We start from the raw sequence: 56,124 nt of genomic DNA on the forward strand, positions 1-56,124 counted from the left end.
CCGAGGCCGACATCCTCACCCGTAAGCGCCTGTTCGTCGCGGCGGTGCTCGCCAACGTCCCGCTCGTCGCCACGATCCGCACCCTGCTCATGGCCTCGGAGGGCGGACGGCTGCGCGAGCGGGGCATCACGGACCGGCTGCGCGCGCACTTCTCGGAGCAGGCCGCGCACCAGCAGCTCGCCATCGCCATCACGTGGGGCCGCTACGCGGAGCTGTACGAGTACGACGCGCGCGACGGCGTCCTGACGCTGCCGCACGAGGAGCCGCCGGCCGACGACGAATCCTGAGACCGGCCACGGCGGATGACGGGCCGTCAGCCTTCTTCGGGCTGGGGCCCGCCGTCCTGTTCTCGGGGTGGGGCGTGCAGCGCCTGGAGGCCCGCGATGCGCTCGTCGGAGGCGATCTTGAGGCGCTGCGTCTCGGCGTCCAGGTCGTTCTTGCGGCGCTGGGTGGTCGCCTCGATCTTCGCCTTCGCCACGCCGGCGGCGGCGGTGAAGGAGGCGGCCACGGCACCGCCGGCCAGGATCTCGTTGAGCAGTTCGGGCTGCGCCTGGCGGGCCAGGGCCTCGTCGGCGCTCTCCACGGAGCGCGGGAGGGGCCGGCCCTGCGGTCCCGGGCCGTCCATCCGGTCCACGGGGCGGCCGGCCGTCTTCGGGGACCGGGTCTCGACGGTGTTCTCGACGGCGCCGGCCGACTCGTCCGCCGGTTGCTCCCGCGCCCGTTCCTTGTAGGCGGTGAAGCGGCCCAGGAGCCGCGCGCCGGGGCCGCCCGCCGCAAGCACCTCGTCCACGGCGTCCGGGCGCGGCCCCCGCGGGACCGCCGTCCAGCGCAGCGCGGCAAGGACCGCCGGGGCGTCGGGCAGCTCGGCGGCCATCGGTTCGACCACGTCGTGCAGGAAGGCCAGGGCACGGGTCTCGGCGGCCGTGCGGGGCGCGTTCTCGTCAGCCACACGGACAGTGTGCCCCAACTGCGCGTGATCCGGGGGCAGTCGGGGGCGAGCGCGGTCAGCGCCACACTGCCGCGCCGCCGCCGTCAGTCCGCCGGGAGCGCGAGCACGGACGTACCGCAGGACAGGTACAGCCTGTCGCCCGAGGGGACGAGGGACGTGCGGCCCGTCGAGAGGTCCTGGGGGACGCGGCCGTCGTCCGTGACACCGCTGCGCAGCGTCCAGGGCGGGCGGTGGGTGCGCAGATCGAGGGCGAACAGCGGCTGGCCGACCTCACCCGTGTCGACGTAGAGGCGGCCCCCGCGCAGATACGGCTGGGTGCCGAGCCGGAGCGGGACGTGCGTGTTGTACCGCCACCGCGGCGCGCCGTCGCCCGCGCGCAGGGCGAGGACGTCCATGGTGGCGAGGCCCCGGTCGAAGTGGCCCTTGCCGATGCCGACGCAGTACACCGTGGACCCAGCGACGAGCGGGCTGCCGTAGTACGGCTGTCCGCCCTTGTAGGGCGCGCGGTCGCGGCCGAAGCGCCAGCGGACTTTGCCGGTGTCCGTGTCGAGGCCGCGCAGTTCGTTGCCGCCGGTGACCAGGAGGCCGCCCCCGGCGGCTCCGGGCCCGATCTGTTCGACGAGCGGGGCGGCGCGGTCGGAGCGCGTGGTCCAGCGCGGGGAGCCGTCGGCCGGGTCCACGGCGACGAGTCCCCCGGAGGTGCCGTAGAGCAGCAGCCCGGCGGCCAGGGCGCCGGGTGCCCGCGACCCCAGGAGCGGGTCCCCGCGCCGCCACAGCCGCTTGCCGTCACGGGCCCGGAAGGCGGCGAGGACGGCCTCCGGGCGACGGCCGTCGGCGTACCCCTGGAGGTAGAGGACGGCACCGCCGTCCGCGACCAGTTCGGGCCTGTTCGCACGAATGGCCCCCAACTCCCCTGCGAAACGCGCCAGTTCCCCGGTACGGGCGTCCAGCCGCAGCAGCGGGGAGCCCTCGTCCTCCTGCCCCGCGGTCGCGTCGGTGACGACGGTGCTCGGCGCGATGTCGGGGAACGTGACCGCGCGCTTCTGCCGCCACAGCACTCGGCCGGTGCGCGCGTCGAGGCCCATCGCTCCCCGCGCGTCCTTCTCGTCGCCCACGGACAGCACGACGACCCCGTTCACGACGGCGCGCACAGTGGCCTCTTCGCCGACGTCGCGCTTCCAGGCCGGGCGCGGCGCGCCGCCGGGCGTCCCGCCGGCCCCCTTCTGGCGTGCCGGGCTTGTGCGCAGCGCCGCCCATGCGGCGACACCGCCGCCGAGCGCGGTGAGCCCGCCCGCGCCCGCGAGGAGCAGGCGGCGCCGGGAGGGGCCGGGGCCGGCGGCCGTCGCGGGGAGCCGGTCGGGAGGCGGACCGGGGGCGCGGGTGGGGCGCAGTTCCCACATGGCGGTGGTGCGGTCGCCGATGTCGGCGAGCAGCGGCCCTGGCAGCACGGACGCGAACTGGGATGCCTGGTCCCCGAGTTCGGCGGCGAGCCGGGCCGGGTCAGGCCGCTCGCCGGGCGTCTTCGCCAGGCAGGCGCGCAGGACGGGGACGAGCGCGTCCGGTACGCCGGTGAGGTCGGGGTCGTCGTGGCGCACCCGGTGCAGCACGTCGGCGGCCTGCCCGCCCGGGAAGGGGCCGTGCCCGCTCGCGGCGAAGACCAGCACCCCGGCGAGCGCGAACACGTCGCCGGGCGGCTCGTGTTCGCGCCCGGTCGCCTGCTCGGGCGACATGTAGGCGGGCGTGCCGACGGCCTGCCCGGTGCGGGTGAGGCGGCGGGCGCCGAGCGCGCGGGCGATGCCGAAGTCGATGACGCGGGGTCCTTCGGCCGTGACGATGACGTTGGAGGGCTTCAGGTCGCGGTGGACGAGCCCGGCGCCGTGGATCTCGGTGAGCGTTCCGGCGAGCCGGGCGCCGAGGGCGCGGACGACGGGCTCGGGCAGCGGCCCGTACCGGCCGACCGCGTCGTCGAGGGACGGGCCGAGCAGGTACTCGGTGGCGAGCCACGGCACGGCGCCCTGCGTGTCGGCGTCCACGACGGGCGCGCCGTGCCGGGTACCGATGGCGCGCGCCGCCTCGGCCTCCAGGCGGAAGCGGACGCGGAACTCGGGCTCCCGCGCCAGGTCCTCGCGTACCGTCTTCAGGGCCACGACCCGGCCGCCCGCGGTCCGGGCGAGGAACACGGTGCCCATGCCGCCCGCGCCGAGGCGGCCGAGCAGGGTGTAGCCGCCGATCCGGTCGGGGTCGGCGGGCAGCAGGGGCTGGGCGGCGCTCATCCGATCGGCAGGGCGAAGTGGTGCTTGCCGTACTGGCGGGACAGGACGGCGATGCGGGGACCCGCGCTGACCTGCCAGATCAGTCCGTCGTCGCCCGTCACCCCGACGCCCTGGAAGACCCAGGCGGGGGCGCCGGTGTCCTGCTCGACGGCGGTGACGGCACGCCAGTCGAGGTGCAGCAGCAGCCCGCTTCCGGCGGTGGCGAGGTCGGCGTACTCGCTGCGGCCGTAGTCGCCGGGCGCCCGGCTGGTCCAGGTGCGGGTGTCGTCGGCGGCGAAGCGGTACACGGTGCCAAGGTTGTCGGTGATGTACATGCTGCCGCCGCGCCACATGATCGCGCGCGGCCGGTACAGCGAGGTGCCGTACGGGGTGCGGTAACCGCGCAGTTTCTTGCCGCTGGCCATGTCCCAGGCGGTCAGCCGCGCCCACCTGTCCTCGGCGAGCAGTTCGCCGCGCGGGGACATCCAGGCGCACGCGTCGGCCGTGACACCGCCGATCTCCTTGTCCCAGCGGAGCTTTCCGGTGGCGCGGTCGATCGCGGCGAAGCGTGCCTTGCGCTTCTTCGGGGCGTCGCCGGGGCTCGGGTAGCGCTGGGCGTAGATCGTGTCGCGGGTGAGGACGAGCCGCGTCTCGGCCGGGTAGCCCTTGGGCAGCCGCGTGTGCCAGACCTCGGCGCGCTCGGCGGCGTCGTAGCAGACGAGGCCGGGATCGGCGAGGAACCAGACGCGCGGCCCGTCCTGCGCCAGGAACCGCCGCACGAGGGGGAAGGCGGTGTCGGTGTCCTTGACCGTGCCCGTCTCGGCCGACAGCCGTACGAGGCCCTGGTACGTGCCGCCGAGCAGCAGGTCGTCCCGGATGACGGCGATGCCGGTGTCGATGGCGTGGTTCTTGCTCCAGAGGACCTTGCCGGTGCGGGCGTCGAGGCCGACGAGCGGGCCGATGAGCGGCAGGATCACACACCGGTCACGCCAGTTGACGGCGGGACTGCCCTGCTCGACGGCCTTGTAGTGCCACAGCGCTGGGGGCGGTGTGCCCGGCACGCGGCGCGGTTTCGGCGCGGGCCGCGCGGCGGCGGGCGCCGGTGCGCGCCCGGCGTGGCCGATGGCCCAGCCGCCGCCCGCGCCCGCGAGCAGCGCCGCCCCGGCGAACAGCAGGTGCCGTCGCGGGTACGGGGGCCGCGCCCCGGCCGGCTCCCCCGTGGCCGGGGCGGCGGGAGCCGGGGCACCGGGGGCCGAGGTGTCGAGGAGCGTACGGGGGCCCGGTACCGGGGCGTCCGAGGCGAGGACCGCGGCGGCCTGCGCGGCGAGCGCGGCGGTCACCGGTCCCGGCAGCCAGCCCTGGGCGAGCAGCGCGCGGGGGCCCTCAGGGGTGAACGCGGCGGCGATCTCCTCGGGCGCGGGCCGCCGCTCGGGGTCCTTGGCCAGACAGCGGGCGAGCAGGGGGCGCAGCGCTTCCGGTACGGCGTCAAGCGCGGCGTCGGCCTGGGCGACCGCGTCCGCTGTCGCGGCGGCGAACGGGCCTGAACCGGTCGCCGCGTACACCAGCAGCAGGCCGAGGACGAACACGTCGGCGGCGGGGCCGGGGGTGCGCCCGGCGGTCTGCTCCGGGGTGAGGTAGCCGAGCGTGAGGCGCGGGCCCGCCGGATCGACGCGGGTCGCGGCGCCGAGCGGCCCGAACCCGGTCAACAGCGGCCCGTCGGCGCTGAGATGGACGGTGTGCGGGGCGAGGCCGCGGTGGACGCGGGTCAGGGCGTGCAGCCGGGTGAGGGTCTGGGCGAGGGCGCTGCCGAGAACCCGCACGGCCGTCTCGGGCAGCGGGCCGTGCGCGGTGACGGCGGCGTCCAGGGCGAGCGCGGGGCGGTAGGCGGTGACGAGCAGGTCCTCGGCGCTCTCACGCACCGGCGCGACCCAGGGGCCGGCGGCGCGGTCGGCGAGCGCCGCCTCCTCCCGGAAGCGGCGGCGCAGGGCGGGCGAGCGGGCGAGGTCCGGGTGCGGCACGACGACGAGGATCGTGTCGCCGCGCCGGTCGCGGGCCACGTACGCCTGCGCGGACGCGCTGCGCCACTGCGGCGCGAGCACCGCGTAGCCGCGTGCGGCGAGCCGGTCGGCGTCGGCCGGCGCTTTCTCGTCCGCCACCTCTGTCACGCGTCAACCCCCGTCCGTCGCACGTCACTTCACCTCGCTGCCACCCCATGGACCGTTCACGATCCACAGGCCGTCCTCGATCCACAGGCCGTCCTCGATTCACAGGCCGTTCTCGATCCACAGGCAAGACGAGGGTGGCACAGAGATCGGTTCCGGGCCGCCGCTTTCCGGCCGTCCTCGCCGGAGCGGTGAGCTGCCGGGCCTCACATCAGGGGCAGCGCGTACAGGCGGGGGCCGTTCGCCACGGCCAGGACGTCGCCGGTGGCGGCGAGCGCCCAGGGGGTGTTGCGGGAGGCGGTGGGCGAGAAGCGGTAGCGTTCCGCTTCGCCGTCGAGCCGGACCGCGGCGACCCCGCCGGCCGCCTCGGCGAGCGCCACGTACAGGCCGTCGCCCGCGACGACGGGCGCACTGGTCGCGTACCGGTCCTGCGAGTCGGACAGTTCGCGTACGCCACTGCCGTCGGAGAGCCGCACGGTGTGCAGCAGGGTGCCTTCCGTGGCGTGGACGAGCCCGTCCGCGACGGCGGGCCGGCCGAACGGGTACAGGTCGCCGGACCGCTTCGCCCGCCAACGCTCCCTGCCCGTGCGCGAGTCGAGGCAGCGCAGGACGGTCGTGCCGCCGAGGACGACGCGGCCCCCGGCGACGGTCGCGCTGCCGCGCGCGGTCGTCCACCTCTTCCGCCCGGTGCTCGCGTCAAGGGCGACGGACTCGCCCTTGGGCGGGGTGATCAGGAGGATTCCGCTTCCGGCGGAGGCGGCCGTGCCGGGCGGGGCGAGCACGTCCGACCGCCAGCGCGTTTCCCCGTCCCGCAGCCGTACGGCGACGACGTGCCCGGCGCGGTCCACGGCGAAGCCGCTCGCGCTGTCGGCGGCGAGCAGCCGTACGACGCCTGCGGACCGCCGCCAACTCGCTTTTCCCGTACGGGCGTCGAGGGCGCGGAGAGTGCCGTCGGCGCCGGTGAGCAGCACCCGTCCCGCCTGCGCCACGGGGGCGCCGGACGCCGGGGCGGACCAGAGGGGGGCGCCGGTGCGGGCGTCGAGGGCGCGCGCCCCTCCCCCGTGCGCGGTGAGGAGGACGTCGGCGGCGGGGACCGGGGCGAACGTCTGCGGGTCGTCGAGGTCGGTGCGGTGCCACACGGGCGCGGGGACCTCGACGGGCCCGCCGTTCCAGCGCGGCACGCCCGGCCGGCCCCCTTCCCGCCCGGCGACCCACCAGCCGCCGCCCGCCGCCCCGCCCAGGACGACGACCCCGGCGCCGAGGAGCAGGGCACGCCGGGAGGGGCCGGGGCGGCTGAACTCACTGACGGTGGAGGCGAGTCGGCTGATGCGGCGGGTGACATGGGGCGGCAGCCAGTCCGGGCGTGGCCGGCCGCGCGGGGCCCGCCAGTGGGCGGCGAGCGACGCGGCGGTGGGCCGGTCGCCGGGGTTCTTGGCCAGGCAGCGGGCGAGGTCGGCGGCGAGCGCGGGCGGCACCTGGCGGAGGTCGGGTTCCTCGTGCGCGATGGCGTAGTCGACGAGCCCGGCGCCGCCCTCACCGAACGCGTGGCGGCCACTGACGGCGTAGACGAGCAGCGCGCCGAGGGTGAAGACGTCACCGGCCGGTCCGGGCGACCGGCCGGTGACCTGCTCGGGCGACATGTACCCGGCGGAGCCCGGGCGTTGGCCGGTGAGGGTGAGGGCGGTCGCGGCGGGCAGTCGGGCGATGCCGAAGTCGACGAGGCGGGGGCCGTCGGCGGCGAGCAGCACGTTGGACGGTTTCAGGTCGCGGTGGACGACGCCTGCGGCGTGCAGGGCGGCGAGGGCGGAGGCCAGCAGCGCGCCGAGCGTCACGACGGACGCCTCGGGCAGCGGCCCGGACTCCTCCACGCAGCGCTCCAGGGTGGGCGCGGGGACGAACTCCGCGGCGATCCACGGGGGTTGGCCGGTGAGGTCGGCGCCGAGCGGCTTCGGTACGTAGGGGCTGCGAACGGCCTCGGCAGCGCGGTGCTCGCGCCGGAAGCGGGCCACGAGGTGGTCGCGGTCGGGCAGGTCGGCGCGGAGGGTCTTGACGGCGGCGAGGCGCCACCTGGACCGCCCGAGGTAGACGGTGCCCATGCCGCCCTCGCCGAGGACGCCGAGCAGCCGCCACGGCCCGAGGGCGCGTGGGTCACCGGCGCGCAGTTCTCCCGTCAGTCCCTCCACAGCGGAAGATCGTACGGGTGGCCGGGGCGGCGGAGGAGGGCGTTGCCGGATCGTTCTCCGCCCGGCGCCGACCCGTCCCCGGCGGCCGCGTCCGCGAAGTCCCGTCCGCGGATCAGGCGGAGGGCGTGTACCCGTAGGCGGTCCAGTTCTCCTCCACCTTCCGGCGCACGTGCTCCGGGAAGGAGTTGGCGTAGGACGCGGTCCTGCCGCGCGTGGTGCCGGTGAACTGCTCGGGCAGGAGCGCGCTCGTGACGGACTTGCCGCCCCGGCCCGCGCGGACGTCCTCGGGCGTGAGGTACGGGACGAGCGGGATGCCGGGGGCGTCGGGGTAGGGGTAGCTGCCGGTGGCGGGGTGGTGGCGGGTGGCCAGCGCCCACACGACCTGGTCGATGTCGGTGACGTCGATGTCGTCGGCCACGAGGATCACCTTGGGCACCAGCCACCCGGTGTGCGACCCGAACAGGGAGCTGGCGACCGCGTCCACCAACTCCCCCTCGGTCATCCCAAGTTCGGCGAGCCGCCGGATGTCGACGGCGACGACGATCCAGCAGGTGGCGGCCTCGTACGAGCACCACGCCATGGAGACGGGCAGTCCGTCGGAGCGCAACTGGTCGAGGCTGACGGCCGAGATCATCGTGCCCCAGATCGTGTGGTTCTCCTCCGGGGGCACGCCCGCCACGCAGACGGGCAGGATCGGGTCGTCGCGGTGGGTGATCGCCTCCACGTGGAAGACGGGCTGCGGCTTACGCTCGGCGAACGCGTAGCCGTGGTACTCCCCCATCGGCCCCTCGGGCGCGGTCTCGTCGACGCTGATGTACCCCTCCAGAACGATCTCCGAAGTGGCGGGTACGTACAGGCCGTTGGTCTCGGTGGCGACGACCTCGACGGGGCTGCCCGTGAGGGCGCCGACGTAGCCGCTCTCGTCGACCTCGGCGGGCAGCGGCATGCCGGCGGCGGCGAGGGCGGCGGGCGGGGCGCCGAGCACCATCGCCCACGGGGTGCGCTCGCCGCGCTCGCGCCACATCTGGTGGATCATGCCGAGGTGCTGCTGCGGCATCGCGGGCCCGACGAGGCTGGTGGGGCCGTGGAGCATCGTGCGGCTCACGGACCAGCTCGTCCAGCGGCCGTCGGGGGTGCGCACGACGTGGAAGCCGTACGTGCCGAGGTACCGTCCGCCGTCGCCCTCGTGGAGGAGCGGCGCGGGCAGCCGGGTGAGGTCGACGTCGTCGCCGGTGACGACGTTCTCCTTGCAGGGGCCGGTGGCGACGACGCGCGGAGGGAGCGGTTCGGCCTTCATCGCCTGGATGAGCTTCTCCAGGATCGCGCGCGGGCCCGCGTCGCGGGGCAGGCCGAAGTGCGTGGCGAGCCGCCCGTACGTGCCCCGCGAGCTGAGCCCGGCGGGCGCGCCGAGTATCCGCCAGCCGGGGTCGCCCTCGGTGAGTTCGGCGAACAGCGGGGCCGGTGCCTTGGTGTCGTAGACGCGCCGGGTGACGGCGCCGGCCTCCAGGGTGGGGCTGACGGGTTCGCGGATGTCCACGGCGTCGCCCGCCGCGAGCAGTTCGGCCACGAAGTCACGGAAGTTGAGGGCGCCGCCGCGCTGGGTCATGAGAGGTCCTTTCCGACCGGGGTGGGATGGCCGCCGTCCGCCGGGCGGGCGCTCGCGGGCACGTTCGCGCTCGCGTGGGCGCGCAGGCCCTGCCAGCGGCGGGCGGTGGGTGCGTCGAGGCCGAACTGGTCGAGGACGCGTACGACGACGTGCTCGACGATGTCGGCGACCGAGGCGGGGTGGTTGTAGAACGCGGGGACCGGGGGCATCACGGTCGCGCCCATCCGGGTCAGCTCCAGCATGTTCTCCAGGTGGACCGCCGAGAGCGGGGTCTCGCGCGCCACGAGGACGAGCCGGCGGCGCTCCTTGAGCATCACGTCGGCGGCGCGGGCGATGAGCCCGTCACCGTGCCCGGTACGGACGGCGGCCAGGGTCTTCATGCTGCACGGCGCGACGATCATGCCGTCCACGCGGAACGAACCGCTGGAGATGGGCGCGCCCTGGTCGTCGGGCTGGTGCGTGAAGGTGGCGATGTCGCTCAGGTCGCGCACGGTGTGCCCGGTCTCCTGCGCGAGCGTGGCCCGCGCCCAGCGGCTGACGACGAGATGCGTCTCGACGTCCAGCTCGCGCAGCGCCTCCAGCAGGCGCACGCCTATCGGGGCGCCCGTGGCGCCGGTCATCGCTATGACGAGCTTCACGCACGTCCTCCGTCCCGGGCCGGTGGCCACGACCGCGCCGCGTCCGCCGCCCGAATTACTCCGTACACGTCCTAATGGGCTTCACCGTATAGTACGTGTACGTCCTTTTCAACGTGGTGGAGGCGGGCAGCGGTGACACGCGGCGGTACGCGGGCGCAGGTCCTGAACGACGCGCTGGGCGGGCTCGGCCCCCTGGCCCGGAAGCTGAACCAGGTCCATACGCGGCTCTGGCACGAGCGGGTGGACGGGGATCTGACGGGCCCGCAGTTCACGGTGCTGAGCCTGCTGCATCTGCACGGCGACCTGGATCAGGGCACGCTCGGCACGCTCGCCCATCTCGACAAGTCGACCGCGGCTCCCCTGCTCGACCGCCTGCACCGGCGCGGGCTTCTCGACGTCACCCGGGACCCCGCGGACCGGCGGCGCAAGCTGATCCGGCTCACGGACGCGGGCCGTGACACCGCCCTGACGCTCGCCCCGGCCGTCACGGAGGTGAGCGAGACGATGCTCGGGCGGCTCACCTCCGCGGAGCGCGCACAGTTCCTCGCGCTGCTGAACAAGGTCGTCGGCGACGATGAAGGCTCCGGCGGAGACGGCGGCGGTGAGGGCGCGGACGGAGGCGGCGACGAGGGCGCGGGGGCATAGCCCGCGCCCTCCGGGATCCGCCGGGTCAGTCGCTGAGGGCGAGGCGGATGCCGAACGCCGCGATGACCGTGCCGGTGACCCGGTCGAGGACGCGGCGGGCCGCCGGGCGCCGCAGCCAGGTGTGCAGGACGCGGGCGCAGGCGATGAGGACGGCCGACCAGACCAGGCCGAGGCAGATGTGGACCGACGTGAGCAGCAGGCCCATGGCGAAGTGGCTGGTGCCCGGGGGGATGAACTGCGGGAGGACGGCCACGTAGAAGGCGCCCATCTTGGGGTTGAGCATGTTCGTCAAGGCGCCCTGCCGCCAGCCGCCGGAGAGGGTGTCGCGGCCGGTGAGCAGGTCGGCGTCGCTGACCTCGGGGGTCGCGGTGCCCCGGCGCAGCGTGTCGCGGACCATGCGCAGGCCCATCCAGACGAGGTAGGCGGCGCCGACCCAGCGCAGGGCGACGTAGGCGAGGTGGGAGGCGGTCAGGAGGGCCGTCACGCCGAGGGAGGTGAGCGCGCCCCAGACGAGCGTGCCGGTCTGGATGCCGAGGACGACTCCCCAGGCGCGGCTGCGGCGGCCGAGCGCCGAGGTGCGGAGAACGAGGGCGGTGTCGAGTCCCGGGGTCAGGGTCAGAAGGCCGACCACCAGGGCGAAGGACCACAGCGACGTGCTTATTGCCATGGAATGCCAGCGTACGTCACCGAGGAAGCGCCCCGCGCCGTCGGACCCCGGGAAGGGCGCCGGGTGCCGCGTGTCACATGCGGCGCGGCAGCCGGACCGTGAACGCGGTCCGGCCCGGTCCCCCCGTCACCGTCACTGTGCCGCCGTGCGCCGAGGCGACCGCCGCCACGATGGACAGGCCGAGTCCCGTGCCGCCGCCGGTGCCGCCGCCGGCGCCCCGGGGGCCGCCGCCGTGGACGAACCGTTCGAAGAGGCTGTCACGCAGGTCGGCCGGGATGCCGGGACCGTCGTCGGCGACCGTGAGCCGGGCCTCGTCGGCGTCGGCGCTGACGCGGGCGGTGACCCGGGTGCCGGGCGGGGTGTGCAGGCGGGCGTTGGCCAGCAGGTTGGCGAGGAGCTGGTGCAGGCGGTGGGCGTCGCCGGTGACGGTGACGGGTTCCTCGGGCAGTTCGAGCGACCAGCGGTGCGCGGGGCCGGCGGCGCGGGCGTCGGTGACGGCGTCGAGGACGAGGCGGGTCAGATCGACCGGTTCGCGCTCCAGGGGGCGGCCGGCGTCGAGGCGGGCGAGGAGCAGCAGGTCGTCGACCATGGCGCCCATCCGGGCGGACTCGGCGGCGATGCGTTCCAGGGCGCGGGTCACCTCGGCGGGGACGGGTCCGGGGTGGAGCAGGGCGAGTTCGGCGTGGCCGCGTACGGAGGCGACGGGGGTGCGCAGTTCGTGGCTGGCGTCGGCGGAGAAGCTGCGCAGCCGCTCCTCGCTGCGCTGACGGTATGTCAGGGCGTTCTCGACGTGCCCGAGCATCCGGTTGAACGCGCCGGTGACCTGATCGACCTCCCTGCTGCGCGGGCGGGTGTCGGGGGCGCGGGCGGGCAGGGCCACTTCCCCGCTGGCGAGCAGGAGTTCGCTGACGCGGGTCGCGGTGGAGGCGATGCGGCTCAGGGGGCGCAGCGACCAGCGCACCCAGAGGGCGCCCGCGACTCCGGCGCCCACGAGGACGAGGACGAGGACGAGCGCGGCGACGAGTTCGAGGCGGTGCACGGCCGCTTCGACGGGCTCCAGCGGCAGCCCCGTGACGAGCACGTCGCCGTCGCGTCCCGGGCGGGCCTGGACGCGGTAGGCGCCCAGCGCGGACAGTTCGACGGAGTGGCCCCTGCCGTCGTCGGGGAGCGCGGCGAGGCGCCGGGCGTCGTCGGGGGTGAGGGTGACGCTGAGGGCGGCGGGGTTGCTGTCGTGGCGGACGACGGCGGCGTTGGTGACGGTGCCCGCGACCATGCGGACGCCGAGGGTGCCGGCGGCCTGGCGGCGGGTGTCGCCGCGTTCGTCGCCGTCGTGGTCGTCGCGGCCGGCGGAGGGGTGTTCGAGGCTGGCGGCGAACGCGGGCCCGGTGTCGGTGAGTTGCTGGTCGACGCGGCCGGTGAGGAAGGTTCCGAGTTCCAGCGCGGCGGCGCCGCCCACGGCCGCGCAACCGACGGCGAGCAGGACGAGCATGCCGGCGGTGAGCCGGGCACGCAGAGTCGATAGCCGCGGCTTGCGCCAACTCCGGCGCGGGCCAGCCGATTTGCGGTCCGGGACTGCATCGGATCCGGCGGACGGGGCCCCGGGTTCTCCGCCCGGCACCACCGCCTCGGCTTCCGACACCGCCGCAGCGCCCCTGTCCGGGCCCGCCGATCCCCCACCCCGGGCTGCCGGTTCAGCTTCCGGAGCTGCCGAACCCCCGCCCGGGACCGCCGCACCCTCCCCCTGGCCCGCCGAATCCCCGCTCGGGCCCGCCGGACCCTCCGCCCCCTCCCCGCGCTCCGGGCGCTCGCCCCGCCTCACGCGCCGCTCTCCGCGTCCTCGGGGCCCCGCGCCGGCGCCGGGGCCGGGCCCGCGTTCTCGCTCGCCCCGGCCTCCAGCGTCGGCGGCTTGAGGACGTAGCCGACGCCGCGCACGGTGTGGATCATCGGCTCGCGGCCCGCGTCGATCTTCTTGCGGAGGTAGGAGATGTACAGCTCGACGACATGGGCCTGGCCGCCGAAGTCGTAGGACCAGACGAGGTCGAGGAGTTGGGCCTTGCTGAGCACGCGACGCGCGTTGCGCATCAGGCAGCGCAGCAGCTGGAACTCCGTCGGCGACAGGTCCACCGGCCGCCCCGCGCGGGTGACCTCGTGGGCGTCCTCGTCCATCTCCAGGTCGCCCACGGTGAGCAGGGCCGCCGTGGCGCGCTCGCGCGTCATACCGGCCCGGCGCAGCAGTCCCCGTACCCGGGCGACGAGTTCGCCGAGGCTGAACGGCTTCGTGACGTAGTCGTCGCCGCCCGCCGTGATCCCGGCGATGCGGTCCTCGACGGTGTCCCGGGCCGTCAGGAACAAGACGCACACATGCGGCTGCCCGGCGCGCAGTTCGCGCAGCACGCTCAGGCCGTCGCGGTCAGGCAGCATGATGTCGAGGACGACGGCGTCGGGCAGGAACGTACGGGCCTCGCGCACGGCGGCGTCGGCGCTCGCGGCGGAGCGCACCTCCCAGCCCTCGTAGCGCAGGGCGCCGGTGACGACCTCGGCGAGGTCGGGTTCGTCGTCGACGACGAGGACGCGTACGGGGCTGCCGTCGGGGCGGGTCAGGGCGGCGGGGCGTGGGTTCATGGCCCGCCCAGGATCTCTGAGTTTCCTCTGGGTTTCCTCTGAACGCGCCGCGAGAGGCCGACTTCAGAGCCCGCTCATAGGTTCCGCGGCCACAGTGGGCTGCCCACCGCCCGTGAGGAGCCCCACATGGCCACCGCGATCCACCGCCCGCCACGGCGGCGCCACCGCGAGCCGGCCGCGCGCCGCCGTTCGCCCGCCGTCCCGCTGCTCGCGGCGGCCTGGGCCGGGGGCCTCGCGCTGTTCGCGCTGTGGTGGCGGGACACGGGCGCGGTCGTCGGCGCGGCCGGCTGGCTGACGGGCGCGGGCCGCCTCACGGGCCTCGCCTGCGGGTACATGTGCGCGCTGCTGGTGGCGCTGATGGCGCGGGTGCCGTGGCTGGAGACGGGCGTGGGCAGCGACCGCGCCGCCCGATGGCACGCGTCGGCGGGCCGCTGGACGATCTGCCTGCTGCTCGCGCACATCGTGCTCATCACGCTCGGCTACGCGGCGCAGGCGGGGGTGAACCCCGTGCGGGAGATCGACACCGTCGTTCTCGACCTGCCCGACATGATCCGCGGGACGCTGGGCGCCGCGCTGCTGCTGCTCGTGGGGTACACGTCGGTGCGCGCGGTGCGCCGCAAGATGCGGTACGAGACGTGGTACCACCTGCATCTGCTCACGTATGCGGCCGTGTTCCTGGCGTTCTGGCACCAACTCGCCCTGGGCGCCGACTTCGTGGCGAGCGCCCCGGCCCGCGCCGCCTGGTACGCGCTGTACGGGGGTGCCGCCGGCCTCGTGCTCTGGTTCCGGGTGCTGACACCGCTGCGGCTCAATCTGCGGCACCGGCTGCGCGTGGAGGCCGTCGTGCGGGAGGCGCCGCAGGTGTACTCGGTGTGGCTGCGCGGGCGGCGCCTGGATCGGCTCGGGGTGCGGGCGGGCCAGTTCCTGCGCTGGCGGTTCCTCGCCCCGGGCATGTGGAACGCCTGTCACCCGTACTCGGTGTCGGCGGTGCCGCGCGGTGACCTGATGCGCATCACGGTCAAGGCGCTCGGCGGGCACAGCGCGGCCGCGGCGACCCTGCCGCGCGGCACGCGCGTGTGGGCGGAGGGCCCGTACGGGGCGCTGACGGCGCGGCGGCGCACGCGCGGCAAGGTGCTGCTGATCGCGGGCGGCACCGGGATCACACCGCTGCGCACGCTGTTCGAGACGCTGCCCGCCGCGCCCGGCGACCTCACCCTGCTCTACCGGGCGCGCAGCGCCGAGGAGTTGGCGCTGCGCGCCGAGCTGGAGGAGATCGCGGCCGCGCGCGGGGCCCGTCTGGTGTACGCGCTGAACGGACCGGACGGCACCCGCGTCCCGCTCACGGCGGAGCGGCTGCGCGGGCTGCTGCCCGACCTCGCGTTCCACGACGTGTATCTGTGCGGGCCGCCCGGCATGTCCGTGACCGCGTACGACGCGCTGCGCGCGGCAGGCGTGCCCGCCTCCCGTATCCACCACGAGTCCTTCGAACTGTGAGCCCCGCCATGCGCGCCCATTCGCTTCGCCGCATCCTCCTGACGACGGTCTCGACCGTCGCCGTGACGGTCCTCGCGCTGTCCCTGAAACCGCATCAGGTGACGCATCTGGCCGCGCCGTCCGGTGCGGTGTCCGCGCCCTCGTCGTCGGGCGGGGGCGGCGGCGCCGCGCGGACGGTCACCGGCTCGACGGTGCAGACGCGGTACGGGCCGGTGCAGGTCAGGCTCACCCTGCGCGGGGCGCGGATCACGAGCGCGACGGCGGTGCGCAGGCCGGACGGCGATCCGCGCAGCGTCCAGATCAGCGGTTCCGCCGTGCCGGTGCTCGTGCGGGAGACGCTGACCGCGCAGAGCGCCCGTATCGACACGGTGTCCGGGGCGACTTACACGAGCGAGGGATACATCGCCTCCCTCCAGAGCGCGGTGGACCGGACCCGTGGCTGAGGGGCGCGGGCTGCACCGGGTGGTGCGGACGATGGGCACGGTGTTCTCGATCACCGTGCAGGACGAGCCGACGGACGTGCTGCGGGCGGCGGTCGACGCGGCGCAGGGCCTGCTGCACCATGTGGACGCGGTGTTCTCCCCGTTCCGGGCGGACAGCGCGGTGAGCCGGCTGCGGCGCGGCGAGCCGGTGGACGACGCGGCGGAGGAGGTCGGCGAGGTCGTCGCGCTGTGCGAGGCGGCGCGGCGGCGCAGCGAGGGCTGGTTCTCGGCGTGGTACGACGGCACGTTCGACCCGAGCGGGCTGGTGAAGGGGTGGGCGGTGGAACGGGCGGCCGACCTGTTGCGGGCGGCGGGGGCGCGGCAGGTCTGCGTGAACGGCGGCGGTGACGTCCAGCTCCACGGCGGCCCCTGGAACATCGGCATCAGCGATCCGCTGAACCCGGGCGCGCTCGTCGCCCGGCTCGACGCGGCCACGGGCCCCCTCGCGGTCGCCACGTCGGGCCCGGCCGAGCGCGGCTGCCACATCGTGGACCCGCACACCGGCGCCGCCCCCGCCCACGCCCTGGCCTCCCTCACGGTCCTCGCCCCCACCCTCACGGAGGCGGACACCGTGGCCACCGCCGCCTACGCCCGGGGCGCCGGTGCCCGCGCCTGGCTGGAAACCCTCCCGGGCGTGACCGCGTTCGCGGTGGAACAGAACGCCACGACCTGGACGATCACAGGCTGAGAGTTCCCCGCGTCCCTTAGGGAGTTGGCCTGAGCGCAAACTTCCAGCCCCTCCGGCGATTGAGGAGCGGGGTCTGGGGCAGCGCCCCAGAGTGCCGGGTGCGTCGTAGCTGGGCGCGCAGTTCCCCGCGCCCCTGAAGGGGCTGGCCTCAGGGTCCGTCGCGGCCGGCTGACCCGCGGGGCGCGGAAGGCCGGAGCGGCGCTCGGTGCCGTCCGGCGGGCCCGCGGGGCGCACCGGCTCGGGGGAGGGCGCCTCGGGCTGGGAGCGCTCGGCGTCGGCGGGGCCCTGGCCGCCCGCCGGGGCGTCCGAGGCCGGGGAGGACGCGGAGGACGCCGACGACGGGGCCCGCAGCGGCACACGGTCACCGCGGAGTGCGCGCCTCCCGCCCGTCGAGCAACGCGCCCGCCCGCGCGGCCCGTTCGACCGTCGCGCGGTGCGCGGCCCGCGCCGCTTCGTCGACGGGCTGGTCGGCGCCGGGGCGCATGCCGGTGCGCCCGTCGACGCTCTCCCGCAGGATGTCGGCGTGCCCGGCGTGCCGGACGGTCTCGCCGAGGACATGCAGCAGGACGGCGAACAGGTCGGTGTTGGGCGAGGTCCCGGGCCACCACGGCACGTGCCCGGGTGTGTCGAGAGCCAGTCGCTCGATCGTCCCCTCCGCGTGCTCCGCCGCACGCCGGTGGAACGCGATGATCTGCTCTCGCGTCTCGTCGGCGGCCGCCCACTGGTCGCTGCCGTCGGCGTCCTGCCAGCGGCACAGCGGCTGTGGGAAGGGCCGGCCGAAGACCTCGCCGAAGTAGCGGGCCTCGACGGTCGCCACGTGCTTGACCAGCCCGAGCAGGGAGGTCCCTGTCGCGGTCAGCGGGCGGCGTACGTCGTAGTCGGACAGGCCCTCCAGCTTCCAGAGGAGCACTTCGCGGTCCCTGCGCAGCCTCCTGCGCAGGGACTCCTTCGCAATCTCGTCGTCCACTGGCTGCGCCCCCTACCGGGCCGGGCGGCGGAGGAGGTAGGTGTCCATGATCCAGCCGTGCTTCTCGCGGGCCTCCGTGCGGGTGCGGCTGATGTGGTCGCGTACCTCGTGCAGGGGGCCCGCGATGAGGAGTTCGTCGGGGGTGCCGAGGTAGGCGCCCCAGTAGATCCACAGGTCCTCGTCCTCGACCTGTGTGAACGACTCGTGGGCGTCGAGCATGACGACGATGTCCCCGTCGTCGTCCCGGCCGAGGTCGGGGAGGCGGCGGGCGGGCGTGATGTGGACGGGCCGGCCGACCTGGTTCAGCGGGATGCGGTGCCGGGCGGTGAGGGAGGCGACGCTCGTGATGCCCGGGATCACCTCGACGGAGACGGCGAGCGCGCCCCGGCTCTCGATGTCGCCGAGGATGCCGAGCGTGCTGTCGTACAGGGACGGGTCGCCCCACACGAGGAACGCGCCGGTCTCCCCCGCCGCCAGTTCCTCGCGCATGGCCCGCTCGAAGATCTCCCCGCGCCGCTCGCGCCAGTCCTGGACGGCGGCCATGTAGGCGCCGCGGTCCATGGGCCGCCGGTCGCGGCTCGGGTCCTCGACCTCGACGACGCGGTACGGGCCCTGCGCGTGCTCCGCGATCATGTCGTGCCGCAGGTCGGTGAGGGACGCCTTGTGGGGGCCCTTGCCGACGATGAAGAAGACGTCCGTGCGCCGGATCGCCTTCACCGCCTGGAGCGTGAGGTGGTCGGGATCGCCCGAACCGATGCCGATGACGAGGATCGCGCGCTGTTCCGTACCCATGCGTACAGTCTCCCAGGGATGTCGCGGCGGCCCGACCCGGGCCGCCGCTCTCGGGCCGGATCACGGCCCGGCCCCACCCTCGTGTGCGGAAGGAGCCGTGGTGACCCGGCGTGTGGTGTTCGTCTCTCCGGCGCTGAACGCGTCGCTGCGGCAGGCCCGTTTCGACGACGGGGCGCCGCTGGACGCGTCCGGCCGTGCGGCGGCGCTCGCGGCGGCCGGGGCGCTGCCGGTGCCCGACGACGCGGTGCGGTCCGGCAGTCGCCGCTGCCGGGAGACCGCCGAGGCGCTCGGGCTCGGCGCGGCGCGCTGCCTCGACGCGCTGGCCGCGCCGGACGCCGGCCGCTGGCGGGGCCTGACCCTGGCCGAGGTGGGCGAGGCGGAGCCGCTGGAGCTGGCCCGCTGGCTCGCCGACCCGCGACACGGCGCCGGGGGCGGCGAGTCCGTCGCCGATGTGTGCGCCCGGGTGGGGCGCTGGCTGGACGCGGAGGTGTCCGGCGCGGGGCGCGTCGTCGCCGTGGTGGAGCCGGAGATCGTGCGGGCGGCGCTGGTCCACGCGTTCGGCGCACCCCTGTCGGCGTACTGGCGCTGTGACGTGGCGCCGCTGAGCACCTGCGAGTTGAGCGGCCGGGCCGGCCGCTGGAACGTCCGGCTCGGCGCGCCGCTCGGCGCCCCGGGCGCGCACGGCTGAGGGGACCCGGCGGACACCGGACCCCCTCGTCGCCGTACGCACCCTCGTGGACAGAGCCGTACGTGCGGTCGTACGCCTCAGCGCGCGGCCGGCACCGCGCGGGCGGCGGCCTGCTTCGGCTGGAGCAGGCGGTGCGCCAACTCCCCGAAGACCAGGCCGAATCCGCCCCACATGACGACCTGCATGGCGAGCGCCGACAGGCGGAACCGCCACAGCAGGGCGGCCGGGAAGTGCGCGGGCACCTCGTCGACCACGGGCAGGAACTGATAGGCGAGGCCGACGACGACGGCGAAGCCGAGCACCGCGGCGACGGTGGCCCACCACGTGCCGAGCCGGGGCACGAGCCGCTTGCCGAGGAGGGTCGCCCCGACGGCCAGCAGGACGCTGAGGACCATCATCAGGAAGTACAGGGTGGTCCGCTTGCCGATGGTGTCGCCGCTGCCGACGGCCGGCGGGTTCGCCGGGTACTTCAGAAACGGGACGACGTACACGGCCAGCAGGGCGCAGCCGGACAGCAGCAGCGCCGTGGCGCGGGGGCTGAACCGGCCCACCCGGCCGAGGGCGAAGCAGTAGGCGAGCGCGGCGATCCCGCCGAAGGAGACGCCGTAGACGAGGACGCCGGTGGCGAGTCCCGCCGTCGACTGGAGGCTGCGGGAGACGAGTTCGGCCTCCTCGCCGCCGTGCGAGTGAGCGGCGTGCGACTCCTCGAAGCCGATCGCCTTGTCGACGTTCGGCTCACCGAGCCAGTAGGCGATGACGAGGGCGAGCACGCCGGCGGCCAGGCCGGCGAGCATGCCCCGCACCAGCAGGTTGCGGACAGTGGTGGAGTTCATGAGGTGCGCGGTCCCTACGGGTCAGTGGCAGGGGAAACCGAGCAGGTGACGGGCGTCGTGGACCCATTCGTGGACGTCGGTGCCGTTGAAGACGGAGGTGGCGCCCTGTTCGGCGCCGACGAAGTAGAGCAGGACCAGCATCAGGATGCCGAAGAATACGGCCCACGGGGCGATGGCCTTGAGCGGGAGCTTGACCGGTGCGGCGGGCGTGGTGGTCGGCTGGGCGACAGACTGCGCCATGGCGGAGCCTCCTTCGGGAGTTCGCGTCCCATATCGGTGGTGCACAGAGACGACAGCCACGGGTCTGACTCGCGGTGGCCCAAAGAGCCGTTCCGCATACAGTGGCGCGACCGTGCCGGATTCTCACCGGCTTCCGTCGTGCCGTCGTCGACAACTCACTGAAGGTACCGCCTGTCGGGTGCATGGCCAAGATGGGCCCTGTCACAGCCGCCCGGTGACAGACCCGTGACAAAAACGGGGGCAACGGGTGTGGCGTACCGCGTGTCGTACAAGGCGGCCAATACAAACAGACGTGACCGAACCGCACAGACTTGTGCGTCACCGACATGTGTCATGTCATGCCGACATGGGGGAAGTACCGATGAGAGCATCCCGCACCGCGACCGCCCCGCACGCGCCGACCGACCCGCACGCCACGACCACCCCGCTCACGCCGACCGACCCGCAGACCACGACTGCCGTCCCGGCCCGCTCCCGGCTGCGGGCGCGGCGCGCGCTGCTCGCGGCGGCGGCCACCGTGGGCGCCGTGACCGCGGTCGCCGCGGCGACCGTCCCGGCGGCCGCCGTCACCGACCCGCGTTTCCTGTCCGCCTCCGAGCTGCCCCCGCACCCCTCGTCCCCGTGGACGGCGGGCCCGATCACCTCCGGGCAGCCCGACCCGCTCCCGATGTGTTACGGCGAGGCGCTGCCCTCGACGACGATGCACCGCTTCTACCGCACCGACCTCGACACCAACGCCCTCCAGGTGACGGTCGTCGAGCGCAGCGCGCAGCGGGCCGCCGACTTCGCGGCGCTGCTGCGCAAGGATCTGACGGGCTGCGCGAAGAAGCTGATGCAGCAGGACCCGCAGGTGAAGGCCACGCAGAAGAACTACGGCCGGATCGCTGTGAAGGACGGCGCGACGGTGTACGGCGTGCACACGACGACGTCCGGCGGCTCGTCCGACATCCACCTGTTCTCGGTGGGCCGCGACGGCAACGTCGTGACGGTCGTCCAGTGGGGCGAGATGGGCTCCTACGCGGATGCCCCGGTGGCCGCGTTCAAGAAGACGACGGTCACCGCGGTGAACAAGCTGAGCTGACCGCCGGCCAGGGGGGCGGTCGCGTACGCGGGTCACGACACCGGCGTACGTGACCGCCCTCGCCGTATGCCCGGCAGCGAACCGGGGCGGGCCCCAGGGCGACTCAGCGGGTCTCGCCCGTCCGGGTCGAGAGGGGCGCCCAGGTGTAGCGCACGCGCACCCCGTGATCGCCGAGCCAGGCCGCCTCGCGGTGGCGCAGTTCGTGCGCGCACTCCGGGGCGATGGCGCTCGGCCAGCGGACGAGGACCGCGCCGACGTCCCCCTCGCGGGCGAGCTGTCGCACGCGCCGCCAGCCGCTGCGGCGGGCCGGGTCGGGTTCTCCGTAGGTGTCGGTGACGACCTCGGTGATGGTCAGCCCGCGCTCGCGGGCGAACGCCTCGCCTTCGGACAGCGCGCACTGCGCGGCGGCGCCGGGGGCGCCGGGGGCGCGGTCGGCGCACACGTACAGCACGACGGGGGTAGCGGTTTCGCCGTGGGGGGTCATGGCTGCCTTCTGCTAGGAGGACCGAGGAGTCGGGACTCCTCGCACCGTGTGGGGACGGAAAGGGACGGGGCGGGGCGGCTGCCCCGCCGTGCCGGTCCGCGCGCGGGCCGGTCGACCGGTCACGTCAGGAGTGGGCCGTCAACTCGGCCCAGACGACCTTGCCTTCGGCGCGGGTGGAGCGTGCCGAGCCCCAGCTCTCGGCGAGCTGCTGGACGAGGAAGAGGCCGCGTCCGCCCTCCTCGCCGGGGCCCGCGAGGTGCTCGGGGGCCCGGACCGGGGTGGGGCCGTCGTCGTGGAGTTCGATCCGTAGGCGCCGCTCGTCGTCGGTGAGCGTGAGGCCGCACAGGACCTGGTCGCTGTCGGTGTGCAGCACCGCGTTCGTCGTGAGTTCGGAGACGAGCAGGACCGCGTCGCAGCAGGTGTCGCCGGGCAGCCGCCACGCGCGCAGCCGGTCACGGACCGTGTCGCGGGCGCAGCGCGCGCTGGTGCGCAGGGCGGGCAGCCCGAACCAGTACTCCCGCCGCCGTGCCGGCGGGGCTAAGGCGGGGTGCGGGGCCGGTGCTGAGGGCGTGGGGAGAGTCACGGGTGTCGCCTTCCAGTGCCTTCCGGGGCGGGCGCGGTGTGGGGACGCGGGCTGCCGCTCGCGCGGTGAGGGGCGCACGCCGGGGCCGGCGCCCTCGCGCGGGGCGCCGTCGACGGCGTCGGCACCAGGGGTCCCCGCGGGGCCCGACGCCGTGTCAGAGCTGTGACTGAACCGCTCACGAGTCAACTATGCGCGTGATCACACTCACGCTGCAACCGACTCCCTGATAATTTCAGAAGCGGGATATCAATCTGGCGTCGACTTCAAGTCACTGCAACAATGGTGATGTTGATGAATCCTCAGGAGGTTGGGCGTGAGTGAGGCCCGTTCCGGTACGAGTGCGCCGACAGTCCTGCGCATGATCCTCGGCCGTCGGCTGCAGGACATGCGTATGGCGGCCGGTGCCTCGTTGGAGGACGCGGCCAAGGCTCTGCGCGTGAAGACCCTGACGATCAGGCGGCTGGAAAAGGCCGAAGTGGCACTGAAGCCTCTCTATGTGGAGAAGCTCCTGGAGACCTTCGGCGCGGACCGGCAGGAGATCGACGAGTTCGTCGAACTCGCCGAGCGGGCCAACAAGCCCGGCTGGTGGTACTCGTACCGGGACGCCGTCCCGGCCTGGTTCACCGCCTACGTCAGCCTGGAGACCGGCGCCAAGACCCTGCGTACCTACGAACCTCAGTACGTGACGGGCCTGTTGCAGACCCCTCAGTACGCGCGTGCCACGCTCCGCGGTGGCCTGCCCAACGGCAGCGACGAAGAAGTCGAGCGACGCGTCGAGTTGCGGCTGCGCCGCCAGGGTCTGCTGGAGCGCGAGGACGCGCCCACCTTGTGGGTGGTCATGGAAGAGGCCGTCCTGCACCGGGCGGTGGGCAGTGCCGACGTGATGCGTGAGCAGATCGAGCGGCTGCTCGACGTGTCGGAGCTGGCGCACGTCAGCCTCGACATCGTCCCCTTCTCCGCGGGTGCGCACGTCGGTGCGTGCGCCCCGTTCACGTATTTCCGGTTCGAGGAACCCGAGTTGCCCGACATCGTCTACAGCGAACTTCTTTCCGGGTCGGTCTACTTCGACCAGCGCGAAGACGTCGTCGCCCATCTCGAAGCGCACACCCGTATGGCGCTCCTGACGTCGTCGGAGGACAGCAGGGCGCTCTTGAACCGCATGCGCAAGGAGTACTCATGACGATCATCGACGAGGGCGTCTACAACGGCATGCCGGCCCGCCAGCTCGGCGAGCACGGCTGGGAGCGCCCCTGGAGCGGTCCCAACGGCGGCCAGTGTGTCGAGACGAAACTGCTCGCCGACGGCCGGGTGGCCGTACGGCAGTCCACCGACCCGGCCGGCCCGGCGCTGATCTACACGCCGGAGGAGATCGCCGCGTTCGTGCGCGGCGTGAAGGCCGGCCTGGCCGATCATCTGGCCGCCGGATGATCCGGCGGCCGGCGGCGGGGGTGGCGTCCGCTCCCCCGCCGCCGGCCCGCGGGCCGACCATCGGCCGGCCGCGCCGGCCGGCACAGATACGCGCGAAGGGGAGCACATGACCACCAGGCAGGCCGGCCGGGATCTCGACACGAGCAGGCCGCACTCGGCTCGGATGTACGACTACCTCCTGGGTGGCAAGGACCACTTCGAGATAGACAAGCAGGCGGCCGTCGCCGCCACGAAGGCGCACCCGGGCATCCGGGTCACCGCGCGGGAGAACCGGGCGTTCATGCACCGGGCGACGCGGGTGCTGGCGCAGGAGTACGGCATCCGGCAGTGGCTGGACATCGGCACGGGCATCCCCACCGAGCCGAACCTGCATCAGGTCGCGCAGTCCGTGGCGGTCGACGCCCGAGTCGTGTACGCGGACAACGACCCGCTGGTGCTGAAGTACGCGGAGCGCCTGATGCGCAGCACCACCCAGGGGCGCACGGCGTACGTCGAGGCCGACGTCACCGACCCCGACTCGCTGATGGACGCGGTCGAGGCGGCGGAGGTGCTGGACTTCGACCAGCCCGTGGCCCTCTCGCTCAACGCGCTGCTGCACTTCATCACCGAGCCGCACGACCCGTACCAGATCGTGCGGCGGCTGCTCGACCCGCTCCCGGCGGGCAGCGCGCTCGCCATGAACCACTGCACGCCGGACTTCGACCCGGAGACGTGGAACAACGTCGCGGAGGTGTACCGGAATTCGGGTACGCCGGTGCAGTTCCGTTCGCAGGACGCGGTACGGCGTTTCTTCGACGGTCTTGACCTGATCGAGCCCGGCATCGTGTGCTGCCAGCGGTGGCGGCGCGGTGACGACGCGCCGGAGGGCCCGATGCCCGAGGACGCGGAGATCAGTCTGTGGGCAGGCGTGGCGATAAAGCGCTGACGTCACACGAAGGGCGGCGCCCCGACCGGCCCGCCGCCCTTTCCCTTGTTCCGGCGCGCTCCTCACGGGTCAGCGCGCGCAGGGTACGCAGCCCGTAGAGGGCCAGCAGCGGCTGGAGCAGCGGCAGCTCCCCGGGCCGCCAGTCATCGCCGCGGACCAGGCGGGCGGCGAGGTCGGGGCAGGCGCGGCGCAGGTAGGCGCGGGCCTTGAGGGCGTGGGCGGGCTGGGAGACGAAGGCGATGCGCTCGGCGTGTTCGATCAGGGGGATGACGTTCACGACGTTCTCCCAGGTGGTGGTGGAGCGGTCCTCGACGGTCAGCTCTCCCGCGTACCCGAGTGCGGTGCGCGCGTAGGCGGCCATGAGGGCGGCCTCGGCGGGATGGTCGCCGGTGGGTCCTCCGCTGAGGACGAGCAGGGTGCCGGGGCGGCCGCCTCGGGCGGCGGTGCGGACGCCCGCGCGCACGCGCCACCGGTTGACCGCGTTGATCGCGGGGCTCGGGTTGCGGAACCCGAGGACGACGACGTAACTGCCTGGTTCCGGCAGTCTTTACGCCCTTTTGATGCCGGGCCGCTCCGCGGGGGGCAGGAGTATGCGTCGAGGCCAGCCCCCTCAGGGGGCGCGGGGAACTGCGCGACCAGCCACCACGGCGCTGCACTGAACCCCTGGGGCTCCGCCCCAGACCCCGCTCCTCAAACGCCGGAGAGGCTGGGAGTTGGCAGCCGAGAGGCTGGGAGTTACCAGAGGGGCTGGGAATTTGTAGCCGAGGCAACTCCCCCAGGGGCGCGGGGAACTGCGCGATCAGGCACTACGAAGCCCGCGCCCGAGGAGCCGCTCAGACCCCGCCCCGGGCCTCCACCGGGGAGTTGAAATCCGAGGGCACGGGTTCGCCCGCCGTACGAACAGCCGCGCGCCGCCGCCCCATGGCGTAGAAGATGGCCGTGAGCAGCGCCAGCCAGATGACGCCGACGACGAGCGCGACCCGCGTGCTCCCGTGGAAGCCGAGCAGCACCATCACCCCCGCCATGAACACCACCGTGAGGACCTGCCCGTACGGCCAGAACGGCGCGGGGAACGCCAGCGCAGCGGCCTCCTCGGAGGTCATCGAGCGCCGCGCCTTGATATGGGTCAGCAGGATCATCATCCACACCCACACCGTGGCGAACGTGGCGATCGACGAGATGATCAGGAAGATCTCCCCGGGCATGAGCGCGTTCATGAGGACGCCGACGAGCAGCGCGCCGATCATGACGAGGGTGGTCACCCAGGGCACGCCGCCCCGGGTGAGCCCGCGCATGGCGGCGGGCCCGTGCCCGCGCTCGGCCAGCCCGTACATCGTGCGGCCCGCGGCGAAGATGTCGCTGTTGATGGCGGACAGGGCGGCGGTGAGGACGACGACGTTGAGGACGGCCGCCGCCGACTTGAGGCCGACGCCGGCGAAGATCTGGACGAACGGGCTGCCGGAGTCGCTGATCTGCTGCCAGGGCGTGATCGACATGATGACGGCGAGGGTCAGGACGTAGAACAGGATGATGCGCAGCGGGATGGAGTTGACCGCGCCGGGGATGGTCTTCTCCGGCGACTCGGCCTCGCCGGCGGTGACGCCGATGATCTCGGTGCCGCCGAAGGCGAACATGACGACGGCGAAGGAGATGACGAAGCCGTCGATGCCGCCCGCGAAGAACCCGCCGTGGTTCCAGAGGTTGTCGACGCCGACGTGGACGTGCCCGCTGCCGAGGCCGAGGGCGATGACGGCGATCCCGACCAGGATCATGGCGACGATGGCCACGATCTTCACGAGGGAGAGCCAGAACTCCAGCTCGCCGAAGACCTTGACGCTGACGAGGTTGAGCGCGCCGACGATCAGCACGGCGGCCAGCACCCAGATCCAGCGCGGCACTTCGGGGAACCAGAACCCCATGTAGACGCCGATGGCGGTGACGTCCGCGACGGCGACGATGACCATCTCGAAGGCGTAGGTCCAGCCGGTGACGAACCCGGCGAGCGGCCCGAGGTGGCGGTCCGCGTACTCGGCGAAGGACCCGGCGCACGGGGAGGCCACGGCCATCTCGCCGAGGGAGCGCAGGACGAGGAAGACGGCGGCGCCGCCGATGAGGTAGGCGAGCAGCACGGCGGGGCCGCCCGCCTGGATGGACTCGGATGAGCCGTAGAACAGCCCGGTGCCGATCGCGGAGCCGAGCGCGATGAAGCGGATGTGCCGTGAGGTGAGCCCGCGGCTCAGGCCGGCCTTTTCGGTACGCAAACGAGTGTCTCCCTCTGGGGCAGGTGCCGAGGATCGTGCCGGTCGGCCTGGTGGAGCGTGTGCCGCGACCGGCACCGACCTGTCGTCCGGGCTTCCGACGGCGGACGGCTGCCTGTATATGCCTGTCTATACAGGAGCGTCAAGGGGTGGTCCGCCGAGTGAACGCGGGCCGAACTCCCGTACGGGCGTCAGTGCGTGGCGAAGGCGCCTTCGAGGCGGTAGCGCGACCCCGGGTGCAGGAGCCGGGCGATGCTCACGAGGGCGTCGCGCGACCAGGTGCGGCGCTCGATGAGCAGGCACGGCTCCGAGGGCGCGACACCGAGCACCCGGCTCTCCTCCGGGGACGCGAGCACGGCCTCGACGATGTGCTCGCCCCGGCCGAGGGGCGCGACCTTCGACAAGAAGGCGTACGGGGTCTGCGCGGTGAAGTCCTGGGCGAGATAGCCGGGCGCGAACGCGGGATTGACGTACCGGTCCTCCAACTGGAGCGGTACGCCGTCCTCGTGGTGCACGACCCGCGAGCGGAACACGGGCCGCCCGGCGCCGAGCCCGAGGTGCGCCCCGATGCGCTCGTCCGCCGCCTCCTCGACGAGGGAGAGCACGCGCGCGCTGTAGCGGTGCCCGCGCTGGTGCACCTCGTCGGCGATGTTGTGCACCTCCAGGAGCGCCGAACTGGCCTTGCGCTGCGCGACGAAACTGCCGACGCCCATGACGCGCCGGATGACCCCGTCGGCGGCGAGTTCGCGCAGCGCGCGGTTGACCGTCATCCGGGACAGGCCGAGGGCGTCCACGAACTGGCTCTCGCTGGGCAGCGCGTCGTCCTCGCGCCAGCGCCCCGCGCGGATCTGGCGTACGACGAGTTCCTTGACGCGCTGGTACGCGGGGGCCGCGCCGCCGGGGCCCTCGGCGTACCACCGGGCCAGCTCCGCCGGGTCCACGGCTCCCGTGCCCGCCGTCCGCGCCATGCAAGCCCCCTGTGTCCGCCGCCTCCACCTGCGTCGATCCTAGGGCCTCGCCTCCGGACGGGGCCGGGCTCGCGGGTTCAGGCGGCCCCGGTGAGGGTGACGACCGCGAAGGCGCCGTCGACCAGGACGTCGCAGGCTCCCTCTCCCGGCTCCACGAGCACCGCGTCGAGCCGTTCGAGCCGTTCCGGACCGCCCGGGGCCCCGGTCAGCCGGGCGCCGCCGCCGAGGACGACGCCGAGGACCCGGGTGCCGGGCGCGGCGCGCAGCACGGCGTGCCGGCGTTCGACGGTGACGTGGGCGCGGGCCCGGGCGCGCCGGGTCATGACGTTGAAGTCGACGAGCGGGCCGCCGAGCAGGACGCAGTCGGTCACGGCGTCACCGGGGAACGCGAAGGGCGCGTACCGGCTGTCGACGACGTGCCGTACCCCGTCGACGGTGAGCGCCATGCCGGGGCCGTCGACGACGGTGATGATCCGGTCGACGCCCTCGAACGCCGAGAACGGCCCGCTGCGCGCCACGTCGGCGACGCTGACGCGCCAGTCGAAGTCGTCGGTCCCGGCGCCCGGCGGATGGGCCAGGACCTCGGTGGTGACACCGCCGCCGTTCTTCCACGGCGCGGGCCGGCGCGCGGCGGCACGCAGGATCTGGGGGGACATGGGGCGGTTCCTTCCGGGGCGTGCGGAGGTGGCGGCGGCGCGGAACGGGTCCAGCCCCCGGGGTGAGGGCCCCGGAGGCCGGACAGGAGGCCGGGCCCCGCCCGGACCGGCCGTCAGGAGGACCGGCCCGGCGGACGGATGGAGCCCGGCGAGCGCGAGGACGTACGCGGTCGAGCCGTGCCGTACGCATACGAAGGCGCGCCGTGGAGGGACGTGTCGTACGAGGGCGTCCTCTACAGGCAAACGCCGTACAGGGACGTGCGTACGGAGAAGCCGGCCGCCGCGCGTCAGACGAGCGGGCCCGTGACCGACTCCGCGGCGGCGAGGGCGCGCCCGGAGGTCACGTACTGGACGGCCTCCTCGATCTCGGGGGCGAGCCAGCGGTCCGTGCCGGGGCCCTCGACGGTGACGCGCAGCCCCTCGCGCACGGCGGCGGTGGCGGGCGCCGGCGTCAGCGGGGCGCGCAGGTCGAGGGCGCGGGCGGCGGTGTACAGCTCGACGGCGAGGACGCGGCCGAGGCCGTCGATGGCGCGGCGCAGCTTGCGGGCGGCGGACCAGCCCATGGAGACGTGGTCCTCCTGCATGGCGCTGGAGGGGATGGAGTCCACGGAGGCCGGGGCGGCGAGCCGCTTCAGCTCGGAGACGATCGCGGCCTGCGTGTACTGGGCGATCATGTGGCCGGAGTCGACGCCCGGGTCGTCGGCGAGGAACGCGTTCAGGCCGCGGTTGCGGGCCGGGTCGAGGAAGCGGTCGGTGCGGCGCTCGGAGATCGAGGCGACGTCGGCGACGGTGATGGCGAGGAAGTCGAGGACGGCGGCGACGGGCGCGCCGTGGAAGTTGCCGTTGGACTCGACGCGGCCGTCGAGGGTGACGACGGGGTTGTCGACGGCGCTGGCCAGTTCGCGGGAGGCAACGAGTTCGGCGTGCGTGAGGGTGTCGCGGGCGGTGCCGTGGACCTGCGGGGTGCAGCGCAGCGAGTAGGCGTCCTGGACGTAGGTGCAGTCGGGGCCCGCGTGGCTGGCGATGATGGCCGAGTCGGCGAGCAGGGAGCGCAGGTTGCCGGCGCTGTCGCCCTGGCCGGGGTGCGGGCGCATGGCCTGGAGGTCGGCGGCGAACACGGCGTCGGTGCCGAGCTGCCCCTCGACGCTCATGGCGGCGGCGATGTCGGCGGTGGCCAGCAGGCGGTGCAGGTCGTGGGCGGCGAGGACGAGCATGCCGAGCATGCCGTCGGTGCCGTTGATGAGGGCGAGGCCCTCCTTCTCCTCCAGGACGACCGGGGTGATGCCGGCGGCGGCGAGCGCTTCGGCGGCGGGCTTCTTCTCGCCGTCTGCGGTGCGGACGACGCCCTCGCCCATGACGGCGAGCGCGCAGTGGGCGAGCGGGGCGAGGTCGCCGGAGCAGCCGAGGGAGCCGTACTCGTGGACGACGGGGGTGATGCCCGCGTTGAGGACGGCCGCGTACGCCTCGGCGGTCTCGGTGCGTACGCCGGTGCGGCCGGTGGCGAGCGTGGACAGGCGCAGCAGCATGAGGGCGCGGACGACCTCGCGCTCGACCTCGGGTCCTGAGCCCGCGGCGTGCGAGCGCACCAGGCTGCGCTGGAGCTGGGCGCGCAGCTCGGTGGGGATGTGGCGGGTCGCCAGGGCGCCGAAGCCGGTGGAGACGCCGTAGTGGGGTTTCACGTCGTCGGCGAGGGCCTTGACGACTTCCCGGCTGCGGGCGATCTCCTGGAGCGCCTCGGGGGCGAGAGCCACCGGGGCGCCGTGACGGGCGACGGACACGACTTCGTCGGCGGAAAGAGCACCGACACCAACAACAACGGTCATGCCCCCATGAAGCCGCAGGCGGGCGGGGGTCCGCGAGTCGTGATCCGATGCTTGTGTCTGGGATCCGAGACATAACGTCTGGGATTCCAGACAGATCCGGCGCCGATCATCTTCCTCGGGCCCGGCCCGGGACCCTGGTCTACGCTCGCCCCATGAGCATCGTCCCGGCGGCGGCCCAGGTCCTGGCCGTCCTGCGCTATCTGGCCCGTCAGGCGGCGCCCGTACCGGCGGCGGCGATCAGCCGTGACGTAGGGCTGCCGCGCTCGACGACGTACCACCTGCTGGACACGCTCGCGGCGGACGGTTTTGTGGTCCATCTGCCGGAGGAGCGGCGGTACGGGCTCGGGGTCAGCGCCTTCGAACTGGCCTCGGGGTACGAGCGGCAGGCGCCGCTCCAGCGGCTCGCGCGGGCGCCGCTCGCCGCGCTCGTGGACCGCACGGGGCACAACGCGAACCTCGCCGTGCTGCACGGCCGCGAGGTCATCTACGTCATCGAGGAGCGCGCCCCGGGCCGTCCGCCGCTGGTCAGCGAGGTCGGCGTGCGGCTGCCCGCGCATCTGACGGCGAGCGGGCGCGCGGTGCTCGCGCTGCTGCCGCCCGCGCAGGTGCGGGCGATCTTCCCGGACCGCGCGGCGTTCGTGCGGCGGCACGGCGCGGGCCCGGCGACGCTGACCGCGCTGCGCACGCTGCTGACGCAGGCCAGGCGCCGGGGGTACGCGACGGAGGAGGGCGAGGTGACGCCCGGCCTGTCGTCGGTGGCCGCGCCCGTGCTCGACCATCACGCGCATCCGATCGCGGGGATCGCGGTGACGTACCCGGAGGACGCGGTGGACGAGGAGGAGCAGCGGCGGATCGCCGGGCACGTCGCGCAGACGGCCCGCGAATTGACCCGCCGCGTCGGCGGCGCGCCCCTGCCCCCGCCGGCGCCGGCCTGACACGGGCGGGGCCCGGGCGACGGAGAGGACACGCCATGTGGCATACCATCCACCTCGCTCGAATTCCCTTGTCAGAGCCTGTACGTCACCGCCCTCACCGTCAGACCTTCCCTTTTGGTATGCCGGTTTCTAGGCTGTCTGCCTCCGCCGCTCTCTCTGGAGGTCGCATGCGCACACGCTGGCGCGCCCGTCACATTCTCGCCCACCAGGACGGCGGCCACGCGCTGCTGCGGGACGGCGAAGTGGTGTGGGAGGACGACGTGATCGTGTACGTCGGCCCCCGCTACGAGGGCGCGGTCGACGGCGAGGACCGCGACCTCGGCGACACGCTCGTCATGCCGGGGCTCATCGAGCTGGACGCGCTGACCGACATCGACCACCTCGTCCTCGACTCCTGGCACGGCGAGGAGCACGAACGCGGACTGGAGTGGTCGTGGGAGTACTTCGAGCACGGGCGCCGCGACGTGTTCACGCCCGAGGAGCGGCACACCGTACGCACGTACGCACTCGCGCAACTCGCCCTGCACGGCATCACCACGTACATGCCGATCGCCTCCGAGGCGCACAGCGCGTGGGCGGAGCCGTACGACGAACTGGTCGGCATGGCCCGCGTGTCGCGCCGGATCGGACTGCGCGGCTACCTCGGCCCGGCCTACCGCTCCGGCGTCAGCGTCACGCTGCCCGACGGGAGTCAGGACGTGGCCTTCGACGAGGAGCGCGGACGGGCCGGGCTCGCCGACGCGGTGCGCTTCCTCGACCACCTCGACGGGCTCGGCGACCCGCTGCTGACAGGGGTGCTGCTCCCCTGCCGGATCGAGACGCTCACGCCGGACCTGCTGCGCGCGACGGCGCGGACCGCCCGGGAGCGCGGGGCGCTGGTCCGTCTGCACGCCCTCCAGGGCACGGGCGAACGCGACGCGGTGCTGCGCCGCACCGGCCGGACCCCGCTGCAACTCCTCGGCGACTGCGGCCTGCTGGGGACCCGGCTGCTGATCCCGCACGGCATCTTCATCGACCGCCACCCGCGGGTGCGCGGGGCGGACCTGGGCGACCTGGCCACGCTCGTCGAGGCGGGCGTGTCCGTCATCCACTGCCCGCTGACGTTCCTGCGGTACGGGGACGCGCTGCACTCGTTCGGCGCGTACCGGGAGGCCGGGCTCAATCTGTGCCTGGGCACGGACTCGTTCCCGCCGGACCTCGTCCGCGGCATGGACACCGGCGTCCACCTGGCCAAGCTCGTCGACGGCCGGCTCGACGCGGCGCCGGTCGAACGGTACGTGGAGGCCGCCACCCTGGGCGGGGCGCGCGCGCTCGGCCGCGCGGACCTCGGGCGGATCTCGCCGGGCGCGCAGGCGGACCTCGTGGCGTTCGGCCTCGGCGACATCCGGGACGGGGTGCGGGACGATCCCGTACGTACGTTCCTGCTGAACGGGACCGCGCGGCAGGCGACCCAGTCCGTCGTCGCGGGCCGTCCGGTGCTGCGCGACGGCACCCTGCCGGGGCTCGATCTGCCCGCGCTCCAGGCCGAGGCGCAGCGCCTCTTCGAGAAGATGCGGGACGCGTACAGCGAGCGGGACTGGCTGCGGCGGGCGCCGGAGGAGCTGTTCCCGCCGGCGTTCCCCGCGTTCCGGGGCGCGTAGCGCGCTGAGGGCGCGGCGCGCCACGCCGGAAGGAGGCCGCCGGGGCGTGCTCGGGGCGGTGCGGGGCATATTCCTGACGAACCTTGTTGCGGGGGCGGCACGTGGCCGCAACCCTGAGGTGAAGCCCCTGGAGCACGACATCGGGAGGACGAACGTGACCCGTCCGGGACCCGACCCGGCCCCTGCCCCCGGCCCCGGCCCTGTCCCTGACCCGCAGGACCGGATCGCCGAGCTGGAGGCCGAGGTGGTCCAGCTCAAGCAGGCCGTGCACGCCCACGCCGACGTGGATCAGGCGCTGGGTGTGATCGCCGCGCTCGGCACCTTCTCGACCGAGGAGGCGTGGGACGTGCTGCGCGAGGTCTCCATGCACACCAACACCAAGCTGCGGATCATCGCGCAGGGGCTCGTGGCCTGGCCCCGTACGGGCGAACTGGACGCGCCGATCCGTGCCGAACTGGACCGCCAGATCGCCCTGCGCCGGGGCCGGGCCACGGAGACGGCGGAGGCTGCCGAGGAGGAACCGTTGCCGGGACGCTCGGGCGGGGGCCGGCAGCGGGGCTGACCTCGCGCGGGCCGGTGTGACATGCACGCGGGGTGAGGCGCTGAGTGAAGTGTGCTCCCCGGCTGTCGGCGGCCGGGGAGCACACGCGTGCCCGCCGCCTCACGATCAGCCGACGGCGCGGCGCCGTACCAGAGGCGGGGCGCGAGCTGCGGGGCGGTCGCGGTGACGACGGCGTGCACGCGTTCCGCCATCGCGCGGTCCGTCTCCCGCATCTCGGCGACCTTCTCCCGCACCGTCGCCAGGTCGTCGCGGGCCTTCACCTCCTTGGCCGCGGCCCTCCCGCCCCGGCCGGGACGGGCGGCGGCGCGAGCGGCCCGCACCTCCTCGGCGCGGTCGTGGCGCGGTGGGGATCAGCCCCAGGCGCCGGCGATCTGGCGGGTGGTGGCGTTGAGGCGGTTGAACAGGTTCGTCACGCTGATCATGAGGACGAGCGCGGCGAGCTGCTTCTCGTCGTAGTAGGTCGCGGCCGTGTCCCAGACCTCGTCGGTCACCGCGTCGGGGCTGTCGGCGAGCCGGGTGGCCGACTCGGCGAGCGCGAGGGCCGCGCGCTCCTCCTCGGTGAAGTACGGGGTCTCGCGCCAGGCGGCGACCGTGGCGAGCCGCTCGTCGGTGACCCCGGCGCGCCGGGCGGTCTTGGCGCCGGCGTCGACGCAGGCGCTGCATCCGTTGATCTGGCTGACGCGCAGGTGGACGAGTTCCAGGGTCTCGGAGTCGACGCCACCGGTCTGCGCGATCTTCATCAACTGCTGGATGGGGGCCATCGCGTCGGACAGGACGACGGCGGGGTTCTTCATGCGGGACTGCATCAGGGTCTGCTCCTCGGTAGGTGCCCGTCCGGCTGTTCCGGTCGGATGTTCCGGTCGGATGTTCCGTTCGGGCGTCCCCTCCGGCCGTTTCCGTCGGGGTGTGACTCCATGACAGCCCAGGCCGTGCGGCGCGGCCATGGCGGTGGGACACCGTGGGACAGGGACAACAGCCTTGACCTGCAAGGACTTTGCTGGAAAGACTGCCGGGTCAGCGGGACGGACGACGGGGGGACGGACATGCGGGGACAGCGGACATCCGGGACGGGACAGCGCGGAGACGGGGGCGGGGGTGAGGACGGCGCCGCTCAGGAGAAGCTGGCCGCGCGGCTGCGGATGCTGCACGAGCTGTCGGGGCTCGGGGTGCGGGCGCTCGCGCGGGACACGGGGCTGAGTTCGTCGTCCCTGTCGCGCTATCTGAACGGGCAGACCGCTCCCCCGTGGCCGGCCGTGGTCGCGCTGTGCCGTGTCGTACGGCGGGACCCGCGGCCCCTGCGGGCGCTGTGGGAGCGGACGGCGAACCCGCTGCCCGCGCCGCCGAAGGTCACCAGGCTGCCGAAGCCGGAGCCGCGCAACGATCTGCCGCGTGACGTCGCCGACTTCACCGGCCGCGCGACCGAACTGGCGGCGCTGCTCGCGGCCGTGGACAGCCACGGGGTGGTGTGCGTGGACGGCATGGCGGGCGTGGGCAAGAGCTGCCTGGCCGTGCATGCCGCGCACCGGCTGGCGGCGGCATATCCGGACGGGCAGCTCTACGTCGATCTGCACGGCTTCACCGAGGGCAGGCCCCCGATGGAACCGGACGCGGCGCTGCGGATGCTGCTCGGGGCGCTGGACGTGCCATCGGAGCGGGTGCCGGTGGCGGGCGGCGCGGAGTTGTCGGCGTGCTGGCGCGCGGAGCTGGCCCGGCGCCGTGTCGTCGTGGTCCTGGACAACGCGGCGGACGCCGAGCAGGTCCGCCCGCTGCTGCCCGGCGCGGGCGACTCGGCGGCCGTCGTCACCAGCCGCAACCGGCTCGTCGGCCTGGACGAGGTGCCGCCCCTGTCCCTGGATGTGCTCGGCGCCGAGGACAGCGCCACGCTGCTGGCCCGCGCGAGCGGCGAGGCGCCGGGCGCCGAGGGCCGCCTCGCGCGGGACCCGGAGGCGGTCGCCGAGGTGCTGCGGCTGTGCGGGCACCTGCCGCTGGCGCTGCGGCTCGCGGCGGCGCGGCTGCGGCACCGGCCGGGCTGGACGGCGGGCATCCTCGCGGAGCGGCTCGCGCAGGGGTCCAGCGAGTTCGACGCCGCGCTCGGCATGTCCGTACGGCAGTTGAACCGGGTGCGGGGGCGGGTGTTCCGGCTGCTCGGGCTGTTGCCGGGCGAGTCGTTCGACGCGTATCTCGTGGCGTCACTGGCCGCGGTGCCGCTGCCGGAGGCGGAGGACGTGCTGGAGGACCTGCTGGACGCGCATCTGGTGCAGCAGCCGTCGGCGGGCCGGTACCGGCTGCACGATCTGGTGCACCAGTACGCGCGGCGGGCCTGCGCCGAGCAGGACGGGGACGCGGAGCGGGAGAAGGCGCTCGGCCGGGTGCTCGACCACTATGTGCACACCGCGGCGGCGGCGGACGCGGCCATGCCGTTCCGGTCGCGGGCCCAGGGGGCACGGGCGGGTGAACGACCGGCGGCGGTACGGGAGTTCCGGGACAAGGCGGCGGCGCTCGCGTGGTTCGTCACGGAGTACGGGAACCTCATCGCCGCGTTCGAGACGGCGTCGGCGGTCGGCGCGGACGTGCACGTGTGCGAGCTGCCGCGCTTCCTGCGCGCCTACTTCGCGCGGCGCTGCGGCACGACCCACCTCAACCATCTCTTCGAACGGTCACTGGCGGCGGCCGAGCGCCTCGGCGACGACGGGCGGCTGGCCGAGGCGCACAGCGACCTGGGGTTCGCGCGGTACAACGCGGGGCGGCTCGCGGAGGCGAGCGCCGCGTACGACGTCGCGGCCGCGCACATCCAGCGGACCGGCGACCTGCGCGCCGGGGCCGAACTCGCCCTGCGGCGCGGCTATGTGAGCTGGGATCAGGGACAGGTGAGTGAACCCCTCGACCTGTTCCGCGAGGCGGGCAAGCTGTACGAGGAGGCCGGCTGCGCGGCGGACGCGGCACACGCGGTCGCGGCGGAGGCGTGGGCGCTGCTCCAGGACGGCCGGCCGGGGCAGGCGGCGGAGCGGGCCCGGGAGGTGCTGGCGGTGGCGCACGCCGATCCGTCGTGGCCGCCCGCTCTGGCCGCGCGGATCACGCTCGGCGTCGCGCTCGCGGAGGACGCACCCCAGGAGTCGGTCGCCGAGTTGGACCGCGCGCTCGACCTCGCGCGCGCGGACGGCCATCTGCACAACCAGGCGTGGTGCCTGAACTGCCGGGGTGTCGCGCTGCGGCAGATGGGCCGGTACGAGGAGGCCCTGACGAGTCACCGGGAAGCGTTCGCGCTGCTCGACGAGGTGTTCGAGGAGCATTGGAAGATCCACTTCCTGAACGGTTACGCGGAGACGTGCCGCCTGGCGGGCCTCGACGAGGAGGCGCTGCGGCTGCACCGCGAGGCCCTGGCCCTGGCCGCCCGCCTCGGCCACCGGCACGCGGAGTCCCGGGCCAGGGAAGGCGTGGCACTCCTCACCGGGAACGCGCCCTGACGGCGGGACCACGTACCCCCGAGGGAGCCGGACCGGAGCCCCGTTCCCTCGGGGGCGCGGGGAACTGCGCGCCCAGCCACGACGCGCCCGCAGTCACGCTGCCACCGGCCCCCCGGCGAGGGCCGGCGCCGGGGTCAGATGCGGTCCGTCAGATCTTCCGCGTAGATCTGCGAGAGCGGCTGCGGACCCACGTACTGCTGGCAGTTGCACTGGCCGGCCTCGTAGCGCACGGGCTTCTTGTTCTCGTCCCAGGCCGTCGGGACCTCCACGCGCTCATGGCAGCGGCCCTGCTTGTCGTGCTTGGCGAGATGGTGCGTGCAGCCGCAGATCGGCTCCGGCGGCTTGTGGGCCGCCTCGACCGCGAGCCGTTCGTCCTTGAGGGCGGCGAGCCGCTCCATCTTGCGCTGATGCCGGTTGCGCAGCGCAGCGCGGCCGGTGTCGGCGACCCAGGCCAGTCCCCCGGTCCAGAAGAGGATGAGGATCACCCATAGCCAGTTCATCTGCCGCCCTTCCCCCAGTGCCACCGAAGCGGTGTCCCTCCAGGATAGGCCGCCTCGGCGCCACCTGATCAGCCCCGCCGCACCGGCCCGCCGCGTCGGCCGGGGTGGGGCCCCTATCGCCACCCCGGCCGCCACCGTGCGCGGCGTCAGGCGAGGGGTTCCTGGAGTTCGGTGACCCAGTCGGCCTGGTCGGCGGGGCACTCCAGGTAGACCTCGCGCGGGTAGCCGGCGGAGCGGTGGCCGTTCGCGTCGATCCAGCGGGCCAGCGTCTGCACGGACGTCAGCACCCCGTCCATGGCGCCCCGGTGGACGACGGTCGCGGCCCGGTCAACGGGCGGCACGTCGAGGACGCGCAGGCCGTCGTCGTCGCGCGGGGCCACGGCCACCTGGATACCGGCGTGGACGAGGATGCCGCCGCCGGGGGCGTCCTCGTACCGGGCGAGTCCGGGGCCGCTCGGGGCGATCCCGGCGGCGGCGAGGCGTCCGGTCAGTTCCTCGTACAGGGGCTGGATGACGGGGCCGATGGTGTCGAAGTCGGGCGCGACCGCGGTGAGTTCGGCCACGCGGACGGCGGGCAGGTGCTTGATGACGACGTCGTCGGTGGGCATGCGTCCCTCGTTCTCGATGGACCGGAGCCGCGCCTCGACCTGCGCCAGTCGCGCTGCCGCCGCCGCCATCTCCGCCGCGAGGTCGGCGCGGCGCAGGCGCAGCATGCCGCGCAACTGCTCGGCGTCGACCTTCTCGTCGAGGATCTCCTTGACCTGCTGGAGCGTGAAGCCGAGGTCCTTGAGCGCGATCACCCGGTTGAGGCGGGCGAGTTGGGCGGCGGTGTAGTGGCGGTAGCCGGTGGCGGGGTCGACATGGGCCGGGCGCAGCAGTCCGGTGGCGTCGTAGTGACGCAGCATGCGGACCGAGACGCGGCCGTGCCGGGCGAAGTCTCCGATGGTGAACATGACGCCTCCCACTCCAGGCCCTCACACGGTGTGAGGGTCAAGCCCACCACGTCCCGGCCCGTACGGAAGCGCCGTACGCGCGTGTCGTACGCGGGTGCCGTGCGTGGGTGCCGTGCGCGGGTGCCGTATGCGGGGAGGCGCTTGTGTTCCGGGCGGCGGGGCCGGACGATGATCTCCTTCAGCGCGCGGGACGCGGCGCCGCGTCGGTCTGCCGCGCCCGCCCGCCCGCCGGCCGGGACGGGAAGGGCGGGGGCTCTCATCATGCGTGTCGTGATCCTGGCGGACGATCTGACGAGCGCGGGGGACGGCGCGGCGCCGTTCGGGGCGGCGCGGGTCCTGCTCGGGCCTCCTGCCGAACCCGCAGAGCCGCACCCCGTACTCGCCGTCGATCTGGACACGCGGACCGGTGACGCGGACCGGGCTGCGGCCCTGACGGAGCGCGCCGCCCGCCGCCTGGGCGGGCCCGGGCTGCTGTTCAAGACGGTCGACTCGACGCTGCGGGGTCATCTCGCGGCGGAGATCCGGGCGGCGCGGGAGGGTTCGGGGCGACGGACCGTGCTGGTGGCACCGGCGTTCCCCGGGCAGGGGCGGACGACGCGCGGCGGGGTGCAGTACGTGGACGGGGCGCCGGTGCACGCGGGCGCGCCCGGGGCGGACCCGGTGCATCCGGTGCGCTGTTCCGATCTGGCGGCGCTGCTGCCGGGGGCGGTGGTGCTGGGGCGGGGCGAGGAGTTCCGCGCCGACGGCGGCGGGGTGTTCGTCGGTGACGCGGCCGACGACGCCGATCTGGACCACTGGGTGGCGTCCGCGCGGGCGCCCGAGGACGTGCTGTGGGTCGGATCGCCGGGCCTCGCGGCGGCCCTGGCCCGGCGTTTCGCAAGCGCCGGGCCGCGCGCGGGGGGAACTGCTGCGGCGCGCCCGTTGCCGCGCGCACGGCGTCCGCTGGTGGTCGTCGGCAGCGCGAACCCGGCGGCCCGCCGCCAGCTCGCCGTTCTGCGGGCGGAGGCGCCTGAGGCGGCGGTGCTGCACGCCCCGGGGACCCGGGCCGACCCGGCGGCGGTGCTCCGGGCGCTCGCCGCGCGGGTGGTGGCCGCGATGGCGGCGGCGCCCGCGGACGGGCTGATCCTCACCGGGGGCGAGACGGCCGCCGCCGTGCTCCGCGCGCTCGGCGTGACCGGCTTCGACCTGGTCGACGAGCCCGAGCCGGGCGTGGCCCGCGGCCTGACGGACGGCGTGCCGCGCGTCCCGCTGGCAGTGAAGGCGGGCGGGTTCGGCGACGACGGGGTGCTGCTGCGGCTGTACCGGGGCCTGCGGGGCGCGCCGGTACGCGGCGACCGCACAGCGCCGGAGGGAGCGGTCCCGTACCCGGGGTGACGTCGGCCGGGCGGGTGGCGGGGATGCCGAACGCTGGGCCATTGGTACAGTCAAACCGGGCCCAGCACCCTGCATGGCCTATATACCCCCGCCCCTGAAGGACGCCGCCCATGCCCGTCGACCACCTGGACACCCGGATTCTGCGGCTCCTGCTGGAGCAGCCGCGTACCAGCGTCCGCGAGTACGCGCGCATCCTCGGCGTGGCCAGGGGCACGCTCCAGGCGCGCCTGGACCGGCTGGAGCGGGACGGCGTGATCACCGGCGTGGCGCCCTCGCTGTCACCCGCCGCGCTCGGGCACCCGGTGCTGGCGTTCGTGCACATCGAGGTCACGCAGGGCCACCTGGGCGATGTGGCGGACTCCCTCGCGGGCGTCCCCGAGATCATCGAGGCGCACTCGATCACCGGCGGCGGCGACCTGCTCGCCCGGGTCGCGGCGCGGGACGCCGGGCATCTGGAGGACGTCGTGCAGCAGCTCAACCGGCTGGAGGGCGTCGTCCGCACCCGTACCGAGGTCGCCCTGCGCGAACGCGTCCCGCACCGGGTGCTGCCGCTGGTGGAGGCGCTGGGGCGGGCGGCGGCCGGCGAGCAGAAGTGATCGTCGCGGCGGCGTTTCCTGCATGCTGGAAGGCATGAACGACCCGAACGTCTCCCCGTACCGCTACCGCTTCGGCGACACCGCGATCGTCTTCGATCTCGACGGCACCCTCGTCGACAGCGAGCCCAACTACTTCCGCGCCTCGCTCGGCACGCTCGAACGCTACGGCGTCACGGGCTTCACCTGGGCCGACCACGAGACGTACGTCGGCATCTCCACGCTGGAGACCATCGGCATCTGGAAGCGGAAGTACGGCATCGACGCGCCCGACGGGGAACTGCTCGACGACATGAACCGGCGGTATCTGGAGTTCGCGCGCGCCGAGACGCACGTGTTCCCGCAGATGCAGCTGTTCGTGGAGCGGCTGGCGGCGGCCGGGGTACCGATGATCGTGGCGTCGGGTTCGTCGCCCGAGGCCATCGAGGCGATCCTCGCGGGCACCGGCCTCGGACGGTATCTGACGCGGTACGTGTCGGCGGACGAGGTGGCGCACGGCAAACCGGCGCCGGACGTGTTCCTGGAGGCGGCGCGGCGGCTCGGCGTGGAGCCGCGCCGGTGCGTGGTCCTGGAGGACGCGGCGCCGGGCGCGGCGGCGGCGCACGCGGCGGGCATGCGGTGCATCGCGCTGCCGTACGTGGCGGCGCAGGCGGACGATCCGGCGTTCACGACGGCGGATCTGCTGTTCAAGGGCGGGCAGGAGGAGTTCACGGCGCGCGCGGCCTGCGAGTGGCTGGAGCGTTCCGCGCATCCGGCGTGAGCCAACCGGGCTCGTGTGCACCGGAGTTGCCTGATCAGGAGCCGTCCGGACGCTTTGGAGTGCGGCCATTCGGGTACTCGGACGATCATGCGGATCAGTGTGGTGGATGTCGGGTCGAACACGGTGCGGCTGGCGATAGCGGACGCGCGGGACGGCGCGCCGTTGCCCGTGCACACGGCGAAGCGGCGGCTGCGGCTGTCGGAGCAGGTGGAGGGCGACCGAAGACTGGGCCCCCGGGCCGTCGACCGGATCGTGGAGGCGGTCGCTGAGGCGTACGAGGAGGCCGAACGGTGGGGCAGCGACGAGCCGTTCGCCTTCGCCACCGCCATCGTCCGCGACGCGCCGAACCGGGACGAGGTGCTCGCGGCCGTCGAGGAGCGCGCCGGGGTGCGGCTGCGGGTGCTGCCGGGTGAGGTGGAGGCGGAGCTGACGTTCCTCGCGGCGCGGCGCTGGATGGGCTGGCGTTCGGGGCCGCTCGGGGTGCTGGACATCGGCGGCGGCTCACTGGAGGTGGCGTTCGGGCGCGGCAGGCTGCCGGAGTTCGCCATCTCGCTGCCGCTGGGGGCGGGACGGCTCACGCGGGAGCATCTGGCGGGCGGGGACCCGCCGTCGCAGGCGGAGTTGAAGGAGCTGCGGCGATTCGTGCGGCACCAGTTGCGGGACGTCGCCGCCCGCATCCGCTGGGAGGGGCCGCTGACGGCGGCGGCGACCTCGCGTACGTTCACGCAGTTGGCGCGGCTGTGCGGGGCTCCCCCTGGCCGGCACGGGCCGTTCGTGCCGCGGCGGCTGTCCCGCAAGGAACTGGGCGGCGCCGTCGAGCGGTTGGCGGCGCTGCCCGCCGCGCGCCGCGCCGAACTGCCCGGCATCTCGGCGCCGCGCGCGTCCCAGTCGCTGGCGGGCGCGCTGGTCGGGCACACGGCGATGAAGCTGATGGGCATCCGCGAACTCACCATCTGCCCCTGGGCGATCCGCGAGGGCATCCTGCTGCGGCGCATCGAGGGCGACACGGCGTGGTGGTCGGGGGTCGCCGACCAACCTGCGGGCGGGCAGCGGAAACTGCGCCTCGCGGGCCGTTCCTGACCCGGGTCCGGCCTGCCAGGACGTGAGGTTCGCCATGATCGGGCCGGGGCCGTTGTGAGCGGATGCGGGAGCTGGTCAGCTAGGGCCTGATCCTGAGGGCGCGCCCTGGGCCTGATCCGCAGGGCGCGTCCGAACGCCCGTACCACACCGAGCTGGAGGCCCGCGTGTTCGCTTCCGTGGACGATGTCACCGAGCGGCTGGCCGCGACCGGCTATCTGGCCTCCCCGGCCGTGGCGACGACCGTGTTCCTCGCCGCGCGGCTCGGCAAGCCGCTGCTCGTCGAGGGCCCGGCGGGCGTCGGCAAGACCGAGCTGGCCAAGGCCGTGGCCGCGATCTCGGACGCCCGTCTGATCCGCCTCCAGTGCTACGAGGGCGTGGACGAGAGCCGCGCGCTGTACGAGTGGAACCACGCCAAGCAGTTGCTGCGGATCACCGCGGGCCGCGACGAGACCTGGGACCGTACGCGCACCGACATCTTCAGCGAGGAGTTCCTGCTGACGCGGCCGCTGTTGGAGGCGATCCGGGGCGACGACGCGAAGGTCCTGCTCATCGACGAGATGGACAAGGCGGACGTCGAGGTCGAGGGACTGCTCCTGGAGGTGCTGTCCGACTTCCAGGTGACGGTGCCGGAGCTGGGCACGATCGCCGCGACGCGCCGCCCGTTCGTCGTCCTCACCTCGAACGCCAGCCGTGAACTGTCCGAGGCGCTGCGCCGCCGCTGCCTGTTCCTCCACATCGGCTTCCCCGAGGAGGAGTTGGAGCGGCGGATCGTCACGCTGAAGGTGCCCGGCCTCGACGACGCGCTCGCCCGGTCGCTGGTCCGGGTGGTCGGCGCGCTGCGCGCCCTCGATCTGCGCAAGGCGCCGTCGGTGGCGGAGACCGTGGACTGGGCGCGCACCCTGCTCGCGCTCGGCGCCGGCCGGCTCGACGACGAGATCGTACGGGCCACGCTCGGCGTCGTCCTCAAGCACCAGGAGGATGTGCGCACGGCGGCGGCCAAGCTGTCCCTGGACGCGGTGTGAGCGGCGGCGCGCCGACCGTCGCGGACCGGGTGACCTCGCTCGTACGGGCCCTGCGCTCGCACGGCGTGCGGATCGGTACCGGCGAGAGCGTGGACGCGGCGCGGGCCGTCGAGGCGGTCGGCCTGGACAGCCGGGAGCATCTGCGGGAGGCGCTCGCGGCGGCGCTGCTGCACGACCAGGGGCAACGGGCCGTGTTCGACCCGGTCTTCGAGCTGTACTTCCCGCGCGCGGTGGACGTGCCCGGCGCGGGTCCTGAGGCGTTCGACCGGGACGCGCTGCGGGAGCGGCTGGCGGCGGCGCTGGCCGCCGACGACCGGGCGGCGCTCGCCGCGCTGGCCGCCGAGGCGGTGGACGGGCTCGGCGGCTACGGCGCGGCGCCGGGCTCCGACGGGTTCTCCGCGCAGCAGACCCTGGACCGGCTGCGCCCGCAGACGCTGCTCGCGCCGGTCATGGCGGGGCTGCGGGCGGGCGGGGCGCCCGGCGCGTTCACCGACCGGATCGAGGCGGACGAGGTACGGCGGCGCATCGAGGGGTTCCGGGAACTGGTGCGGGCCGAGGCGCGGCGCCGGGTCGCCGAGCGGCGCGGCACGGACGAGATCGCGCGGCGCATGGCGGTGCGCACGGCCGACCGTACGGACTTTCTCTACGCGGGGCGGGAACAACTGGCCGAGCTGCGGCGGGCGGTGCGGCCGCTCGCTCGGAAGCTGGCGACACGGCTCGCGGCGCGGCGTAGGCGGGCGGCGCGCGGCCATATCGACCTGCGGCGCACGTTGCGGGGGTCGCTGTCGACGGGCGGGGTGCCGATGCGGCCCGTGCTGCGCAAGCGGCGGCCGGGGCGGCCCGAACTGGTGCTGCTCTGCGATGTCTCCGGGTCCGTCGCGGGGTTCGCCAACTTCACGATGCTGCTGGTGCAGGCGCTGCACGACCAGTTCAGCAAGGTGCGCGTGTTCGCGTTCGTCAACCGGGTCGACGAGGTCACCGGCCTCATCGCGCGGGGCACGGCCGACCCGGAGGGGCTCGGGGCGCGGATCGCCGAGGAGGCGGTGCTGACGGGGTGGCACGGCAGCAGTGACTACGGGTCGGCGTTCCGGGAGTTCGTGGAGCGGTACGGGGACGCCGTCGGGCCGCGGTCCACCGTGTTCGTGCTCGGGGACGCGCGGTCCAATCAGCAGGAGCCCGGGGTGGAGGCGTTGCGGTGGGTCGCGGGGCGGGCGGCTCGTGTGCACTGGCTGAATCCGGAGCCGCGGGGGCTGTGGGACACGGGGGACTCCGTCGTCTCGCTGTACTCCCGGGTCGTGGGGGTGCACGAGTGCCGTGACCTCCGGCAATTGACGTCCCTCATCAGCCGCCTCCTCCCGGTGTGACCCATCGGGCGAGGCCCCCTGAAGCAACCGATCGCGCAGTTCCCCGCGCCCCTGGGTGGGCGGGCGACTCCGGCCGGTGGGTTTCCTCGACCTTCGTCATGGTTGCTCGCGCAGTTCCTCGCGCCCCTGAGGTGAGTGGGTGGCTCCAGCCGGTGGGTTTCCTCGACTCTCGTCGTGGTTGCTCGCGCAGTTCCCCGCGCCCCTGGGTGGGTGGGTGGCTCCGGCCGGTGGATTTCCTCGACTTTCGTCGTGGTTGCTCGCGCAGTTCCCCGCGCCCCTGGAGGGGCGACTGCGTCGCCACCTCCATCGGGGGAAGCAGGGGCGAAGCCCCGCTTCCCCCAAGGGGAAGCTGCACGAAGTGCATGCTTCAGGGGCGCGGGGAACTGCGCGAGAAGCCCCACCGGGCCGCAGACGACGGACCACCCAGGCGCGGGGAGCTGCAAGGGACGGGGGCGATATCAGGTGCGGAGGCGGGTCGCTTCTGCTCGGAGCCAGGACGGGCGGGCCATTTCCACGTTGGCCCCAGTGAACCGCGCCGCCCGCTCAAGGGCCCCCGCCGCCCCGCCCCCGTCGGCCAGGACAACCGCCCGAGCCGCCTCCGCCAGCGCGACAGCTGCCCCCGCCTCCGTCGCCCCCGCCAGCCGAAGCTGCGCCCCGGCCCGCTCAGCCGCGTCCCCCGCGAGCCCGTACCGCCCGCAACTCCAGTGCGCCCACGCGATGTTGTACAGGCACACCCCCTCCGTGCGCGGGTTCTCCATGACGGTCGCCGCCGCGAGCGCCGAATCGAGCGCGGCCAGCGCCTCGTCCCCCCGCCCGAGGGCGAGCAGCGCGACACCCTGCGCGTTGTACGCGTAGTCCGTGGCCTCTTGGATACCGGCGTCGGCGTAGGCGCGTACGGCCCGGTCCCCGGCGTCGAGGGTCTCCTCCCACCGGCCGAGGGTGAGGAGCGCGGTGAAGCGCGCGTTCCAGGAGCGCGCCTCGGTGAGCGTGTCGCCGGTGGCGCGGGCGACGGCGGCGAGCCGGTCGGCGCCGGCGAGGGCGGCCTCCCCGTCGCCGAGGGTGCTGTGGGCGAGGCTGAGCCCGAGCAGCGCGTGCACCTCGGCCTCGGTGTCGCCGTGCTCGTGGGCGAGGTCGGCGGCGCGGGCGAGGGGGCCCATCGCGGCGTCCAGGTCGCCGAGTTGGCGGTGGGCGTCGCCGAGACCGAACAGGGCCTGCTGCGCGGCGCGCCCGTCGCCGAGCCGGTCGGCGAGCGCGACGGCCTCGGCGAACAGGCGGGCCGCGTCGCCGAGCGGGCCGCCGCTGAGCCGGGCCCGGCCGAAGCTGATGAGGTGCGCGAGGCGCGCCCGGTCGTCACTCACGTGGTCCTCCAGGGTCAGGTGCAGGGAGATCGCCGCCAGTACCGAACCGTGCCACACCATCCACTCGCTGACCGACGCGAGCAGGAGCGCCGCCTCGTCGAAGTCGCCTGCCCGCACGAGGTGGTCGACGGCTCTGCGGTGGGGCTCGATGTCGTCGAGGCCGCGCCAGGTGTCGCGGGGCGGGGCCTGGCGTACGTACCAGGCGGCGGCGCGGCGTTCCAGGGCCCGCCGGCCGCGCTCGCCGCCGGTGGGCAGGGCGCCGTAGGCGAGGTCGGCGTCGAGGGGGTGCAGGGCGAAGGTGCGGGTGGCGCGGTCCACGGACAGCATGCGGATGCGCAGCAGGTGCGCGAGGACGGGCGCGACGGCGAGCCCGGGCGCGACCCCGGCGGCGATCCATTCGACGGCGTCCTGTCCTACGGGGGTGCGCAGCACGGCGAGGATGTCGAGGACGGCGCGGTCCTCGGGCCCGAGCCGGGCCTGCCGGTCCTCGGCGAGGCCGCCGACGACGTCACCGCGGAGGGTGAAGTCGGCGAGGACGTCCTGGAGCGTGGGCAGGGCGAGGGTGTCGTCGGCCATGGCGCCGACGAGCAGTTCCAGGGCGCGGGGCACGCCGTGCACGTGGACGGACGCCTGGAGGAGCTGATCGTCGCTGAGCCGGGCGACGCCGAGGCTGCCGTCCTGGTCGAGTTCGCGCAGCAGGGCGACGGCCTCCTCGGCGGGCAGTCCTTCGGTGAGGGGGACCTCGACGGCGAACCGGCGCAGTTCGGGGGGCAGGTGCGGCGGTACCTGGGAGGTGACGAGGAGCCGGGGCGTGCGGCGGGCGCGGAACACGCAGTCGAACAGGACGCTGAGGTCGTCGTCCTCGTCGAGCCGGCCGTCGTCGTGGAGGCGGTCCTCCAGGTTGTCCATGAGGATGACGACGAGCCGGTCGCCCATCGCGGCGAACAGCTCGCCGAGCTTGTCCTGGGCGCTGCGCGAGGACGCCCACACGTCGAGCAGGCGGGCCTCGTCGGCGGGGCCGAGGACGCGGGCGCAGTCGAGGAAGACGCGTTCCAGGGAGATGCCGGAGGTACGGGTGCTGAGGTTGACCAGCGCCCAGGGCGGGGCGGCGGGGATCTGGCCGGGCCACACGCCCTGTTCGAGCAGCTCCATGACCTTGGCGGCGACGGCGCTCTTGCCCATGCCCCTGCGGCCGGTGACGGTGACCATGCGCACGGCCGGGTCGGCGAGGTGGCGGCCGATGCGCTCGCGGGTCTTGACGCGGTCCTTGAACAGTTCCAGGCCGTGGGTGACCGGCAGGCCGATGACCTGGGCGGCGGCGCGCCGGGCGGGCGGCACGGCCGGCCGCTCCGGCGCGTGGCCGTGCGCGTACGGCAGTGCCGTGGGGTCGGGGACGGCGAGGAGCACGGCGAGCCGGTCGTCGCCGCGGGCGGCGGCGTGGCGCAGGGCGTGGTCGACGCGGACGGCGGTGAGGCGGCCGAGGCCTTCGCCGCGATGGTGTTCGGCGACGACGCCGACGATGTGCTCGCCCGCCCAGACGGCGGCGCCCGACATGCCGGACCAGGGCGAGACGGCCGGGTCGGGGTCGGCGGCGGCGACCGGCACGGTGATCTCCAGGGTGCCGGTGCGCAGGTTGGACAGGGCGGCGACGGTGCCGTCTGCCTGGTGGAGTTCGCGGAAGGTGCGGCCCGCTCCGCGCTCGCGGCGCTTCCACAGCGGGAAACCTGCCGCGTGTACGGCGACGACGGCGTGCCGTTCGTCATCGATGCGGCCGAACGGGGCCGCGGCCGGCGCCTGTTGCCCTTCGGGCGGGGTGAGGGTGAGGACGGCGAGGTCGGTCGCCGGGTCGCTCCAGGCGAGTTCGGCGGGCGCGGTCCACTGTCCGGGGCGGTCCGCGTCGAACCGGACGCGTGTCTCCCGGGCGCCGACGAGGACGTGATGGGCCGTCAGAACGGTGTGGGGGCCTATGCGGTAGCCGGAGCCGCGCCGGCCGCCGCGGGCCGTGGTGACGATGATCTCCGCTATGCGGTGCGGGTCGAGTCCGCCGGGGGCGGCGGCGCGGTCAGTCCTCACCGGTCAGCTCGTCCCCGGAGATGAGGACGCCGCCCTGGTCGGGGGCGTCGGCGGCGACGGGCTGGAGGGTGAGCGTGAGGCGCTGGGTGGCGGTCGCGGCGCGGCGGGCGGTGGCGCTCGCGTCGAAGACCCAGAACCGCACCTTGACGCCCGGCTCGGTGGACCGCTCGACGCCGACGGTCAGTTCGAGTTCGACCTTCTCGGCCTTGAACCGGAGGGCCGCGCCGTCCCCTTCGGCCATCGCCCGGCCCAACTCGTGCCGCAACTGCGCGATCATGTCCGCCAGTTCCACCGCGTCGTCCACCAGCGCACTCCCCCGCCGCTCGTCACCCGTACCGTCTGCGTCAACTGCCGTCATGGCAGGGGGACATCATCCCTCATCGACGGCGGTGGCGTTCGGCGGAGTGTCTGTGCGGCGGGCCGGGGGTTCACAGGGTGGGCCTGTGCGGCGGACCGGGGTTCACAAGGTGGGTTCGCCGCGCAGGGTGGCGATCAGCTCGTCGAGCAAGGCAACGTCCTCGGCGCTGTCCAGAGCGATGGCGTCGGCGAGGGCGCGGTGGGCGCGGCGCCAGGCACGGGCGGCGCGGCCGTCCGCGCGATCGAGCAGGGCGAGGGCGTAGCCGGTGACGCAGCGCACCCACAGGTCGTCGCGGGCCTCGGGTGCGGCGAGGGCGCGGCGGACGCTGCGGCGGGCCTCGCGGGGGTCGGTGCCGAGCTGGTGGCGGGCGAGCGCGGCCCAACTGGCGGCGGGCGGTGGCCCGTACAGGGGCTGGGAGGGGATGAGCTGGACGGCGTCGCGCAGACAGGCGATGGCGGCGCGGGTGTCGCCCCGGGCGGCCTCGTGCGCGGCGGCGGCGTCGGCGACCTGCCCGACGAGCGCGGTGTCGCCCGCGGCGAGCGCGGCGCGGGATGCCTCGGTGAGCAGGGCGGGGGCGTCGGGGCTGGTGGTCTCGGCGGCGAGGCGTCCGGCCAGCCACAGTCCGCGCGCGTGCAGGGCGTGGTCGGGGCTGGTGCGGGCGAGGAGCCGGCGCACGAGCGCGAGGCCGCCCTCGGCGCGCCCGCACACGCTCCACCAGAACCACAGGTCGACCATGAGGCCGAGGGCGTCGCCCGCGCCTTCGCCGGTGCCGGCGGCGTGGGCGAGGCAGGCGCGGATGTTGTCCTCGTCGGCGCGGATCATGCGCAGGGCCTGTTCCTGTTGCCCGCTCCACCACAGTTCGGCAGCGGCGTCCCCGATGCCGCAGTACCAGGTCAGACGGCGGTCGGCGGCGGTCTCCCCCTCCCCCGCCGCCCGCAGCCGGCCCAGGCCGAAGTCGCGGGCGGCGGCGGTCAGCCGGTAGCGGGGTACGCGGACGCCGCCGGGGTCGCCGACGGGTTCCAGGACGCTGGCGAGGACGAGCCGGGCGAGGTGGCCGGGGACGTGGTCGGCGCCGATGCCGGAGCTCATGCACACGAACACGGCCGCCGACTCGTCGAACTCGCCGGGAAGCACGCTCAGCCTGGCCCAGGTGACCCGGACGGGACGTTCGAGGAGCCGGTATCCGGCGCCGACCGCGTCGCGCAGGGTGCGGTGGCGGGTGGCGGGGCGGGTCTCGTCGGCGCCGAGCCGGCAGGGCCCGGCGGCGACGAGCGCGGCGACCTCCTCCAGCGGGCGGCGTGCGGTCTCCTGCGCGGCGAGGATCAGCGCGAGGGGGTGACCCTCGGCGCGGGCGCAGACGTCGGCGACGGCGCGCCGGGAGGCAAGGTCGTCGCCGAGGTCGCGGTCGTAGAGGCGGGCGTGTTCGAGGAACAGCCGGACGGCCGGCCCCGGCGGTGCGCTGTCCGCGCTGACCAGCGGCAACGGCCCGACGCGCAGGACCGCTTCCTCGCCGAGTCCCAGCGGGCGGCGGCAGGTGACGACGACGCGGAGCGCGGGCACCCGCTGGAGCAGATGCTGGACGAGTCCGACGCAGGCCCGGTGCACGGGGTCGACGTCGTCGAGGAACAGCAGCGGTGCCCGCCTGCGCCGCAGCCGGGCGACGACCCCGTTCAGAACGGCGTCCCTTCCCGCGGCCGCGTCGGCATCGGCGTCGGGCAGCCCGAGCGCACGAGCAAGACGAAGCAACGGGTCGGGCGCGGACCCGCCCCGCGTCGGCAGAGGCCCCCCGTCAGTACGGGGCACGGGCCCGGGCCGAGCCGACGCAGGCCCACCCTCGCCGCCAGACGCGGACCCGGGCCGAACCGACGCAGGCCCGTCCCCGTCCCCGGCGCTGGCGCCGGCGCCGGACGCAGGCGCGACGGTCCCGGGGGCCGGCCACCGCCCTCCCGCCGCTGGATGCCCCGCCGGCCACCCGAACTCGCCCGCCACCTCCTCCCCCGAGATCCCCTGCGCCCCGCCTTTCCCGTCACCGACGACACCGCCGACAGCCCCGGCACCCTCGTCCCCGCCCCCCGGACCGCCCGAGGCCGCCCGAGGCAGAACCGATTCACCGGCTCCCCGGCGCCCGAGACCCCCCGAAGCCCCACCGCCCCCCGCCCGGGAAACCCCCGCCACCCTGCCCGCCCCCGGCGCGGACCGCCCCGCCCGTCCCGCAGGAGCCGCCCCCTGCTCCCAGAAGCGGAGCGTCAGCGCGCGGGCACCCGTCTCCGCCACGGCCGCCGCCGCGAGGACGCTCTTGCCGATGCCCGCCTGGCCCGTGAGCGTCACCAGGCGGTTTGCGCCGAGGAGGCGTGGGATGTCGAGGAGTTCCCGTTCGCGGCCCACGAGCCGCGCGGGTGCCGGCGCGGCCGGCGCGCGTCGCCGGCCGCCTGTCGCTCGTACTGGTCCGCCCACTCCTGCTTCCCCGTTCACAGCCTCGAACGGTGAGCCCACCGCTGCGGAACTCACCGGCATTCTTGACGGCATTCTCGACGGCAGGAACGTTCCTGCGACGCGAACAGCCATGCAGGGAACAGACGGCGGAGCGTTGTGGTAGCGGCCACCGGCCCGCGCTCACGCGCATCGGTGACGCGGCGCGCGCCTGTTCGGCCCGGAGCCGAACACCGGAGCCGAACACCGGAGCCGGGCCGCGCCGGATCAGGCGGAGCCGGTGGCGCGGCGGCGGTGGGCCGCTTCCTCGGCCTCGCTGGTGGCGAGGTGACGGACGGCCAGCTCCTCGACGGCCGCCACGTCCCGCGCCTCGATCGCGCGGTACAGCGCCTCGTGCTCGTCGGCGACGGCCGTGAAGTCGTCGTGCTGCCCGAGCAGCCACCGCATGCGGCTGCGCAGGGTCGTGTACAACTCGCTGAGCAGCGCGTTGTCGGCCAGTTCCGTGGCCGTCTCGTGGAAGTCGGCGGCGGCCCGCCGCGCCCCCGGCCCGTCCCCGCGCGCGGCCGCGGCCTGTTCGGCGTCGAGGTCGGCGCGGAGCTTGGCCAGCCCCGCGCGGGTGCGGCGCTGCGCGGCGAGCCGGAACCCCAGGGTCTCCAGCGCGGAGCGCACCTCGCCGAGGTCCGCGATGTCCGTGGGGGTGAACTCGCGCACCACCGCCCAGGTCCGCGGCCGGGGCGTGACGAGCCCCTCGTTCACGAGGTCGCGCAGGGCGTCGCGGACCGGGAGGCGGCTGACGCCCAGCTCACTGGCGATCTCCCGCTCGACCAGCTTGCTGCCGGGCTTGCGGGTGCCGTCGATGATCTGGTCGCGCAGGGTGCGTACGACCCGCTCCGACTCAGGGGTGAATTCCTCAACGCCAGTCATGCCGCCATCTTCCCCCAGCCCCCGCCCCCACCCGCACTACGCTCGACCCTCCGACGCCCACGCCCATACCCGCGCCCCCTGCCGCCCGTCCGCCACCCGGAGGTGCCCGTGCCGCCCGATCCGTACCCCACTCCCGACCCGTACGCCGAAGGGATGCTCGACGTCGGGGACGGCAACCGCGTTCACTGGGAGACATGCGGCGACCCGGCGGGCAAGCCCGCGCTGGTGCTGCACGGCGGCCCGGGGTCGGGGGCAGGACCGTTCTGGCGCGGGCTGTTCGACCCTCGGGCGTACCGGGTGGTCCTGTTCGACCAGCGGGGCTGCGGGCGCAGCACGCCGGACGCGGCCGACCCGGCGACGGACCTCTCGGTGAACACGACCGCGCATCTCATCGCCGACATCGAGCGGCTGCGTCGCCATCTCGGGATCGAGCGCTGGCTCGTCCTGGGCGGCTCGTGGGGCACGACGCTGGCCCTCGCGTACGCGCAGCGGTTCCCCGAACGGGTGTCGGAGCTGGTCCTGTTCAGCGTGACGAACACGACGCGCCGCGAGGTGGAGTGGGTGACGCGGGACATGGGCCGGGTCTTTCCCGAGGAGTGGGCCCGCTTCCGGGACGCGGTGCCGCCGGCGGAGCGCGACGGGAGTCTCGTGGACGCGTACGCGCGGCTGCTCGCCGACCCGGACCCGGCCGTACGGGAGCGGGCGGCGGGCGCGTGGTGCCGGTGGGAGGACGTGCACGTGTCGACGCACGCCGGTCACCGTCCCGACCCGCGTTTCGCGGATCCGCGTTTCCGGCTGCGGTTCGCGCGGCTGGTCACGCACTACTGGCGCCATCACGCGTTCCTGGAGGACGGCGAGCTGCTGCGTGGCGCGTCCCGGCTCGCGGGCGTGCCGGGCGTCCTCGTGCACGGGCGGCTCGACATCAGCGGCCCGCCGGACATCGCGTGGCACCTCGCGCGGGCCTGGCCGGACGCGCAACTGGTCCTGGTCGACGACGAGGGCCACGGCCTCGGCGGCCCGACGATGCTCGAAGCTGTCCTGAGTGCCACGGACAACTTCCGCCCGCCACACAAGCATTGACGCCCCATCTACCATGCACGCACACCCGCACCACCCTCACACGCTCGTACGTCACTGCCCGCACCGCCCGCCTCACCGGTGGACGGTGCGGGCTTTCGCGTACGTCCGACGCGGGAGCGACACGGTCGTGAAGATCGTCGGCGGGCCTCGCGGGGAGGCGGGCGGACAGGGCAGGCTGGGGCGGTGACCACGTTTCCCCCACAGCCCCGCAGACCCCGGACGTCCCTTCCTGCTGCCGGTGGCGAGATGATCGTGTGCGGTGACGACGCGCTGGCCGAGCGGCTCGCGGCGGAGCTGCGCGACGTGTACCGCGCGCGCGTCACCGTCGTCGTGCCCTCGCCGCGCGCCGCCGACCGGCCGCGCGCGAGCAGCGCCGAACGCCGGTGGGCCGCCTCGTTCCTGAGCCGGATGCAGGCCGTGGTGAACCGGGCGCAGGCCGCCGAACCCGCGGGCGGCGCCGACGACTCGCTGTCCGGGATCGCCGCCCCGCGCGTCATCGAGGCGCCGCTGCTCGACGAGGCGACGCTGACGGAGGCGGGCGCCGAGCGGGCGGCGGCGCTGGCGCTGGTCCACGACGACGACGAGACCAACATCCGGGCGGCGCTCGCCGCGCGGCGCCTCAACCCGCGGCTGCGCCTGGTGATCCGGCTCTACGACCGGCGGCTCGGCCAGCATCTCGCGCAACTCCTCGACCAGGCCGCCGCGTTGGCCTCGCCGGGCGTGGACCTCGACGAGCTGGACACGTCGACGACCGTGCTGTCCGACGCGGACACGGCGGCGCCCGCGCTCGCCGGGACGGCCGTCGCGGGCACCAGCAAGGTCGTCCAGGCCGACGGGCTGCTGCTGCGCGCCGTGGAGCGCACGCCGGCGGGCGGCGGCGAGGTCGCGGACCCGGGCCTGTGCACGCTGGCCCTGCTGTCGGCGACGGCCAACGACCCGGCGGGCGCGGAGGGTTCGGACGCCTCCGGGCACGAGAGCCCGCTGCTGCTGCCCGACGCGGAGACGGTCGCGGCCGCGCGGGGCCGGGGCATCGTCGCCCTCCAGACGGTGACGCCCGCCGCCGACGCGGCGCACCCCAAGCGACCGCGCACGGGCGGCGCGTTCCCGATCGGGTCGTTGTTCTCGCGGCGGCTGCGCTGGTCCCTGGCCGGTCTCGTGGTGTGCGTGCTCGGGCTCGCGCTGGCGACCTGGGCGACGACGGAGGACCAGCCGCTGCGGGCCGCGTATCTGACGCTGCTCGACCTGTTCGCCATCGACGACCCGGCCATCGGCGAGCCCGCCGCCCGGCAGATCCTCCAACTGCTCACCGGGTTCGCCGGGTTGCTGCTGCTGCCGGTGCTGCTGGCCGCCGTGCTTGAGGTGCTCGGCACGTTCCGCACCGGGTCGGCGGCGCTTGAGGAGCGGGGGCTGGGGCAGCGCCCCAGAGTGCCGGGTGCGTCGTGGCTGGGCGCGCAGTTCCTCGCGCCCCTTACGGGGCTGCCAACCCCGGCACTTCTTCGGTGCCCGCCGCCTTGGGCAGTCTGCCGCCTGGGGCGGCACGGGTGGGCAAGGCGGCACCCCAGCGCCGGGTGCGTGAAGGTTGTGCCTCGGGCGCAGCCCCGGTGGGGCTTCTCGCGCAGTTCCCCGCGCCCCTGACGGGGCTGACCTCAGCGCCGGCTCCCGGCCTCCGGCCCTGACGGGCTGGCCTCAGCGTTAACTCCCAGCCTCTCCGGCGCTTGAGGAGCGGGGGCTGGGGCAGCACCCCAGAGTGCCGGGTGCGTCGTGGCCGCTCGCGCAGTTCCCCGCGCCCCTGAGGGGGCTGACCTCAGCGCCGGCTCCCGGCCTCTGGCCCTGACGGGCTGGCCTCAGCGCCAACTTCCAGCCCCTCCGGCGATTGAGGAGCGGGGGCTGGGGCGGAGCCCCAGATTGCCGGGTGCGCCGGGGGTTCAGGTTCGCGGGGCGGCGCGGTAGAACACGCGGGATCCGGCACAGACGTCCCCGGACGCGAGGAGCGCGCGTGAACGACACCCTGGACGGCCCTCCCCCGGCCCACGACCCCGTACGGGACTTCGCCGGGCGGGAGGGGGTCGCGCTGGTCGCGGGCGGCACGGGCGGCATCGGCGCGGAGATCGTACGGATGCTCGCCGCGCGGGGCAGCGCGGTCGCCTTCACGTACCGGACGAACGCGGACGCGGCCCGCGCCCTCACCGAGGAGCTGACCCGGCAGGGCGTCCCCGTACGGGCGTTCCGGGCGGATCTCGGCATCGAGGCGGAGGCGGAGCGGGCCGTCGCGGGGGCGCTCGGCGCGTTCGGGGCGCTGCACACGCTGGTCCACGCGGCGGGGCCGTACGTGCCGATGACGCATCTGAGCCGGGTGCCGCCCGCCCGGTACCGGGACCAACTCGGGGCGGAGGCTGCCGCGTTCTACAACCTCGTCCACCCGGCGCTGTCCGCCCTGCGCGCGAGCCGGGGCAGCGCGGTCGCGGTGACGACGGCGGCGACCCGGCGCTTCCCGGTGCGGGACGGCCTTTCGGCGGGCACCAAGGCGGCCGTCGAGGCGGTGGTGCGGGCGCTGGCCGCCGAGGAGGGCCGTTACGGCGTGCGGTTCAACTGCGTGGGCCCCGGCATGCTCGGCGACGGGATGGCCGCGCGGCTCATCGCCGACGGTGAACTGGACGCGGAGGCGCTGGAGGTGGCCCGGCGCGCCATTCCGCTGCGGCGGTTCGGGCGGGCGCGGGACGTCGCGGAAGCGGTGGCGTTCCTCGCCTCGGACCGGGCCGCGTTCGTGACCGGCCAGCATCTGGCGGTGGACGGCGGGTACAGCGTGTGAACCCGGCGGGAGCGGGGGTGCCCCGTTCCCGCCGGGCCGGGGTCAGGCGCGGGCCGGGGCGCCGTCCTCGACGGCGCTGCCCTCGACGGCCTCATCGGCGGCGGTCTTGCGCAGCGCCGGGATGAGGGAGGCGACGGCGGCGGACGCCAGGGCGACCCCGCAGCCGATGAGCAGACCGGTGCGGAAGCCGCCCTCGGAGGGGATGGTGAACCCGCCGAGGGTGACGGTCATCTGGGCGAGGACGACACCGACGACCGCCGAGCCGATGGTCGTGCCGAGCGAGCGCATCAGGGTGTTGAAGCCGTTGGCGGCGGCCGTCTCGGAGCGCGGCACGGCACTCATGATGAGCGCGGGCATGGACCCGTAGGCGAGGGCGACACCGCTGTTGATGACGATGCCGGCGAGCATGATGCCCCACGCGGTGCCCATGAGCGGCAGGGCGAGCGCGTAGCCGGCGGCGATGACGAGGGCGCCGAGGACGAGGGCGGCCTTGGGGCCGCGGGCGTTGATGAGCTTCCCGCCGAGCGGCGAGATCAGCATCATCATGACGCCGCCGGGCGCGATCCACAGGCCGGCGGCCAGCATGGACTGGCCGAGCCCGTAGCCGGTGGCCTCCGGGAACTGGAGCACCTGCGGCGCGATGAGCATGAAGGCGTACATGCCGACGCCGACGAGGATCGACGCGGCGTTCGTGAGCAGGACGCGGGGCCGGGCGGTGGTGCGCAGGTCGA

The 56,124-nt window shown here is 74.7% G+C and carries 51 protein-coding genes and 1 riboswitch (2 of these 52 cut by a window edge); of the genes, 23 read left to right on the top strand and 28 right to left on the bottom strand.

All coding sequences use genetic code 11. From position 1 onward, the window contains the following. Positions 1-287, top strand: partial view of an ABC transporter ATP-binding protein gene (locus ACZ7LY_RS19100; RefSeq protein ID WP_471625795.1) — the final stretch only. Its footprint begins 1,096 nt before the window's first position; only the last 287 of its 1,383 coding nucleotides appear in the window; the start codon falls outside the window, past its left edge; it ends in the stop codon at positions 285-287. 26 nt (positions 288-313) lie between these two features. On the opposite strand, the gene ACZ7LY_RS19105 is transcribed toward ACZ7LY_RS19100, so the two are convergent. From ACZ7LY_RS19105 to ACZ7LY_RS19130, 6 genes are all read right to left on the bottom strand, one after another. Further along, positions 314-949: a hypothetical protein gene (locus ACZ7LY_RS19105; protein ID WP_471625796.1), complete on the bottom strand. Its 636-nt coding sequence runs from the start codon at positions 947-949 to the stop codon at positions 314-316. Between the two features lie 83 nt (positions 950-1,032). Continuing rightward, positions 1,033-3,222: a protein kinase domain-containing protein gene (locus ACZ7LY_RS19110; RefSeq protein ID WP_471625797.1), complete on the bottom strand. Its 2,190-nt coding sequence runs from the start codon at positions 3,220-3,222 to the stop codon at positions 1,033-1,035. After that, positions 3,219-5,366, bottom strand: coding sequence for an outer membrane protein assembly factor BamB family protein (locus ACZ7LY_RS19115; RefSeq protein WP_471625798.1), 2,148 nt, complete (start codon positions 5,364-5,366; stop codon positions 3,219-3,221). Before ACZ7LY_RS19115 ends, ACZ7LY_RS19110 begins: the two co-directional genes overlap by 4 nt. 203 nt (positions 5,367-5,569) lie before the next feature. After that, the gene (locus ACZ7LY_RS19120) at positions 5,570-7,546 is read right to left on the bottom strand and encodes a serine/threonine-protein kinase (RefSeq protein ID WP_471625799.1); all 1,977 of its coding nucleotides are present in this window, start codon (positions 7,544-7,546) and stop codon (positions 5,570-5,572) included. A gap of 112 nt (positions 7,547-7,658) precedes the next feature. Continuing rightward, complete coding sequence (locus ACZ7LY_RS19125; RefSeq protein ID WP_471625800.1) at positions 7,659-9,152, bottom strand: UbiD family decarboxylase; 1,494 nt, start codon at positions 9,150-9,152, stop codon at positions 7,659-7,661. Beyond that, the gene (locus tag ACZ7LY_RS19130; protein WP_471625801.1) at positions 9,149-9,790 is read right to left on the bottom strand and encodes a UbiX family flavin prenyltransferase; all 642 of its coding nucleotides are present in this window, start codon (positions 9,788-9,790) and stop codon (positions 9,149-9,151) included. Before ACZ7LY_RS19130 ends, ACZ7LY_RS19125 begins: the two co-directional genes overlap by 4 nt. A 132-nt stretch (positions 9,791-9,922) precedes the next feature. Here ACZ7LY_RS19130 and ACZ7LY_RS19135 point away from each other — a divergent pair, with 132 nt between their 5' ends. Next, the gene (locus ACZ7LY_RS19135) at positions 9,923-10,435 is read left to right on the top strand and encodes a MarR family winged helix-turn-helix transcriptional regulator (protein ID WP_471625802.1); all 513 of its coding nucleotides are present in this window, start codon (positions 9,923-9,925) and stop codon (positions 10,433-10,435) included. Positions 10,436-10,460: 25 nt separating this feature from the next. Here ACZ7LY_RS19135 and ACZ7LY_RS19140 read toward each other — a convergent pair whose 3' ends face one another. The 3 genes from ACZ7LY_RS19140 to ACZ7LY_RS19150 form a co-directional block, all read right to left on the bottom strand. Continuing rightward, complete coding sequence (locus ACZ7LY_RS19140) at positions 10,461-11,102, bottom strand: LysE family translocator (RefSeq protein ID WP_471625803.1); 642 nt, start codon at positions 11,100-11,102, stop codon at positions 10,461-10,463. 73 nt (positions 11,103-11,175) lie between these two features. Beyond that, positions 11,176-12,591 (bottom strand): sensor histidine kinase, encoded by a 1,416-nt coding sequence (locus ACZ7LY_RS19145; protein ID WP_471625804.1) that lies wholly within the window; start codon positions 12,589-12,591, stop codon positions 11,176-11,178. Between the two features lie 326 nt (positions 12,592-12,917). Further along, positions 12,918-13,724 carry a response regulator transcription factor gene (locus ACZ7LY_RS19150; protein WP_471625805.1) on the bottom strand — a complete coding sequence of 269 codons (807 nt, stop codon included), beginning with the start codon at positions 13,722-13,724 and terminating at the stop codon, positions 12,918-12,920. A gap of 126 nt (positions 13,725-13,850) precedes the next feature. Here ACZ7LY_RS19150 and ACZ7LY_RS19155 point away from each other — a divergent pair, with 126 nt between their 5' ends. Genes ACZ7LY_RS19155 through ACZ7LY_RS19165 form a run of 3 tightly spaced genes read left to right on the top strand, consistent with a single transcriptional unit; the run spans position 13,851 to position 16,388 of the window. Beyond that, positions 13,851-15,218, top strand: a complete 1,368-nt coding sequence (locus tag ACZ7LY_RS19155) for a ferredoxin reductase family protein (RefSeq protein ID WP_471625806.1) — start codon at positions 13,851-13,853, stop codon at positions 15,216-15,218. Positions 15,219-15,226: 8 nt separating this feature from the next. Then, positions 15,227-15,661, top strand: a complete 435-nt coding sequence (locus ACZ7LY_RS19160) for an FMN-binding protein (RefSeq protein ID WP_471625807.1) — start codon at positions 15,227-15,229, stop codon at positions 15,659-15,661. A gap of 31 nt (positions 15,662-15,692) precedes the next feature. Continuing rightward, the gene (locus tag ACZ7LY_RS19165) at positions 15,693-16,388 is read left to right on the top strand and encodes an FAD:protein FMN transferase (protein ID WP_471625915.1); all 696 of its coding nucleotides are present in this window, start codon (positions 15,693-15,695) and stop codon (positions 16,386-16,388) included. Between the two features lie 361 nt (positions 16,389-16,749). Here ACZ7LY_RS19165 and ACZ7LY_RS19170 read toward each other — a convergent pair whose 3' ends face one another. Together ACZ7LY_RS19170 and cobF are read right to left on the bottom strand one after the other, a co-directional pair. Then, positions 16,750-17,355: a DinB family protein gene (locus tag ACZ7LY_RS19170; RefSeq protein WP_471625808.1), complete on the bottom strand. Its 606-nt coding sequence runs from the start codon at positions 17,353-17,355 to the stop codon at positions 16,750-16,752. A 12-nt stretch (positions 17,356-17,367) separates the two neighbouring features. After that, on the bottom strand, positions 17,368-18,147 hold the full coding sequence (gene cobF / locus ACZ7LY_RS19175; RefSeq protein WP_471625809.1) for a precorrin-6A synthase (deacetylating): 780 nt from the start codon (positions 18,145-18,147) through the stop codon (positions 17,368-17,370). Positions 18,148-18,247: 100 nt separating this feature from the next. Between cobF and ACZ7LY_RS19180 the strand changes: the two genes are divergently transcribed. Beyond that, positions 18,248-18,835 (top strand): histidine phosphatase family protein, encoded by a 588-nt coding sequence (locus ACZ7LY_RS19180; protein ID WP_471625810.1) that lies wholly within the window; start codon positions 18,248-18,250, stop codon positions 18,833-18,835. 77 nt (positions 18,836-18,912) lie between these two features. Here ACZ7LY_RS19180 and ACZ7LY_RS19185 read toward each other — a convergent pair whose 3' ends face one another. Continuing rightward, positions 18,913-19,668, bottom strand: coding sequence for a CbtA family protein (locus tag ACZ7LY_RS19185; RefSeq protein ID WP_471625811.1), 756 nt, complete (start codon positions 19,666-19,668; stop codon positions 18,913-18,915). 21 nt (positions 19,669-19,689) lie between these two features. Further along, the gene (locus tag ACZ7LY_RS19190; protein ID WP_471625812.1) at positions 19,690-19,908 is read right to left on the bottom strand and encodes a CbtB domain-containing protein; all 219 of its coding nucleotides are present in this window, start codon (positions 19,906-19,908) and stop codon (positions 19,690-19,692) included. Positions 19,909-19,946: 38 nt separating this feature from the next. After that, positions 19,947-20,091, bottom strand: a riboswitch (cobalamin riboswitch). A 178-nt stretch (positions 20,092-20,269) separates the two neighbouring features. Here ACZ7LY_RS19190 and ACZ7LY_RS19195 point away from each other — a divergent pair. Then, complete coding sequence (locus ACZ7LY_RS19195) at positions 20,270-20,989, top strand: hypothetical protein (RefSeq protein WP_471625813.1); 720 nt, start codon at positions 20,270-20,272, stop codon at positions 20,987-20,989. A gap of 103 nt (positions 20,990-21,092) precedes the next feature. On the opposite strand, the gene ACZ7LY_RS19200 is transcribed toward ACZ7LY_RS19195, so the two are convergent. Together ACZ7LY_RS19200 and ACZ7LY_RS19205 are read right to left on the bottom strand one after the other, a co-directional pair. Beyond that, entirely contained in the window at positions 21,093-21,473 is a 381-nt protein-coding gene (locus tag ACZ7LY_RS19200) for a recombinase family protein (protein WP_471625814.1), read from the bottom strand. A 124-nt stretch (positions 21,474-21,597) separates the two neighbouring features. Beyond that, positions 21,598-22,056: an ATP-binding protein gene (locus ACZ7LY_RS19205; RefSeq protein ID WP_471625815.1), complete on the bottom strand. Its 459-nt coding sequence runs from the start codon at positions 22,054-22,056 to the stop codon at positions 21,598-21,600. 313 nt (positions 22,057-22,369) lie between these two features. On the opposite strand from ACZ7LY_RS19205, the gene ACZ7LY_RS19210 reads away from it, so the two are divergent. The 3 genes from ACZ7LY_RS19210 to ACZ7LY_RS19220 all read left to right on the top strand — a co-directional run bounded on the left by ACZ7LY_RS19210 (position 22,370) and on the right by ACZ7LY_RS19220 (position 24,409). After that, the gene (locus ACZ7LY_RS19210) at positions 22,370-23,236 is read left to right on the top strand and encodes a helix-turn-helix domain-containing protein (RefSeq protein ID WP_471625816.1); all 867 of its coding nucleotides are present in this window, start codon (positions 22,370-22,372) and stop codon (positions 23,234-23,236) included. Next, entirely contained in the window at positions 23,233-23,484 is a 252-nt protein-coding gene (locus ACZ7LY_RS19215; protein ID WP_471625817.1) for a DUF397 domain-containing protein, read from the top strand. The genes ACZ7LY_RS19210 and ACZ7LY_RS19215 overlap by 4 nt, the downstream gene beginning before the upstream one ends. Before the next feature lie 106 nt (positions 23,485-23,590). After that, a complete protein-coding gene (locus tag ACZ7LY_RS19220) occupies positions 23,591-24,409 on the top strand; it encodes an SAM-dependent methyltransferase (protein ID WP_471625818.1) in 819 nt (272 codons plus the stop codon). Here ACZ7LY_RS19220 and ACZ7LY_RS19225 read toward each other — a convergent pair. The 5 genes from ACZ7LY_RS19225 to hutH form a co-directional block, all read right to left on the bottom strand. After that, positions 24,375-24,953, bottom strand: coding sequence for a YdcF family protein (locus ACZ7LY_RS19225; protein WP_471625916.1), 579 nt, complete (start codon positions 24,951-24,953; stop codon positions 24,375-24,377). The two genes, ACZ7LY_RS19220 and ACZ7LY_RS19225, sit on opposite strands and share 35 nt — an antisense overlap. Positions 24,954-25,242: 289 nt before the next feature. Beyond that, positions 25,243-26,670: an amino acid permease gene (locus ACZ7LY_RS19230; RefSeq protein WP_471625819.1), complete on the bottom strand. Its 1,428-nt coding sequence runs from the start codon at positions 26,668-26,670 to the stop codon at positions 25,243-25,245. A 188-nt stretch (positions 26,671-26,858) separates the two neighbouring features. After that, positions 26,859-27,635 (bottom strand): histidine utilization repressor, encoded by a 777-nt coding sequence (gene hutC, locus ACZ7LY_RS19235; protein ID WP_471625820.1) that lies wholly within the window; start codon positions 27,633-27,635, stop codon positions 26,859-26,861. 77 nt (positions 27,636-27,712) lie between these two features. Then, positions 27,713-28,291 carry a HutD/Ves family protein gene (locus tag ACZ7LY_RS19240; protein ID WP_471625821.1) on the bottom strand — a complete coding sequence of 193 codons (579 nt, stop codon included), beginning with the start codon at positions 28,289-28,291 and terminating at the stop codon, positions 27,713-27,715. Between the two features lie 287 nt (positions 28,292-28,578). Next, the gene (gene hutH, locus ACZ7LY_RS19245; RefSeq protein ID WP_471625822.1) at positions 28,579-30,114 is read right to left on the bottom strand and encodes a histidine ammonia-lyase; all 1,536 of its coding nucleotides are present in this window, start codon (positions 30,112-30,114) and stop codon (positions 28,579-28,581) included. Positions 30,115-30,266: 152 nt separating this feature from the next. Here hutH and ACZ7LY_RS19250 point away from each other — a divergent pair, with 152 nt between their 5' ends. The 3 genes from ACZ7LY_RS19250 (at position 30,267) to ACZ7LY_RS19260 (ending at position 33,251) form a co-directional block, all read left to right on the top strand. Further along, positions 30,267-31,049, top strand: a complete 783-nt coding sequence (locus ACZ7LY_RS19250; protein ID WP_471625823.1) for an IclR family transcriptional regulator — start codon at positions 30,267-30,269, stop codon at positions 31,047-31,049. 167 nt (positions 31,050-31,216) lie between these two features. Continuing rightward, on the top strand, positions 31,217-32,689 hold the full coding sequence (locus ACZ7LY_RS19255) for a chlorohydrolase family protein (protein ID WP_471625824.1): 1,473 nt from the start codon (positions 31,217-31,219) through the stop codon (positions 32,687-32,689). A gap of 154 nt (positions 32,690-32,843) precedes the next feature. Then, a complete protein-coding gene (locus ACZ7LY_RS19260) occupies positions 32,844-33,251 on the top strand; it encodes an ANTAR domain-containing protein (protein WP_471625825.1) in 408 nt (135 codons plus the stop codon). Between the two features lie 350 nt (positions 33,252-33,601). On the opposite strand, the gene ACZ7LY_RS19265 is transcribed toward ACZ7LY_RS19260, so the two are convergent. Further along, entirely contained in the window at positions 33,602-34,057 is a 456-nt protein-coding gene (locus tag ACZ7LY_RS19265) for a carboxymuconolactone decarboxylase family protein (protein WP_471625826.1), read from the bottom strand. A 237-nt stretch (positions 34,058-34,294) separates the two neighbouring features. Between ACZ7LY_RS19265 and ACZ7LY_RS19270 the strand changes: the two genes are divergently transcribed. After that, entirely contained in the window at positions 34,295-36,715 is a 2,421-nt protein-coding gene (locus ACZ7LY_RS19270; RefSeq protein ID WP_471625827.1) for an ATP-binding protein, read from the top strand. Positions 36,716-36,849: 134 nt separating this feature from the next. On the opposite strand, the gene ACZ7LY_RS19275 is transcribed toward ACZ7LY_RS19270, so the two are convergent. Both ACZ7LY_RS19275 and ACZ7LY_RS19280 read right to left on the bottom strand, forming a co-directional pair. Further along, entirely contained in the window at positions 36,850-37,215 is a 366-nt protein-coding gene (locus tag ACZ7LY_RS19275) for a hypothetical protein (RefSeq protein ID WP_471625828.1), read from the bottom strand. A gap of 146 nt (positions 37,216-37,361) precedes the next feature. Continuing rightward, positions 37,362-38,168: a MerR family transcriptional regulator gene (locus ACZ7LY_RS19280; RefSeq protein WP_471625829.1), complete on the bottom strand. Its 807-nt coding sequence runs from the start codon at positions 38,166-38,168 to the stop codon at positions 37,362-37,364. Between the two features lie 261 nt (positions 38,169-38,429). On the opposite strand from ACZ7LY_RS19280, the gene ACZ7LY_RS19285 reads away from it, so the two are divergent. From ACZ7LY_RS19285 to ACZ7LY_RS19310, 6 genes are all read left to right on the top strand, one after another. After that, positions 38,430-39,542 carry a four-carbon acid sugar kinase family protein gene (locus ACZ7LY_RS19285; RefSeq protein ID WP_471625830.1) on the top strand — a complete coding sequence of 371 codons (1,113 nt, stop codon included), beginning with the start codon at positions 38,430-38,432 and terminating at the stop codon, positions 39,540-39,542. A 110-nt stretch (positions 39,543-39,652) separates the two neighbouring features. After that, positions 39,653-40,138, top strand: a complete 486-nt coding sequence (locus tag ACZ7LY_RS19290; RefSeq protein WP_471625831.1) for an Lrp/AsnC family transcriptional regulator — start codon at positions 39,653-39,655, stop codon at positions 40,136-40,138. 34 nt (positions 40,139-40,172) lie between these two features. Then, positions 40,173-40,895: an HAD family hydrolase gene (locus ACZ7LY_RS19295; RefSeq protein ID WP_471625832.1), complete on the top strand. Its 723-nt coding sequence runs from the start codon at positions 40,173-40,175 to the stop codon at positions 40,893-40,895. An 87-nt stretch (positions 40,896-40,982) separates the two neighbouring features. Then, complete coding sequence (locus tag ACZ7LY_RS19300; RefSeq protein WP_471625833.1) at positions 40,983-41,975, top strand: Ppx/GppA family phosphatase; 993 nt, start codon at positions 40,983-40,985, stop codon at positions 41,973-41,975. A gap of 164 nt (positions 41,976-42,139) precedes the next feature. Next, on the top strand, positions 42,140-42,997 hold the full coding sequence (locus ACZ7LY_RS19305; protein ID WP_471625834.1) for an AAA family ATPase: 858 nt from the start codon (positions 42,140-42,142) through the stop codon (positions 42,995-42,997). After that, complete coding sequence (locus ACZ7LY_RS19310; protein ID WP_471625835.1) at positions 42,994-44,361, top strand: vWA domain-containing protein; 1,368 nt, start codon at positions 42,994-42,996, stop codon at positions 44,359-44,361. Before ACZ7LY_RS19305 ends, ACZ7LY_RS19310 begins: the two co-directional genes overlap by 4 nt. Before the next feature lie 458 nt (positions 44,362-44,819). Here ACZ7LY_RS19310 and ACZ7LY_RS19315 read toward each other — a convergent pair whose 3' ends face one another. From ACZ7LY_RS19315 to ACZ7LY_RS19330, 4 genes are all read right to left on the bottom strand, one after another. Beyond that, complete coding sequence (locus ACZ7LY_RS19315; protein ID WP_471625836.1) at positions 44,820-47,792, bottom strand: trypsin-like peptidase domain-containing protein; 2,973 nt, start codon at positions 47,790-47,792, stop codon at positions 44,820-44,822. After that, a complete protein-coding gene (locus ACZ7LY_RS19320) occupies positions 47,782-48,150 on the bottom strand; it encodes a trypco2 family protein (RefSeq protein WP_471625837.1) in 369 nt (122 codons plus the stop codon). The genes ACZ7LY_RS19315 and ACZ7LY_RS19320 overlap by 11 nt, the downstream gene beginning before the upstream one ends. A gap of 102 nt (positions 48,151-48,252) precedes the next feature. Further along, positions 48,253-49,896 carry an ATP-binding protein gene (locus tag ACZ7LY_RS19325; protein WP_471625838.1) on the bottom strand — a complete coding sequence of 548 codons (1,644 nt, stop codon included), beginning with the start codon at positions 49,894-49,896 and terminating at the stop codon, positions 48,253-48,255. A gap of 951 nt (positions 49,897-50,847) precedes the next feature. Next, positions 50,848-51,504: a GntR family transcriptional regulator gene (locus ACZ7LY_RS19330; protein WP_471625839.1), complete on the bottom strand. Its 657-nt coding sequence runs from the start codon at positions 51,502-51,504 to the stop codon at positions 50,848-50,850. A gap of 108 nt (positions 51,505-51,612) precedes the next feature. Between ACZ7LY_RS19330 and pip the strand changes: the two genes are divergently transcribed. The 3 genes from pip (at position 51,613) to ACZ7LY_RS19345 (ending at position 55,393) form a co-directional block, all read left to right on the top strand. Beyond that, positions 51,613-52,584 carry a prolyl aminopeptidase gene (pip, locus tag ACZ7LY_RS19335; RefSeq protein ID WP_471625840.1) on the top strand — a complete coding sequence of 324 codons (972 nt, stop codon included), beginning with the start codon at positions 51,613-51,615 and terminating at the stop codon, positions 52,582-52,584. A 246-nt stretch (positions 52,585-52,830) separates the two neighbouring features. Next, positions 52,831-54,219 carry an NAD-binding protein gene (locus tag ACZ7LY_RS19340; RefSeq protein ID WP_471625841.1) on the top strand — a complete coding sequence of 463 codons (1,389 nt, stop codon included), beginning with the start codon at positions 52,831-52,833 and terminating at the stop codon, positions 54,217-54,219. A gap of 361 nt (positions 54,220-54,580) precedes the next feature. After that, positions 54,581-55,393 carry an SDR family NAD(P)-dependent oxidoreductase gene (locus tag ACZ7LY_RS19345; RefSeq protein ID WP_471625842.1) on the top strand — a complete coding sequence of 271 codons (813 nt, stop codon included), beginning with the start codon at positions 54,581-54,583 and terminating at the stop codon, positions 55,391-55,393. A 42-nt stretch (positions 55,394-55,435) separates the two neighbouring features. Here the strand turns inward: ACZ7LY_RS19345 and ACZ7LY_RS19350 are convergent, their stop codons facing one another. Beyond that, positions 55,436-56,124, bottom strand: the end of a protein-coding gene (locus tag ACZ7LY_RS19350; protein ID WP_471625843.1) for an MFS transporter. It continues 766 nt past the right edge of the window; 689 of the gene's 1,455 nt are visible here — the last part of the coding sequence; the start codon falls outside the window, past its right edge; its stop codon occupies positions 55,436-55,438.

It is taken from the genome of Streptomyces sp. NPDC107550, from assembly GCF_055639095.1.

Coding starts and splice junctions, on each gene's coding strand:
- ACZ7LY_RS19110 (WP_471625797.1), bottom strand. CDS start 3,222: ATGAGCGCCGCCCAGCCCCTGCTGCCCGCCGACCCCGACCGGATCGGC.
- ACZ7LY_RS19125 (WP_471625800.1), bottom strand. CDS start 9,152: ATGACCCAGCGCGGCGGCGCCCTCAACTTCCGTGACTTCGTGGCCGAA.
- ACZ7LY_RS19140 (WP_471625803.1), bottom strand. CDS start 11,102: ATGGCAATAAGCACGTCGCTGTGGTCCTTCGCCCTGGTGGTCGGCCTT.
- ACZ7LY_RS19145 (WP_471625804.1), bottom strand. CDS start 12,591: ATGCTCGTCCTGCTCGCCGTCGGTTGCGCGGCCGTGGGCGGCGCCGCC.
- ACZ7LY_RS19150 (WP_471625805.1), bottom strand. CDS start 13,724: ATGAACCCACGCCCCGCCGCCCTGACCCGCCCCGACGGCAGCCCCGTA.
- ACZ7LY_RS19155 (WP_471625806.1), top strand. CDS start 13,851: ATGGCCACCGCGATCCACCGCCCGCCACGGCGGCGCCACCGCGAGCCG.
- ACZ7LY_RS19160 (WP_471625807.1), top strand. CDS start 15,227: ATGCGCGCCCATTCGCTTCGCCGCATCCTCCTGACGACGGTCTCGACC.
- ACZ7LY_RS19165 (WP_471625915.1), top strand. CDS start 15,693: ATGGGCACGGTGTTCTCGATCACCGTGCAGGACGAGCCGACGGACGTG.
- cobF (WP_471625809.1), bottom strand. CDS start 18,147: ATGGGTACGGAACAGCGCGCGATCCTCGTCATCGGCATCGGTTCGGGC.
- ACZ7LY_RS19185 (WP_471625811.1), bottom strand. CDS start 19,668: ATGAACTCCACCACTGTCCGCAACCTGCTGGTGCGGGGCATGCTCGCC.
- ACZ7LY_RS19190 (WP_471625812.1), bottom strand. CDS start 19,908: ATGGCGCAGTCTGTCGCCCAGCCGACCACCACGCCCGCCGCACCGGTC.
- ACZ7LY_RS19195 (WP_471625813.1), top strand. CDS start 20,270: ATGAGAGCATCCCGCACCGCGACCGCCCCGCACGCGCCGACCGACCCG.
- ACZ7LY_RS19200 (WP_471625814.1), bottom strand. CDS start 21,473: ATGACCCCCCACGGCGAAACCGCTACCCCCGTCGTGCTGTACGTGTGC.
- ACZ7LY_RS19215 (WP_471625817.1), top strand. CDS start 23,233: ATGACGATCATCGACGAGGGCGTCTACAACGGCATGCCGGCCCGCCAG.
- ACZ7LY_RS19220 (WP_471625818.1), top strand. CDS start 23,591: ATGACCACCAGGCAGGCCGGCCGGGATCTCGACACGAGCAGGCCGCAC.
- hutC (WP_471625820.1), bottom strand. CDS start 27,635: ATGGCGCGGACGGCGGGCACGGGAGCCGTGGACCCGGCGGAGCTGGCC.
- ACZ7LY_RS19240 (WP_471625821.1), bottom strand. CDS start 28,291: ATGTCCCCCCAGATCCTGCGTGCCGCCGCGCGCCGGCCCGCGCCGTGG.
- hutH (WP_471625822.1), bottom strand. CDS start 30,114: ATGACCGTTGTTGTTGGTGTCGGTGCTCTTTCCGCCGACGAAGTCGTG.
- ACZ7LY_RS19250 (WP_471625823.1), top strand. CDS start 30,267: ATGAGCATCGTCCCGGCGGCGGCCCAGGTCCTGGCCGTCCTGCGCTAT.
- ACZ7LY_RS19255 (WP_471625824.1), top strand. CDS start 31,217: ATGCGCACACGCTGGCGCGCCCGTCACATTCTCGCCCACCAGGACGGC.
- ACZ7LY_RS19265 (WP_471625826.1), bottom strand. CDS start 34,057: ATGCAGTCCCGCATGAAGAACCCCGCCGTCGTCCTGTCCGACGCGATG.
- ACZ7LY_RS19270 (WP_471625827.1), top strand. CDS start 34,295: ATGCGGGGACAGCGGACATCCGGGACGGGACAGCGCGGAGACGGGGGC.
- ACZ7LY_RS19275 (WP_471625828.1), bottom strand. CDS start 37,215: ATGAACTGGCTATGGGTGATCCTCATCCTCTTCTGGACCGGGGGACTG.
- ACZ7LY_RS19280 (WP_471625829.1), bottom strand. CDS start 38,168: ATGTTCACCATCGGAGACTTCGCCCGGCACGGCCGCGTCTCGGTCCGC.
- ACZ7LY_RS19285 (WP_471625830.1), top strand. CDS start 38,430: ATGCGTGTCGTGATCCTGGCGGACGATCTGACGAGCGCGGGGGACGGC.
- ACZ7LY_RS19290 (WP_471625831.1), top strand. CDS start 39,653: ATGCCCGTCGACCACCTGGACACCCGGATTCTGCGGCTCCTGCTGGAG.
- ACZ7LY_RS19295 (WP_471625832.1), top strand. CDS start 40,173: ATGAACGACCCGAACGTCTCCCCGTACCGCTACCGCTTCGGCGACACC.
- ACZ7LY_RS19300 (WP_471625833.1), top strand. CDS start 40,983: ATGCGGATCAGTGTGGTGGATGTCGGGTCGAACACGGTGCGGCTGGCG.
- ACZ7LY_RS19320 (WP_471625837.1), bottom strand. CDS start 48,150: ATGACGGCAGTTGACGCAGACGGTACGGGTGACGAGCGGCGGGGGAGT.
- ACZ7LY_RS19330 (WP_471625839.1), bottom strand. CDS start 51,504: ATGACTGGCGTTGAGGAATTCACCCCTGAGTCGGAGCGGGTCGTACGC.
- ACZ7LY_RS19340 (WP_471625841.1), top strand. CDS start 52,831: ATGATCGTGTGCGGTGACGACGCGCTGGCCGAGCGGCTCGCGGCGGAG.